51 protein-coding genes (2 of these 51 cut by a window edge) are annotated in these 56953 nt (G+C 70.3%); 31 read left to right on the top strand and 20 right to left on the bottom strand.

Features of this window, described 5'->3' with window-relative positions:
- From MKK53_RS13135 to MKK53_RS13125, 3 genes are all read left to right on the top strand, one after another.
- On the top strand, positions 1-634 hold the 3' portion of the coding sequence (locus MKK53_RS13135) for an outer membrane protein (protein ID WP_243929145.1). 248 nt of this gene lie to the left of the window's left edge; only the last 634 of its 882 coding nucleotides appear in the window; its start codon lies off the left edge, out of view; it ends in the stop codon at positions 632-634.
- A 203-nt stretch (positions 635-837) separates the two neighbouring features.
- Positions 838-1599 carry an outer membrane protein gene (locus MKK53_RS13130; RefSeq protein ID WP_243929144.1) on the top strand — a complete coding sequence of 254 codons (762 nt, stop codon included), beginning with the start codon at positions 838-840 and terminating at the stop codon, positions 1597-1599.
- Positions 1600-1628: 29 nt separating this feature from the next.
- On the top strand, positions 1629-1889 hold the full coding sequence (locus tag MKK53_RS13125; RefSeq protein WP_243929143.1) for a hypothetical protein: 261 nt from the start codon (positions 1629-1631) through the stop codon (positions 1887-1889).
- Here MKK53_RS13125 and MKK53_RS13120 read toward each other — a convergent pair whose 3' ends face one another.
- Entirely contained in the window at positions 1890-2438 is a 549-nt protein-coding gene (locus tag MKK53_RS13120; protein WP_243929142.1) for an HNH endonuclease, read from the bottom strand.
- Positions 2439-3043: 605 nt separating this feature from the next.
- Here MKK53_RS13120 and MKK53_RS13115 point away from each other — a divergent pair.
- The 3 genes from MKK53_RS13115 to MKK53_RS13105 all read left to right on the top strand — a co-directional run bounded on the left by MKK53_RS13115 (position 3044) and on the right by MKK53_RS13105 (position 8492).
- Positions 3044-5719 (top strand): DUF3772 domain-containing protein, encoded by a 2676-nt coding sequence (locus tag MKK53_RS13115; protein ID WP_243929141.1) that lies wholly within the window; start codon positions 3044-3046, stop codon positions 5717-5719.
- Positions 5720-5880: 161 nt separating this feature from the next.
- Positions 5881-6339 carry a CAP domain-containing protein gene (locus tag MKK53_RS13110; protein ID WP_243929165.1) on the top strand — a complete coding sequence of 153 codons (459 nt, stop codon included), beginning with the start codon at positions 5881-5883 and terminating at the stop codon, positions 6337-6339.
- 374 nt (positions 6340-6713) lie between these two features.
- A complete protein-coding gene (locus MKK53_RS13105) occupies positions 6714-8492 on the top strand; it encodes a glucan ABC transporter ATP-binding protein/ permease (RefSeq protein WP_243929140.1) in 1779 nt (592 codons plus the stop codon).
- A 252-nt stretch (positions 8493-8744) separates the two neighbouring features.
- Here the strand turns inward: MKK53_RS13105 and MKK53_RS13100 are convergent, their stop codons facing one another.
- The 3 genes from MKK53_RS13100 to MKK53_RS13090 form a co-directional block, all read right to left on the bottom strand.
- The gene (locus MKK53_RS13100; protein WP_243929139.1) at positions 8745-9137 is read right to left on the bottom strand and encodes a hypothetical protein; all 393 of its coding nucleotides are present in this window, start codon (positions 9135-9137) and stop codon (positions 8745-8747) included.
- Between the two features lie 106 nt (positions 9138-9243).
- Positions 9244-9795, bottom strand: coding sequence for a DUF192 domain-containing protein (locus MKK53_RS13095; RefSeq protein ID WP_243929138.1), 552 nt, complete (start codon positions 9793-9795; stop codon positions 9244-9246).
- A gap of 58 nt (positions 9796-9853) precedes the next feature.
- Positions 9854-10447, bottom strand: coding sequence for a cold-shock protein (locus MKK53_RS13090; RefSeq protein ID WP_243929137.1), 594 nt, complete (start codon positions 10445-10447; stop codon positions 9854-9856).
- Between the two features lie 326 nt (positions 10448-10773).
- Here MKK53_RS13090 and MKK53_RS13085 point away from each other — a divergent pair, with 326 nt between their 5' ends.
- Complete coding sequence (locus MKK53_RS13085) at positions 10774-11757, top strand: heparan-alpha-glucosaminide N-acetyltransferase (RefSeq protein WP_243929136.1); 984 nt, start codon at positions 10774-10776, stop codon at positions 11755-11757.
- 10 nt (positions 11758-11767) lie between these two features.
- On the opposite strand, the gene efp is transcribed toward MKK53_RS13085, so the two are convergent.
- Positions 11768-12334, bottom strand: coding sequence for an elongation factor P (efp, locus tag MKK53_RS13080; RefSeq protein ID WP_243929135.1), 567 nt, complete (start codon positions 12332-12334; stop codon positions 11768-11770).
- A gap of 161 nt (positions 12335-12495) precedes the next feature.
- Between efp and epmA the strand changes: the two genes are divergently transcribed.
- From epmA to MKK53_RS13055, 5 genes are all read left to right on the top strand, one after another.
- Complete coding sequence (epmA, locus tag MKK53_RS13075) at positions 12496-13524, top strand: EF-P lysine aminoacylase EpmA (protein WP_279599016.1); 1029 nt, start codon at positions 12496-12498, stop codon at positions 13522-13524.
- Positions 13521-14594, top strand: coding sequence for a lysine-2,3-aminomutase-like protein (locus MKK53_RS13070; protein ID WP_313901548.1), 1074 nt, complete (start codon positions 13521-13523; stop codon positions 14592-14594). Before epmA ends, MKK53_RS13070 begins: the two co-directional genes overlap by 4 nt.
- Complete coding sequence (locus tag MKK53_RS13065; protein WP_243929133.1) at positions 14570-15181, top strand: glutathione S-transferase family protein; 612 nt, start codon at positions 14570-14572, stop codon at positions 15179-15181. Before MKK53_RS13070 ends, MKK53_RS13065 begins: the two co-directional genes overlap by 25 nt.
- A gap of 197 nt (positions 15182-15378) precedes the next feature.
- On the top strand, positions 15379-16029 hold the full coding sequence (locus MKK53_RS13060) for a dimethylmenaquinone methyltransferase (protein WP_243929132.1): 651 nt from the start codon (positions 15379-15381) through the stop codon (positions 16027-16029).
- A gap of 5 nt (positions 16030-16034) precedes the next feature.
- Positions 16035-16862, top strand: a complete 828-nt coding sequence (locus tag MKK53_RS13055) for a YdcF family protein (RefSeq protein WP_243929131.1) — start codon at positions 16035-16037, stop codon at positions 16860-16862.
- Here the strand turns inward: MKK53_RS13055 and MKK53_RS13050 are convergent.
- The 6 genes from MKK53_RS13050 to MKK53_RS13025 form a co-directional block, all read right to left on the bottom strand.
- Positions 16799-17098 carry a DUF3253 domain-containing protein gene (locus MKK53_RS13050; protein WP_243929130.1) on the bottom strand — a complete coding sequence of 100 codons (300 nt, stop codon included), beginning with the start codon at positions 17096-17098 and terminating at the stop codon, positions 16799-16801. The two genes, MKK53_RS13055 and MKK53_RS13050, sit on opposite strands and share 64 nt — an antisense overlap.
- Positions 17098-17844, bottom strand: a complete 747-nt coding sequence (locus MKK53_RS13045) for a DUF599 domain-containing protein (protein ID WP_243929129.1) — start codon at positions 17842-17844, stop codon at positions 17098-17100. Before MKK53_RS13045 ends, MKK53_RS13050 begins: the two co-directional genes overlap by 1 nt.
- Before the next feature lie 87 nt (positions 17845-17931).
- The gene (locus MKK53_RS13040; protein WP_243929128.1) at positions 17932-18216 is read right to left on the bottom strand and encodes an acylphosphatase; all 285 of its coding nucleotides are present in this window, start codon (positions 18214-18216) and stop codon (positions 17932-17934) included.
- 42 nt (positions 18217-18258) lie between these two features.
- Positions 18259-18690 (bottom strand): gamma-glutamylcyclotransferase family protein, encoded by a 432-nt coding sequence (locus MKK53_RS13035; RefSeq protein WP_243929127.1) that lies wholly within the window; start codon positions 18688-18690, stop codon positions 18259-18261.
- Between the two features lie 404 nt (positions 18691-19094).
- Positions 19095-21098: an acetyl/propionyl/methylcrotonyl-CoA carboxylase subunit alpha gene (locus MKK53_RS13030; RefSeq protein WP_243929126.1), complete on the bottom strand. Its 2004-nt coding sequence runs from the start codon at positions 21096-21098 to the stop codon at positions 19095-19097.
- Positions 21099-21198: 100 nt separating this feature from the next.
- Complete coding sequence (locus MKK53_RS13025) at positions 21199-21639, bottom strand: hypothetical protein (protein WP_243929125.1); 441 nt, start codon at positions 21637-21639, stop codon at positions 21199-21201.
- A 388-nt stretch (positions 21640-22027) separates the two neighbouring features.
- Between MKK53_RS13025 and MKK53_RS13020 the strand changes: the two genes are divergently transcribed.
- From MKK53_RS13020 to MKK53_RS13005, 4 genes are all read left to right on the top strand, one after another.
- On the top strand, positions 22028-22957 hold the full coding sequence (locus MKK53_RS13020) for a histone deacetylase family protein (RefSeq protein ID WP_243929124.1): 930 nt from the start codon (positions 22028-22030) through the stop codon (positions 22955-22957).
- Positions 22958-23175: 218 nt separating this feature from the next.
- Positions 23176-23811 carry a TadE/TadG family type IV pilus assembly protein gene (locus tag MKK53_RS13015; protein ID WP_243929123.1) on the top strand — a complete coding sequence of 212 codons (636 nt, stop codon included), beginning with the start codon at positions 23176-23178 and terminating at the stop codon, positions 23809-23811.
- A 2-nt stretch (positions 23812-23813) separates the two neighbouring features.
- The gene (locus MKK53_RS13010; protein WP_243929122.1) at positions 23814-24518 is read left to right on the top strand and encodes a TadE/TadG family type IV pilus assembly protein; all 705 of its coding nucleotides are present in this window, start codon (positions 23814-23816) and stop codon (positions 24516-24518) included.
- 46 nt (positions 24519-24564) lie between these two features.
- Positions 24565-25965 carry a pilus assembly protein gene (locus MKK53_RS13005; protein ID WP_243929121.1) on the top strand — a complete coding sequence of 467 codons (1401 nt, stop codon included), beginning with the start codon at positions 24565-24567 and terminating at the stop codon, positions 25963-25965.
- A 17-nt stretch (positions 25966-25982) separates the two neighbouring features.
- Here MKK53_RS13005 and ribB read toward each other — a convergent pair whose 3' ends face one another.
- On the bottom strand, positions 25983-27059 hold the full coding sequence (gene ribB, locus MKK53_RS13000) for a 3,4-dihydroxy-2-butanone-4-phosphate synthase (RefSeq protein WP_243929120.1): 1077 nt from the start codon (positions 27057-27059) through the stop codon (positions 25983-25985).
- 56 nt (positions 27060-27115) lie between these two features.
- Complete coding sequence (aroC, locus tag MKK53_RS12995) at positions 27116-28213, bottom strand: chorismate synthase (RefSeq protein WP_243929119.1); 1098 nt, start codon at positions 28211-28213, stop codon at positions 27116-27118.
- A gap of 194 nt (positions 28214-28407) precedes the next feature.
- Between aroC and MKK53_RS12990 the strand changes: the two genes are divergently transcribed.
- Positions 28408-29052: a L,D-transpeptidase gene (locus MKK53_RS12990; RefSeq protein ID WP_243929118.1), complete on the top strand. Its 645-nt coding sequence runs from the start codon at positions 28408-28410 to the stop codon at positions 29050-29052.
- Between the two features lie 65 nt (positions 29053-29117).
- Here MKK53_RS12990 and MKK53_RS12985 read toward each other — a convergent pair whose 3' ends face one another.
- Together MKK53_RS12985 and MKK53_RS12980 are read right to left on the bottom strand one after the other, a co-directional pair.
- Positions 29118-29477 carry a hypothetical protein gene (locus MKK53_RS12985; RefSeq protein ID WP_243929117.1) on the bottom strand — a complete coding sequence of 120 codons (360 nt, stop codon included), beginning with the start codon at positions 29475-29477 and terminating at the stop codon, positions 29118-29120.
- A gap of 147 nt (positions 29478-29624) precedes the next feature.
- Positions 29625-30113 carry a phasin gene (locus tag MKK53_RS12980; RefSeq protein ID WP_243929116.1) on the bottom strand — a complete coding sequence of 163 codons (489 nt, stop codon included), beginning with the start codon at positions 30111-30113 and terminating at the stop codon, positions 29625-29627.
- Positions 30114-30341: 228 nt separating this feature from the next.
- On the opposite strand from MKK53_RS12980, the gene MKK53_RS12975 reads away from it, so the two are divergent.
- The 5 genes from MKK53_RS12975 to MKK53_RS12955 all read left to right on the top strand — a co-directional run bounded on the left by MKK53_RS12975 (position 30342) and on the right by MKK53_RS12955 (position 39129).
- Positions 30342-32762, top strand: a complete 2421-nt coding sequence (locus MKK53_RS12975; protein ID WP_243929115.1) for a PAS domain-containing protein — start codon at positions 30342-30344, stop codon at positions 32760-32762.
- Between the two features lie 303 nt (positions 32763-33065).
- Positions 33066-35012 (top strand): acetate--CoA ligase, encoded by a 1947-nt coding sequence (acs, locus tag MKK53_RS12970; protein ID WP_243929114.1) that lies wholly within the window; start codon positions 33066-33068, stop codon positions 35010-35012.
- A gap of 137 nt (positions 35013-35149) precedes the next feature.
- Positions 35150-35524, top strand: coding sequence for a DUF485 domain-containing protein (locus MKK53_RS12965; RefSeq protein ID WP_243929113.1), 375 nt, complete (start codon positions 35150-35152; stop codon positions 35522-35524).
- Complete coding sequence (locus tag MKK53_RS12960; protein ID WP_243929112.1) at positions 35524-37212, top strand: cation acetate symporter; 1689 nt, start codon at positions 35524-35526, stop codon at positions 37210-37212. Before MKK53_RS12965 ends, MKK53_RS12960 begins: the two co-directional genes overlap by 1 nt.
- 234 nt (positions 37213-37446) lie before the next feature.
- Positions 37447-39129 carry an MFS transporter gene (locus MKK53_RS12955; protein WP_243929111.1) on the top strand — a complete coding sequence of 561 codons (1683 nt, stop codon included), beginning with the start codon at positions 37447-37449 and terminating at the stop codon, positions 39127-39129.
- Positions 39130-39403: 274 nt separating this feature from the next.
- On the opposite strand, the gene purH is transcribed toward MKK53_RS12955, so the two are convergent.
- The 3 genes from purH to MKK53_RS12940 form a co-directional block, all read right to left on the bottom strand.
- Positions 39404-41002 (bottom strand): bifunctional phosphoribosylaminoimidazolecarboxamide formyltransferase/IMP cyclohydrolase, encoded by a 1599-nt coding sequence (gene purH / locus MKK53_RS12950; RefSeq protein ID WP_243929110.1) that lies wholly within the window; start codon positions 41000-41002, stop codon positions 39404-39406.
- A gap of 145 nt (positions 41003-41147) precedes the next feature.
- On the bottom strand, positions 41148-42905 hold the full coding sequence (locus MKK53_RS12945) for a heparinase II/III family protein (RefSeq protein WP_243929109.1): 1758 nt from the start codon (positions 42903-42905) through the stop codon (positions 41148-41150).
- Between the two features lie 136 nt (positions 42906-43041).
- Complete coding sequence (locus tag MKK53_RS12940) at positions 43042-43956, bottom strand: metal ABC transporter solute-binding protein, Zn/Mn family (RefSeq protein ID WP_409564323.1); 915 nt, start codon at positions 43954-43956, stop codon at positions 43042-43044.
- Between the two features lie 130 nt (positions 43957-44086).
- On the opposite strand from MKK53_RS12940, the gene MKK53_RS12935 reads away from it, so the two are divergent.
- The 7 genes from MKK53_RS12935 (at position 44087) to MKK53_RS12905 (ending at position 52403) form a co-directional block, all read left to right on the top strand.
- Complete coding sequence (locus MKK53_RS12935) at positions 44087-44605, top strand: Spy/CpxP family protein refolding chaperone (protein ID WP_243929108.1); 519 nt, start codon at positions 44087-44089, stop codon at positions 44603-44605.
- A gap of 104 nt (positions 44606-44709) precedes the next feature.
- Complete coding sequence (locus tag MKK53_RS12930; RefSeq protein WP_243929107.1) at positions 44710-46503, top strand: ABC transporter ATP-binding protein; 1794 nt, start codon at positions 44710-44712, stop codon at positions 46501-46503.
- A gap of 124 nt (positions 46504-46627) precedes the next feature.
- Positions 46628-47716 carry a branched-chain amino acid aminotransferase gene (locus tag MKK53_RS12925; RefSeq protein ID WP_313901547.1) on the top strand — a complete coding sequence of 363 codons (1089 nt, stop codon included), beginning with the start codon at positions 46628-46630 and terminating at the stop codon, positions 47714-47716.
- Positions 47717-47989: 273 nt separating this feature from the next.
- Positions 47990-48775, top strand: coding sequence for a hypothetical protein (locus tag MKK53_RS12920; RefSeq protein ID WP_243929106.1), 786 nt, complete (start codon positions 47990-47992; stop codon positions 48773-48775).
- A gap of 90 nt (positions 48776-48865) precedes the next feature.
- Positions 48866-49519, top strand: a complete 654-nt coding sequence (locus tag MKK53_RS12915; RefSeq protein ID WP_243929105.1) for an ABC transporter ATP-binding protein — start codon at positions 48866-48868, stop codon at positions 49517-49519.
- A 122-nt stretch (positions 49520-49641) separates the two neighbouring features.
- Positions 49642-50883, top strand: coding sequence for a capsule biosynthesis protein (locus MKK53_RS12910; protein ID WP_243929104.1), 1242 nt, complete (start codon positions 49642-49644; stop codon positions 50881-50883).
- Positions 50884-51167: 284 nt separating this feature from the next.
- Positions 51168-52403 (top strand): hypothetical protein, encoded by a 1236-nt coding sequence (locus MKK53_RS12905; RefSeq protein WP_243929103.1) that lies wholly within the window; start codon positions 51168-51170, stop codon positions 52401-52403.
- A gap of 133 nt (positions 52404-52536) precedes the next feature.
- On the opposite strand, the gene MKK53_RS12900 is transcribed toward MKK53_RS12905, so the two are convergent.
- The gene (locus MKK53_RS12900) at positions 52537-53181 is read right to left on the bottom strand and encodes a hypothetical protein (protein ID WP_243929102.1); all 645 of its coding nucleotides are present in this window, start codon (positions 53179-53181) and stop codon (positions 52537-52539) included.
- A gap of 130 nt (positions 53182-53311) precedes the next feature.
- On the opposite strand from MKK53_RS12900, the gene flhA reads away from it, so the two are divergent.
- Both flhA and MKK53_RS25585 read left to right on the top strand, forming a co-directional pair.
- Positions 53312-55456: a flagellar biosynthesis protein FlhA gene (gene flhA, locus MKK53_RS12895; RefSeq protein ID WP_243929101.1), complete on the top strand. Its 2145-nt coding sequence runs from the start codon at positions 53312-53314 to the stop codon at positions 55454-55456.
- Between the two features lie 224 nt (positions 55457-55680).
- The gene (locus MKK53_RS25585) at positions 55681-56778 is read left to right on the top strand and encodes a GGDEF domain-containing protein (RefSeq protein ID WP_243929100.1); all 1098 of its coding nucleotides are present in this window, start codon (positions 55681-55683) and stop codon (positions 56776-56778) included.
- An 8-nt stretch (positions 56779-56786) separates the two neighbouring features.
- Here MKK53_RS25585 and MKK53_RS12885 read toward each other — a convergent pair whose 3' ends face one another.
- Positions 56787-56953: the final stretch of a lysylphosphatidylglycerol synthase domain-containing protein gene (locus MKK53_RS12885; protein ID WP_243929161.1), read on the bottom strand. Its footprint extends 901 nt past the window's final position; only the last 167 of its 1068 coding nucleotides appear in the window; the start codon falls outside the window, past its right edge — the gene reads right to left on this strand; it ends in the stop codon at positions 56787-56789.

Below are 56953 nucleotides of genomic sequence, written 5' to 3'. Positions count from 1 at the left end.
CTTCGCCGGGGTCGGCGTCGGCTACCAGTTCAACAGCTTCCTGCGCGGCGACGTCACCGGCGAGTATCGCACGGCCAGCCTGCGGCTGGGGAGCTACAACGATTTCGGTTGCGGCTGCAACAACGAGGTCACCGGCCGCAACTTCAACCTGACCAACGGCCACTACGATGCCGCCGTCGTGCTGGCGAACGGCTATTTCGACCTCGGCACGTGGTACGGCATCACGCCCTTCGTCGGCGGCGGCGTCGGCGTGGCCTTCAACTACTTCCAGGGCTTCACCGACAGCGGCGTGACGAACTTCTACTCGCCCTACCGCTTCAACCAGCCGACCTCGCCGGGCTACTTCAAGTCGAAGTCGACCGAGAGCCTCGCCTGGGCGCTCCATGCCGGTCTCGCCTACGATGTGACCCCGAACTTCAAGGTCGAACTGGCCTACCGTTACCTCAACCTCGGCCACGGCCAGACCGGCCCGCTGACCTGTCTCGACGTCTCGTCGGATGCCTGCACCACCGTGCTGAAGGCGAAGAACATCGAGGCGCACGATATCAAGCTCGGCCTGCGTTACCTGATCGGCGCCGCCGCCTTCGCCCCGCTGCCGCCGCTCATGTCCGAGCCGCTCGTGCGGAAGTACTGATCCTTCATCCGAAAGGATCGTCAACGGCGCGGGTTTCCCGCGCCGTTTGCGTTTGCAGGACCCGCACACCATCGTTTGCCGTGAAATTCGCCTACGCAATCGGGCCGTGATTGATCATCGCAACGGTCAATTAAGGTTACTGGCGTACCACAATGGTGTGGCGTGAAGATTCACTTGCTTCGCAGCCCCGGGGACTGTTTGGGATGCGTCAGATTTTGGTATCGCTGCTCGCCCTGAGCGCAGCCGGAACGGCCCAGGCCGCCGATCTCGACTACGATTACCTGCGCGGCGCGGATTACGACCCGCCGCCCGCCGCCACCATCGATTGGAGCGGCGTCTATGTCGGCGGCCACGGCGGTTGGACGTCGGGTGCCCTCGACAAACGCACGAACGTGCAATCGTCGTTGGCCAACTACGCCAACTCGACACCGGGGTTGGGCGGCTACAGCATCACGTCTTCCAAGATTTATGCCTCGCGCGGGTCCAACGACAGCTTTGGCGCCTTCGCCGGCTTCAATGCGCAATTCGACGATGTGGTTCTCGGCATCGAGGCCGACTACACCCACAACAGCAGAAAATCGCTCTGGATCGCCACCGCCGATAGCGTATTCCTGCCCTACTCGGTGGCGGCCACGAAACGCTCGAGCCTTGAGAACTATGGCACGATCCGCGCGCGGGCCGGATACGCGATCGGCAACTTCCTGCCTTACGTGACGGGCGGTCTCGCCATCGGGGAAGCGTCCTTCCGGCAAGGCCTGTATGGAATCCCGCCGTCGTCGTCCCCCATCGCGCAGGTGAGCAGCTCCAAAATCCTCGTCGGCGTCGCGGCTGGCGCGGGCATCGAGTACGCGATCACGCCCAACATTCTCCTGCGCGCCGAATATCAGTATCTCAACTTCCAGGACTTCGACGGTCGCAAGATCCAGTTGAACACCGTCCGTGGCGGCGCGGCGGTCAAGTTCTGATCGCCGACACCCTTGCCGGAGCCTTCGCCATGACCCTCCGCCAATCGGCCGTCCGCCTGCCGTTGCTCGCGATCTTCGTGTGCGCCGGGCTCGCTCCGGCCGCGGCCCGGGACGACGCCTTCGCCGATGCGCCGCCGCACCGGGTGCGGCGGGTCCATCGCCCCGTCGGGTTGCCGCCGGTCTACGGGCCGCCGCCCGCCCTCGTCAGCGACTATCTGCCCCGCAACAACGCGGTGCCGATGTACAACGAGCCGCCGGGCATCCGCGACCGCGGCGCCTACGGACGGTGATCAGCTCTCCAGCTCGCTGTCCCAGTAGAGGTAGTCGAGCCACGTGTGGTGATACTGCCGGTGGTCGAATTCCGGCTGGCGGTGGTGCAGCTCGTAGCGTGTCGGCCGCCGCGGCGCGTTGATCAGGGGCATCTCGGCCTCGTCCGGCGTGCGGTTCGCCTTGCGCAGGTTGCAGGGCGAGCAGGCCGCCACGACGTTGTCCCAGCTCGACAGGCCGCCCCGGGAGCGGGGCACCACGTGGTCGAAGGTCAGCCCCCCCGAGGGCAGGCGCAGGCCGCAATACTGGCAGGCGAAGCCGTCCCGCAGGTAGATGTTGTAGCGGGTGAAGGCCGGGCTGCGCGCCAGGGCGACGTAGTTCTTCAGGGCGACGACACTCGGCACCCGCAGCGACCGCGAGGGCGAGCGCGCCTCCACGTCGTAGCTCGCCACCAGCGTGACGCGGTCGAGGAACAGGGCCGTGAAGGCGTCCTTCCACGACCATAGGGACAACGGATTGTACGAGAGCGGCCGATAATCCGCGTTCAGGACGAGGGTTTGCAGATCCATCATCGGCGCGTCTCGCTCACGGCTATCTCTGGCGCGTCCAGCGCGCGGGAAGTGTCCCGCGCCCCGCCCACCCGCCGCGTTCGCGGCCGGCGACGGGCGGATGGCGACGCCGGGCGCCCGCAGCAGGGCGGGTCCCGGCGCGCACATCGCGCGGTGTCGGATTGAGGATGAAGGCGTGCGACAGGGCCAGGGACCGGCGGGAAACCACGCCGGGGCTGGCACTCGGATACGGTACGCGGCCGGGCCGGGACGTGATCGCCGCCGGCCGCGCCCCTTCGCTTCGTGACGAAAAGGCCCTGTCCATAAGGCGTTCATCTAATCCCACCGTGACACCCTTGTGAAGCTTTCGCTTTCGGCCGCAGGGACGCACCCACAGGGAGATACTTCGCGGAGGGGCACTATTCCCGGTGGCGTCTGATCGCGGGAGGGCGCCCGTCGGCGCCGCCGGACGGTCGTTCCGGCCGGCTTCGGGGTTGGGTCACCCGTGCTTTCGCCCTATTCCTCTGGCGAACCGGCGGGCCCGCGCGGCCCGTTTGCCGCGCTCCGCCGCGAATCGCCGGGCCCCCGCATCCGGGTGGCGACCCGGTCATCCATCGAGAGGTTTGCCCATGCCGTTTCCGCCAGTGCGCGTATCCACGCCGCACGGCCCGCGCCGGTTCCACGCCACGCCGCTCGCGTTTCTGGCCGCCCTTGCGGCGGCCCTGTGCCTGACCTCGCCCCTCCCCGCGGTGGCCCAGCCGGCGGCCCAGCCGAGCGCCCCCGCCGCCCCGCCGCCGGCCAAGTCCGGTGACGCCAAGCCCACGGACGCCAAGCCCACCGACGCCAAGCGTGCGGACGGAAAGCCGGCGGACGGCAAGGCGGAGGAGGCGAAGCCGCCGGCCGTGCAGCCGGAACTGCCGGAGCAGTTCAAGGCCGTCCGGGCGAAGCTGGAGGAGGCGAAGAACGAACTCGACCGGCGCGAGAAGGAACTCGGCCACAACGACCTCGCCGCCGCGGACCTCACCGCCATCCGCGAGGCGGTGTCCGTCGTCACGGACAACGTGCGCGACATCGTCAGCCGCCTCGACGCGCCCCTGGCGGCCGCACGGGAGCGGCTCTCGCAGCTCGGCCCCAAGCCGAAGGAGGGCGAGGAGAGCGCGGACGTCGCCCAGCAGCGCGCCGAGCGCGAGGCCGCGGTCAACCGCATCGACGAGACCCAGCGCCTCGCCCGCTCCCTCGTGGTGCAGGGCGACCAGCTCATCGACCGGGTCTCGAACCGCCGCCGCGCCTCCTTCACCCGCGACCTGTTCCAGCGCACGCAGCCGCTCATCAGCCCCGGCCTCTGGACCAGGGTCATGGCCGATTTCCCCCGCGACATGCGGGCGCTCTCGAGTGCCGTCGCCGACATCGGCCTGCTGTTCACCCGCAACGGAAGCATCGGCAACCTGCTGCTTCTCGGCCTCGCCTTCGGCGTGTCGGTGGCGCTCTACTTCGGACGGCGCAACATCGCCCCGCGGGCGGCGAGGCGCGACGAGACCAGGACCGAGCCGTCCCGCAGGGCCACCCTGCTCGGGGCGTGGCGGGTCATCCTCGTCGGCACGGTGCCGGCGGTGGCCGGCTCCTACGCGGTGTTCTACGCCCTGGACGAGACCGACCTGCTCCCCTCCCGGCTCCTGCCGGTGGCGGGGGCGATCCTGCTCGGCCTCGCCTTCATCGCCGCCGTCGAGGCCCTGTGCGAGGGGCTGCTCAGCCCGGACAAGCCGGCGTGGCGGCCCGCCCCGGTCAGCGATTCGGCGGCCACGCGGCTCAAGCTCCTGGCGGTCGGCGTCGCCACCATCGCGACGGTGGTGAAGTCGGTGGAGGCGCTCAACTCGGGCATCTCCGCCGCTCTGCCCATCTCCATCGCCACCCGGGGCATCGGCGCCGTCGCCACCGCCCTGATCCTCGCCATCGGCCTGCACCGCTTCGCGGATACGGAGCAGGAGGAGGAGGCCTGCTTCGGCCCCTACGTGCCGACCAAGACCACCACCGGCATCGGCGGCCCGGCCCGCCTCATCGGCTGGGTCGCCGTCGGCGTCATCGGCATGGCGGCGCTGGGCGGCTACGTCGCCCTGGCGACCTTCCTGATCGACCAGCTCATCTGGATGGCGGTCGTCCTGGTGATGCTCTACCTGCTGGTCCAGAGCGTCGACACGTTCCTCGGCCGGGCGCTCACCGACGAGAGCCGCCTCGCCACCGCCCTCCAGGCCAACACGGGCCTGCGCAAACGGTCCCTGAACCAGATCTCGGTCCTGGCGACCGGCGCGGCGCGGGTGGTGCTGATCCTCGTCGCCGCCCTCCTGATCCTGGCCCCCTGGGGCCTCGATTCGACGGACCTCGTCTCCTCGATGCGGTCGGCCTTCTTCGGCTTCCAGGTCGGGGGGGTGACGATCTCCCTGTCCTCGATCGCCCTGGGGATCGGGGTGCTGGTGATCGGTGTCGTCGTCACCCGCGCCATCCAGAGATGGCTGGACCAGACCTACCTGCCCGCCACGGACCTCGATGCGGGCCTGCGCAACTCGATCTCGACGGTGGCGGGCTATTGCGGCTTCCTGCTCTCCCTCGCGCTGGCCTTCTCCTATCTCGGCCTGAGCCTGGAGAAGCTCACCATCGTGGCCGGCGCCCTGTCGGTGGGTATCGGTTTCGGCCTCCAATCCATCGTCAACAACTTCGTCTCGGGCCTGCTGCTCCTGTGGGAGCGGCCGATTCGGGTGGGCGATCAGGTGGTGATCGGCGATTCCGAGGGCATCGTGAAGCGGATCTCGGTCCGCTCCACGGAGATCCAGACCTTCGACCGGTCCGCGGTGATCGTCCCCAACTCGAACCTCATCTCCGGCATCGTGAAGAACCGGGTGCGGGGCGACCGGACGGGGCGGCTGTCCCTCACGGTCAACGTCCTGCGCAACCAGGACCCGGTGAGGGCTGCGGAGCTGATCACCGGCTGCGCCGAGGCGCACGCGAACGTGGTGCGCGATCCGCCGCCGCGGGTGGTGTTCCGCAAGATCGGCGACACCTTCCTCGAGTTCGAACTGCTGGCGTGGATCAGCGACGTGTCCCTCGGCCTCAAGGTGCAGACGGACCTGAACTTCGCGGTCTTCCGGACGCTCACCGAGAGCGGCATGATCCCGCCCCTCGGGCCGGGGTCCAGCATCGTCACGGTGCATGGGCTCGACGGCATGCAGGACGCCATGGGCGCCATCGCCAAGACCTTCGTCCGCCCGAGCCAGGATCCGGGGGGCGGGAAGGAGCCCACCGCGCAGGGGTGAGCGCGAGGGAGGGCCAGCGACGCCCGCCGCCGGATGCGAAATGCCGGGGCAGCGCTTATATCCGGCCTCCAGCAGGCACAGCGGCGGATCGCACGGACGTGACAGACAGAACCGGACAGGACAGCGGATCGAGAATCGCCATCCCCCTCGTGGCAGGGGCCGTGGCCGTCCTGCTCGGCGCCTGCGCGGCGAGCCCCCCGGCCGCGACGGTCGTCCCGGCCCTCTACCTGCCGCTGGCGACGAACACGGCGCAGGTCGATGTCGAGACGGCCCGGGACATGATCTCGTCCTACCGGCGCAACAACGGGGCGCCCCCGCTCACCATCGATCCCGAATTGCAGAAACTGGCGGAGACCGAGGCCGCCGCGATGGCCGCGGCCGACCGGCCGAGCAAGGCGCAGACGGTGAAGGCGGCGGTGACGCGGCTCGGCTACGCGGATGTGAACGCCAACCTGTCGGCGGGCTACCACACCCTCGCCGAGGCGTTCTCCGGCTGGCGGGAAAGCCCGCCCCACAACGCCACCATGCTCGACCCGAAGGCCGGCCGGATGGGCATCGCCACCGCCTATGCGCCGGGCTCGAAGTACAAGGTCTACTGGGCGCTGCTCACGGCGAAGTAGCGCCCACGGCCTACCCCCGGCCGCCGGGGCGGGGGTGCCTTCAGCATCACCGCCACCCGCCGGTGGGCCGGCGTGGAGAGGTCGTCCAGACAGTACGGCGGCGGGCTCCGTGAGGCGTGGCCCGGCGCGGTTTCGCGGGCCGCGTGACCGGATTCCAGGCACACCTGCGGCCAGTGTCAGGCCGACGTGCTGAACGAATGGTAAAGTCTCGACGGATCCTGTGACGTCCCGTCATCGTCCGTTCAGCCGGGACACCGCATAAGCCCCTCGTCGCATGGGGGCATTGAACCCCGGAAGCGGGCGAAACCCGCGCGACGTGGCTTGGGGGCGGTCCCATGACCCGGGAGGGTCGGGGCCGGCGGCGGAGCGGTTCGATGGTTCGTCTGTACGGACGGGTTCTTGGTTTCCTGAAGGCCGAGCGGCGGCTGGCGATCTCCCTCGCCGTGGCCAACGTGTTGCTGGCGGTGGCGTCCTTCGCCGAACCGCTGCTCATGGGCCGCATCATCGACGGGCTGACCCATCTGAACCGCGGCGGCAACGCCATGTCGCAGATGCTGCCGCTCATCCTGGCCTGGGTCGGTTTCGGATTCTTTACCATCGGCGCCGGGGTGTTCATCGCCCTCCACGCCGACCGGCTGTCCCACCGCAACCGCCTGTCCAGCATGGCGGCCTATTTCGAGCACGTCCTCGACCTTCCGCTCGCCTTCCACTCGGCCAACCATTCGGGCCGCGTCCTGAAGGCGATGCTAGAAGGCACGAACGGCATGGCGTGGCTGTGGCTCGGCTTCTTCCGCGACCACCTCGTCGCCCTGGTCTCCCTCGGCGTTCTCCTGCCGCTGACCCTGTTCATCAACTGGCAGCTCGGCTCGATCCTCGTGGTGCTGGTGCTCGCCTTCACCGCCCTGACCACCTTCGTGATGCGCCGCACGGAAACGCTGCAGGGGCAGGTGGAGCACTTCAATTCCGGCCTCGCCGCCCACGCCTCGGACGCCCTCGGCAACGTCGCGGTGATCCAGTCCTTCACCCGCGCCAAGGCGGAGAAGGACGCGATGCGCGACATCATCGCCAAGCTGCTCGCCGCGCAGATCCCGGTCCTGTCCTGGTGGGCGCTCGCCAACGTCGCCACCCGCGCGTCGGCGACGATCACCATGACCGCGATCTTCGTGACCGGCATTTCGCTCTATCAGGCCGGCACGACCACCGTCGGCGAGGTGGTGGCCTTCATGAGCCTCGCCACGGCCCTGGTCTCCCGGCTCGACCACGTGGTTGGCTTCGTGAACGGCCTGTTCCAGCAGGCCCCGAAGATCGCCGAGTTCTTCACCATCTACGACACGGTGCCCTCCGTCGCCGACCGGCCCTACGCCAAGCAGGTGGCGCGGTTCGCGGGCGAGGTCACCTTCGAGGACGTCACCTTCACCTATGACGGCCGCCGCCGGGCCCTCGACGGGGTGTCCTTCTCGGCCAAGCCGGGGGAGACCATCGCGCTCGTCGGCACCACCGGCTCGGGCAAGTCGACCACCCTCGGCCTCCTGCACCGGAGCTTCGACCCGGCCTCCGGCGCGATCCGGATCGACGGCCTCGACGTGCGCGACGTCGCCCTCAGCTCGCTGCGCCACAACATCGGCGTGGTGTTCCAGGAGCCGATGCTGTTCGCCCGCTCGATCCGCGAGAACCTGCAGGTCGGCCGCCCCGACGCCACGGATGCCGAGATGCTGGAAGCCCTGGAGCGCGCCCAGGCCGGCGAGTTCATGGCCCGGCAGGCGGACGGTCTCGATACGGTGATCGGCGAGCGCGGCCGCTCCCTCTCCGGCGGCGAGCGCCAGCGGCTCTCCATCGCCCGGGCGCTGTTGAAGAACCCGCCGGTGCTGATCCTCGACGAAGCCACCTCGGCCCTCGACGCGGCCACCGAGCGCAAGCTCCAGGGCGCCCTGGAAGCCGTGATGGAAGGGCGGACCACCTTCGTGATCGCCCACCGCCTCGCCACGATCCGCGACGCCGACCGGATCCTCGTGTTCCACGAGGGCCGGATCGTGGAGGCCGGCACCTTCGATGAACTGGTCGCCCTCGAGGGCCGCTTCACCGAACTCGCCCGCGCCCAGTTCATGGCGGCGCAGGCGGACGAGGACGAGACCGGCCTCGCCCTGGCGGCCTGACCGCCTCACGGCTCGGAACGGAAAGAGACCCCCGGCAATGGCATCACCGGGGGTCTTTGTGTGCGTGCTCTCGGTAGCGGGAGCTTCCGGTCCGTCGCGCCAGCGGCGAGAGCGCCGCGATCTCACGAAGGACGGGGACCGGCTTCGACGGCGGCGGGCGTCATCCCGCCATCGCGGGTGCAGGGAGAGGATCCAGGGAGAGGCCCGCCCGACGACCGGGCCGCGCCCCCTCCTCCGCGGCGACGGAGCGCCTCACACCGCCGCGTAGCGCCGCCCCGTCGAACGGGCCGGCACCGGAACGGGGGTCTCCCGCGGGCGCAGGATGTCGGCGAGCTTCACGAACCCGTCCGCGCCCCGCTCCTCCGCGGCGCGGATGCCGAAGCCCAGGGCGAAGGAACGGGTCAGGTCGCCGTCCCGCTCGATCCCGAAACTTTCGAGGGCGACGAGGAAGGCCTCGCGGAACAGGCTGGGCCGGCACCACGCCTTCTCGGCCATCTGCAGCGGCCAGTCCCACAGTCGCTCGGCCCGGCGGGCGGCGACGGAGGCGCGGGCGATGAAATAGCCGGTGCCGCGATGCTCCAGCCCGTCCTCCTGGACAGACCATTCGGCGTTACGGAAGAGTTCGAAGGAGGCCAGGTCGCTCATCGGGAGGTCCCGGTTGTTAATGGAACGTTCCACGAACACTGGACCGGTTTCACAGGGAGGTCAAGCGTCCGTTCCCGAGATGTTCACGGACGCCCCGGCCTGTCTGTCAGCGCTTGCCGAACATCGAATGCTCGACCTTGTCGCCGGCCTTGATGCCGAGGCGGGCGGCCGTGCCGGCATTCAGTTCCAGCACCGCGAGCACGGGCCCGTTCGAGGGGATGATCGCCGTCGACAGCGGCTCGGTGTCGGCGGCCACCCGCGAGACGGTCCCGTCCGGCCGGATGAACACCATGTCGAGGGGCAGATAGGTGTTCTTCATCCACATCGTCACCGGCTCGTCCCGCTCGAAGTCGAACAGCATGCCGTGGTCGGGGGCCATGTGCCGGCGGAACATCAGGCCGCGGCTGCGGCTGGCGTCGTCGCGCATCACCTCCACGGCGAAGCGGCGTGCGCCGCCCGCGGTGGCGATCGTCAGGGTCTCGGTCGGCGCCTGGGCGGCCTTGGCCACCGCCTGCGCGGCGGCGGGGACGAGCGGGACCGCGACGACCGGCGCGAGGCAGGCACCCGCGAGCGCGAGGCGGGCGAGGAAGCGGGAAACGCGGGTCAAAGGGCAAGCCTCACGCAGATCGGGCCGTGGCGGCCGGAGAACGCCCCTCATAGCGCGTCCCCGCGGCCGGCGCGACGCGGCCCGCGACACCGATCCGTGAGGGCGGGGCTCAGTGGGAGACCGGTAGGCCGCCTTCGAGCAGCCGCACCTCGGCGGCCATCACGCCCTTGGACCCGTCGCCGTAGCGGACCAGCACCGACTCGCCCGGCTTCAGCTCGGCGATCCCGTAGCGGCGCAGCGTCTCCATATGGACGAAGATATCGGGCGTCCCGTCCCCGCGGGTGAGGAAGCCGAAGCCGCGCAGGCGGTTGAACCACTTGACCACCGCCGTCTCCAGGCCGCTCGTCGGCGTGACGGTCACATGGGTCCGCGGCATCGGCAGTTCGGACGGGTGCAGGGCCGCGCCCTGGTCGAGGGAGACCACCCGGAACGCCTGCCAGCCGCGCGGGCGCTGCACCGCCTCCACCACCACCCGCGCGCCCTCGCTCGCCGCCTGGAACCCGTCCCGGCGCAGGCAGGTCACGTGGAGCAGCACGTCGGCGGATCCGTCATCGGGAACGATGAAGCCGAAGCCCTTCGCCACGTCGAACCATTTGATGCGCCCGGCGACTTCCACGAGGTCCAACGGCTCGTCGGCATGCTCGGCCGCATGGCCCTCCGGAAGCTCAGGGATCTCCGGCCCGGATCCGCGTTCGTCAGACATGGCCGAAACTACCTATACTGAATCGCTGCGCGCGCTCGCGGCATAAGATTAACGAAGTCCTGAATCGCTGGAAGCCCATTTGACCGGCAACCGCGCCCGGCGTGGCTGCAATCTTGCGCGGGGCGGCGCGTTCGCAACACTCCGCAGGAGCGGACGACGACGCGCCGGACCGGGGGCCGCGCCGAAACGACGCTGCGGATTGCAGCGTCCCCCTCCGCGAAGACACGGCGCGAGCGTGGCCGCAACTTCGCGCCAGCGTAAATCACGATCGTGCGAGGGGCGAAGCGGGAGTGGTGCGAGGACGCCGCACGTGGTTTGAGCGGGCCATGGTCGCGAACCCACCGCCCGGAATCACGCCCGTCCGGCGCCTGCCCGTCATCGATGTCGCCCGCGCCGTCGCCCTCCTGGCGATGGCGTGCTTCCACGGCGTGTGGGACCTCGGCAACCTGCGCCTGACGCCGGAGAACTACGCCGCGACACCCCTCGGCCGGCACGCGGCCGAGGGGATCGCCGGCTCGTTCCTGCTGCTCGTGGGCATCGGGCTGGTGCTGATGAACGGACGGGGCCTCCGCCTGGGGCCGACCGTCCGGCGCCTCGCGCGGGTCGCGGGCGGGGCGCTGCTGGTCACCCTCGCCACCCGCATCGTCTTTCCGGACGCCTACGTGTTCTTCGGGGTCCTGCACTGCATCGCCGTGGCGAGCGTCATCGGCCTGCCGTTCCTGTTCCTGCCCTGGCCGGCGACCCTGGCGGCGGCGGCGGCGATCCTCGCCGCGCCCCTGCTGGTGAAGGCCGACTGGCTCGATTCCCCGTTCCTGTGGTTCCTCGGCCTCGGGCGGGTCACGCCCCACACCAACGATTACGTGCCGCTGTTCCCGTGGTTCGGAATCGTGCTCGTGGGCATCGTCCTAGGGCGGCTCGGCCTGCCGGCCCTCGCCCGCTCCAGGCTCGGCGCCTGGGAGCCCCGGGGCGCCCTCGGGCGGGCCGCGGCCTTCGCCGGCCGGCACAGCCTCGCGGTCTACCTGATCCACCAGCCGCTGCTGTTCGGCCTCGCCTTCGCGCTCGCGCAGGTGGTGGGGCCGAACCCGAAGGCCGGGCTGAAGGCGTTCCGGGCCGACTACCTCGCCATGTGCACCCGCAGCGGCGGCGAAGCCGCCCCCTGCCGGGTGGCGGCCCGCTGCACCAGCGAGGCGCTCGTGCGCGAGGACCTGTTCCGGGACGACGGCCGCCCCTACACGGTGCCGGAGCGCGCCCGCGCCCAGGCCCTGTCGCAGGGCTGCTACGCCGCCGCCGAGGACGGCGCCCCGCGCTGACCGGGCGGGATCAGTCCTTGGCGCGCTCGACGTAGGCGCCGTCGGCGGTCATCACGACCACCCGGGTGCCCGCGGCGATGTGCGGCGGCACGGTGGTGCGGACGCCGTTCGAGAGGGTGGCGGGCTTGTAGGAGGACGAGGCGGTCTGCCCCTTCAGCACCGGCTCGGTCTCGGCCACCTCCAGCGTCACGCGCTGGGGGAGCTCGATGGTCAGCGCCACGCCGTTGTGGCTCGACAGCATCACCGCCATGCCTTCCTGCAGATAGGGGGCGGCGTCGCCCACCACATCCTCCGGCACGGCCACCTGCTCGTAATTCTCGGGGTTCATGAAGTGGAACCCCTCGCCGTCGCTGTAGAGGAACGTGTGCTCCCGGTCCTCGACGAACGCCCGTTCGACCTGCTCGGTGGTCCGGTAGCGCTCGGAGACCTTCACACCGTCGGTGATCCGGCGCATGTCGAGCTGCGTGACCGGCGTGCCCTTGCCGGGGTGGATGTTCTCCGCGAACAGGATCACGTACAGCTTGCCGTCCTTTTCGACGACGTTGCCCTTGCGGAGCGTCGAGGCGATCACCTTCACGGGAAATGGTCCTGCATTGACGAGGTTCTGGCGGCGCGCGCAGGGCGCAGTTCCGCAAGCGGGTTCCCGCACCTATCCCATTCGCGGCCCGGTTGCCAGCCGCGGCACGGCACTTCCACCGGAGCGCCCCACCCGTGGCTGACGCGCCCTCCCCCTGGTGGATGCCGGCCCGCCACGCCGACCGCCGGCCGCGGCTGCTCCTGCGCAACCGAATCACCGCCGCCTTCCGCGCCTGGTTCGCGGCGCGGGACTTCGTGGAGATCGAGGCGGCCTGCCTCCAGGTCTCCCCGGGCAACGAGGCGCATCTCTCGGCCTTCTCCACCGAGGCGATCGGCGCCAGCGGAGCCCGCACGCCCCTCCACCTCCACACCTCGCCGGAATTCGCTTGCAAGAAGCTCCTGGCGGCGGGGGAGGCGCGCCCCTTCGCCTTCGCCCACGTGTTCCGCAACCGCGAGCGCGGCCCGCTGCACCATCCCGAATTCACGATGCTGGAATGGTACCGAGCCGGCGAGCCCTATGGGACGCTGATGGGGGACGCCGCCGCCCTCCTGGCCCTGGCCGCCGAGGTTGCGGGGGTGAAGCGCCTGACGTGGCGCGGCCGGGAGGCCGACCCCTTCGCCGAACCGGAGCGCCTGACGCTCGCCGAGGCCTTCTCCCGCCACGCCGGCATCGACCTCCTCGCCTGCATCGCCCGGGACGGGACCACCGACCGGGACCGCCTCGCGGCCGGAGTCGCGGCGGCGGGCCTGCGGTCGGCGGGGGACGACACCTTCGCGGACCTGTTCTCCCGGGTGCTGGTGGCGCAGGTCGAGCCGCATCTCGGCCTCGGGAGGCCGACGATCCTCTGCGAGTATCCGGTGAGCGAGGCCGCCCTCGCCCGGCCCGCACCGGAGGATCCGCGGGTCGCCGAGCGGTTCGAGCTCTACGCCTGCGGGGTGGAGCTCGCCAACGCCTTCGGCGAGCTGACCGAGCCGGCCGAGCAGCGCCGCCGCTTCGAGGCCGAGATGGACGAGAAGGAGCGCGTCTACGGCGAGCGCTATCCGATCGACGGGGAGTTCCTCGACGCCCTGGCGTCGATGCCGGACGCGTCGGGGATCGCGCTCGGCTTCGACCGGCTGGTGATGCTGGCCTGCGGCGCCGGGCGGATCGAGGACGTGCTGTGGACGCCGGTGGCGGAGACCGCCCCGTGAGCGGCGTCCTGCGGCACCCGGAGCAGCTCGCCGCCGCGGGCCTCGTGACGGAGGGGGAGATCGAGGGCCTGCGGCCGGTGCTCGCCCGCTACGCCCTGGCGATCACCCCGGACATGGCCGAACTGATCGACACCGCCGACCCCGCCGACCCCATCGCCCGCCAGTTCGTGCCCCGGGCGGAGGAACTGGCGGTGGTGCCGGAGGAGCGCGCCGACCCCATCGGCGACGGCGCCCACGAGAAGATGCCGGGCCTCATCCACCGCTACCCGGACAGGGTGCTGCTCAAGCCGCTCCACGTCTGCCCGGTCTATTGCCGCTTCTGCTTCCGCCGGGAGAGCGTCGGCCCGGACGGGCTCGGCACCCTCACCGAGGCGCAGTTCGAGGCGGCCTTCGCCTATATCGCCGCCGACCCGGCGATCTGGGAGGTGGTGCTGACGGGGGGCGACCCCTTCGCCCTCTCGCCCCGGCGGCTCGGCATGATCGCGTCGCGGCTGGGGGCGATCCCCCACGTGAAGGTGCTGCGCCTGCACACCCGCGTGCCGGTGGTCCAGCCCGGCCTCGTCGGCGGGGCGCTGGTGGAAGCCCTCCGGCTCTTCGGCGGGGCGGTGTTCGTGGCGCTCCACGCCAACCACCCGCGGGAGTTCACCGGAGCGGCCCAGGCCGCCTGTGCCCGGCTGGTGGAGGCCGGCATCCCGATGGTGAGCCAAACGGTCCTGCTCCGGGGGGTCAACGACGACCCCGCCACCCTGGAGGCGCTGATGCGGGCCTTCGTGGAGAACCGCATCAAGCCCTATTACCTGCACCACGGAGACCTCGCGCCGGGCACGGGCCACCTGCGCACGAGTCTGGCCGAGGGTCAGGCGCTGATGCGGGACCTGCGCGGGCGGCTCTCGGGACTCGCCCAGCCGACCTACGTCCTCGACATCCCCGGCGGTCACGGCAAGGTCCCGGTGGGGCCGGCCTATCTTCGCGACACCGCCGCGGGTACCGAAGTGACCGATCCGGCGGGGCGGACGCACCCCTACCCACCGAAGGAGACGGCACGATGCGGAGACTCTGGGGAAGACTGACCTCGGTCAACGTCCAGAAGGCGGTGTGGGCCCTGGACGAGGCGGACCTCCCCTACGAGCGCATCGACGCGGGGGGCTCGCACGGCATCGTGCGCGAGCCCGCCTACCGGGCCATGAACCCGAACGCCCTGGTCCCGACCCTGGAGGAGGACGGTTTCGTCCTCTGGGAGTCGAACGCCATCATGCGCTACGTCGCCTCGGTCAGCCCGGCCCTGGCGATGCCGGAGGATCCGCGCCAGCGCGCCCATGTGGAGCAATGGGTGGACTGGCAGGCCACGAGCTTCACCCCGGCCATGCGGGATGCCTTCTGGCAACTGTTCCGCACGGCCGAGCCGGACAGGGCGCTCGTGGCGGCCTCCCTCGCCGCCTCGCAGGTCTACGCCACCATCCTCGACGCGCACCTCGCCGGGCGCGGCTACGCGGTGGGCGAGGGCTTCACCATCGCGGACATCGCCCTCGGCTGTGCCGCCCACCGCTGGTTGAACCTGCCCGCCGAGCGGCCCGACCTGCCGAACCTGCGCCGCTGGTACGACCGGATCGCCACCCGCCCCGCCGCCGCCCGCGCGCTGGGCGAACCGGTGGGGTGAGAGGGGCTGCCGCAGCGGCTGGCCTGCGAGCGGACACCTCCCTCGCGTCGCTCGTCCGGGCTTCCGGACTGTGCGCCCCTCCCCCGCAGAGGGGGGAGGGCAATGCGGCGCCGGCATCGGCGCTGTCCACACCCTTCCCCTTGCGTTGCCGCCGGGCGCGCGCCATCCCCTCACCGAGACCGAGCCGGAGCGTCCGTATGGCGATCGACCCCACCCTGCGCGATGCGCTCAGCGCCGTCACCACGGCCAGCATCGGGCGGGCGCTCGAACGGGCGGGCCTGCGGGACTTCGCACCCGCCAACCTGACCCGGCGCAGCAGCACCACCATCGTCGGCCCGGCCTACACCCTGCGCATGGTCCCCGCCCGCGGCGAGGGGATCGGCGACCTCGCCACCGCCATCGAATCCGTACCCGAAGGCGCCGTGGTGGTGATCGACGCCGCCGGCACGGGCCGCCCCCTCCCCTTCGGCGCCATCCTCGCCGGCCGCCTGTCGAGCCGCGGCGCAGCGGGCCTCGTCACCGATGCCGGCATCGCCGAAGAGGTCGGCCTGCCGGTCTGGTCCGCCGCCTCGGCCGCCGCCGGGGGCCTGACGCTCGCGGGGAGCTGGCAGCCGGTCTGCTGCGGCGGCGCGGCCTTCCACCCCGGCGACATCGTGGTCTGCGGCCCGGACGGCATCGTGGCGATCCCGCCGGACCTCGCCGAGCAGATCGCCCTGGAGGCGGTGGAGCAGCAGCGCCTCGACCTGTGGCTGCAGCGCGAGGCCGAGAAGGGAAACAGCCTCTACGGCCTACTCCCGCCGGACGCGGCGGCACGGGCCCGCTTCGAAGCCGACACCGGCACGGCCTGACAGCCGTGTTCTTCATCGTCTCCAAGGTGGTCTTCTTCCTGATCACCCCCTCGAACCTGCTGATCTTCCTGAGCGTGGCGGGCGTGCTGCTGCTCGTCGCGACGCGGGCGCGCCGCACCGGCACGGTCCTGGCGGTGACGGGCACGGTGGGCCTGCTCCTCGCCGGGATGTTTCCCGCCTCCGAGCTGGCGCTGCTGCCCCTGGAACAGCGGTTTCCGCCCTACCCGGCCGATGGGCCGGCGCCGACCGGGATCATCATGCTCGGCGGCGGCATCGAGGCCGGGCTGTCGGAGGCGCGGGATCAGGTCGTCGTCAACGATGCGGGCGAGCGGCCGATGTACTTCGCCGACCTCGCCCGGCGTTATCCGCAGGCGCGGCTGCTGTTCTCCGGCGGCAGCGGCTTCATCGGCGGCGGCGTCTCCGAAGCCGACATCGTGAGCCGCCACGCGGACGTGATCGGCCTCCCCCGCAGCCGGGTGATCCTGGAGAACCGCTCGCGCAACACCCGAGAGAACGCCGCGTTCTCCGCCGCCCTCGTCCAGCCCAAGCCCGGCGAGCGCTGGCTGCTGCTCACCTCGGCCTGGCACATGCCCCGGGCCGTCGGCTGCTTCCGGCAGGCCGGCTTCACCGTGGACGCCTACCCGGTCGATTACCGGACCAAGGGTTGGGGCGACGTGCTCCACGTCCACGGCTTCAGCTCGGACGGGCTGCTCCAGTTCGACCTCGCCGTGAAGGAATGGATCGGCCTCGTGGCCTACCGCCTCGCGGGCTACATCCCAGATTGGCTGCCGGCTCCGGATTCGCCGTCCGCCTCGGGCAACGCCAACCGGTAGATCCCACGGAAATCGTCCGGATCGACCGGGCGGCCCTTCCGCAGGATCGCGATGCGGCCCTCGTGGGCGAGGCGCACGGCGACCCGCCGCACCGGCTGCATCAACGGCCCCCATCCCTCCGAATGCGGCCCCCCGAGGGCCCGCGCCACCTCCGACGGGCAGATGGTCTTGCCCGCGCCGCGCTCCGTCGCGAGGCGAAGCATCGTCTCCTCGATGGCCTGGGGATCGGTCTGCATCAGAAACTCCCGCCCAACGGGCCTTCGTGCTCACATTCACCCAACGCGAGCATCTCCCGCCGGATGCACGAGCCGAACTGCCGGTGCCACATCACCGTCACGACGAAGGTGGTGGAGACGAACAGGATGATCGGGCTCACGAACCAGCCGAGATAGGCGAGGGCGAAGAAGAACGCCCGCTGGCCCCGGGCGAAGTGGCTGCCTGCGCTCACGTTCATCTTGGCGATCCGGGCCACGGTCCGCACCATCTCGGCCTCGGGGACGCTCGATCCCTTCGGCGGGACGGCGCCGAGCAGGATCGCGCTGTAATTGAACAGCCGGTAGGCCCAGGCGAACTTGAAGAACGCGTAGGTGAAGACGCAGGCGAGCCCGGCGACCTTCACCTCCCAGGTCAACCGGTTGGCGATGGTGCCGAACGGCAGGGTGGCGAACAGGTTGATCACGTCGTCGCCCGAGCGCGACAGGGTCAGCACCGAGCCGAGGGCGATCAGCGAGGTCGAGGCGAAGAAGGCGGTGCCGTTCTGGAGCGAGGCGTTGATCTGGGTGTCCACCACCCGGTTGTCGCGCACGATCACTTGGCGCGCCCAGTTCTCCCGGTGGCGGTCCATGATGCGGCTCAGCGAGATCCTGCGGCCGCGCAGGCGCCCGACGGACAGGCCGTAGGCGGTCCAGGCCATGAGGAAGTAGACCAGGGCCGCGAGGTCGAGGGTGGAGAAGCCGGGGCCGGCGACGGACAGGTCGGTCATGGCGTCAGGGCGGGGGGAACGTGCGCGCGCATTAGGCCATGGCCTTATCAGCCCGGTGGCGGGGGCAGAACCCGCGTCCGTGCGGCATCAGCCCAACCGGACCACGAACCCCTGCGTGGCCGGCCCCCCGGTCTCGTCGGTTGCGGCGACATCGTCCACACGGGCGCCGGGCGGCCCCTTCCGGCACAGGTCGAGCATGCGCCCGACCGCGTCGGCGGGGCCGCTGAACAGCGCCTCGACGCCGCCGTCGGACCGGTTGCGCACGTGTCCCGACAGGCCGAGCCCGGTCGCGGTGTCCTTCGTCCAGGCCCTGTACGACACCCCCTGCACCCGCCCGCGGATGATCGCGGAGACCGTGCGCACCTCGTCCATGCCCCTCTCCCCCCTTCGGCGCGTGTCACGCCGGCCGTCGCCTCATACGGGCGGCCCGCGGCGCCAGCCGCCGACCTCGCGGATGTAGGGCGCGGGCAGCGGCGCCGCCGCCGCCGCGGCGAGGACGGCTTCGAGATAACCCGGCCGCGGTCGCCCCGGCGCCGTGGACCGGCCGAGATAGATGAGCGCCCGGCGCACGCCCTCGCCCGTGTGCACGGGCAGGGTCGCCTTGGCGTAGAGGCCGCCGGCCACGCCCTCGTAGCGGTCGAGGGCGGGGATGTCGTCGAGGGCGAGTTCCCACAGGACGCCGTGGACGGTGCGGCTCGGGTCGCGCACCACGGAGGCGTAGCCCTCGCGCATGACGATGAAGCGATGGTGCGGCAAGTGGCCCAGGCCGATCAGGCGCGAGACCGGGCAGCGCCGGGCCATGGCGGCGGCGTCCATGTTGGCGCCGTAGGCGAAGTAGAGGGGCACTGGCGCCGATGGGATCCGGATGAGGGTGTGCGGCCCGGACTCACTCACCCGGGAGAGGAGGATCGAGGCGGCCAGTCGCCCACTCGTCGGCCCGCATGGCGATGTGAGCCACTCCGAGCGTCACCGCCGGGATCACGACGGTGACGGAGACCTGGCCGGAACTCAACGTTTGAGGTTCCGAAGAAGGTTTCTCGCGATTCCACGGACACTGATCGCCGTGCAAAGCCACACCCCCGCGCAGACCCCGGTGCCGGCCTGCAGCGGCGGCGCTCGCGACCCCGAAGCTCACCGCCGTGATCGGCGTGAGGAAGCCCACCACGACTCAGGCTACGGCGATGTCGTGCAACGCCGTCGCCGGGAGCTTCGTCTGCTCGTGGTGGACCGCACTCAGGTCCGCGCAGGCCTCACGCGAATTCGAGGATCACCGCGTCGACGGCGAGGCTGTCGCCCTCCTTCGCGTGGATCTTGCCGACCGTGGCATCACGCTCGGCGCGGAGCACGTTCTCCATCTTCATGGCCTCGACCACGGCGATGGGCTCGCCGTTCTTCACCTCCTGGCCCTCGGCCACGAGGATCTGCTTCACGAGGCCCGGCATCGGGCAGAGCACCTGCTTGCCGGAACCCGCATGCTCCTTCACCGGCATCAGGGCGGCCAGCTCGGCCTCGCGGCGGGTGAACACCCGCGCTTCGGCGGCCGCACCGGCGTGCTGCAGGAAGGCGCCGTTCAGCAGGCTGCGGACCTGGATGGCCACGCGCTCCCCGTCCACGGTGCCGATCCAGACCGGCTGGCCGGGCCGCCACCCGCTCGCCACATGCAGCGCGGCCCCATCCTCGCGGGTCACGATGACCCCATCGCCGTCCGTTTCCACCGTCACCGGATAGGTGTGCCCGGCGAGCGTCACCACCCGCTCGTTCTCGAAGGCGAACAGGCCGGGCGCCCGCATCTGGCCGCTGATCCCGCGCTTGCGCTGGTTGAGCTTGTGGTCGATCGCCGCCGCGGCGGCCATCATCCGGGTCGCCACCGCGCCCTCGGGCTGCGGCGCGACGAAGCCCTCGGGGAACTCCTCGGCGATGAAGCCGGTGGAGAGGCGCCCCTCCTGCCAACGGGGATGGGCCATCAGCGCCGACAGGAACGGGATGTTGTGGCGGATCCCGTCGATGGCGAAGGCGTCCAGCGCCTCCGCCTGGGCCGTGATCGCCTGAAGGCGCGTCGGCGCCCAGGTGACGAGCTTGGCGATCATCGGATCGTAGTGGATCGCGATCTCGCCGCCCTCTTCGACGCCCGTGTCGTTGCGGACGACGGCCTCCCCCTGGCGGCCCTCTTCCGGCGGCTGATAGGTGGTGAGCCGGCCGATCGAGGGCAGGAAGTTGCGGGTCGGGTCCTCGGCGTAGACGCGGCTCTCCACCGCCCAGCCGTCGAGCTTCACCTGCTCCTGCGTCAGCGGCAGCGCCTCGCCGGCTGCAACGCGGATCATCAGCTCCACGAGGTCGAGGCCGGTGATCATCTCGGTGACCGGATGCTCCACCTGGAGCCGCGTGTTCATCTCAAGGAAGTAGAACGACTTGTCCTGCCCCGCGACGAACTCCACCGTCCCGGCCGAATCGTAGTCCACAGCCTTGGCGAGGGCGACGGCCTGCTCGCCCATCTTCTTGCGGGTTTCGGGGTCGAGGAGGGGCGACGGCGCTTCCTCGATCACCTTCTGGTTGCGTCGCTGGATCGAGCACTCGCGCTCGCCGAGGTAGATCACGTTCCCGTGCTTGTCGCCGATCACCTGGATCTCGATGTGGCGCGGGTCGGTGATGAACTTCTCCACGAAGACCCGGTCGTCGCCGAAGGAGGACGAGGCCTCGGACTTGGCGCGGGCGTAGCCCTCGGCGACCTCACCGGCGGAATGGGCGATGCGCATGCCCTTGCCGCCGCCGCCGGCGGAGGCTTTGATCATCACCGGGTAGCCGATCTCGTCGGCGATCTTCACCGCGTGCTCGGGGCTCTCGATCACCCCGAGGAAGCCCGGCACCGTCGAGACGTGGGCTGCGGCGGCGGCCTTCTTCGATTCGATCTTGTCGCCCATGGCGGCGATGGCGCCGGGGTTCGGGCCGATGAACACGATGCCCGCGGCCTCGAGCGCCTTCGGGAAGGCCTCGCGCTCGGAGAGGAAGCCGTAGCCCGGATGCACCGCCTGGGCGCCGGTCTGCTTGCAGGCCTCCACGATCTTCTCGATCACCAGATACGACTGGGACGCCGCGGCCGGGCCGATATGCACCGCCTCGTCGGCCATCGCGACGTGCACGGAATCCCTGTCGGCATCCGAGTAGACCGCCACGGTCTTGATGCCCATTCGCCGCGCGGTCTTGATCACCCTGCAAGCGATCTCGCCGCGGTTGGCGATCAGAATCTTGTCGAACATCTCTCGGGCCGCCCTGGATGGGGATCGCCGGATTACAGACCGGCTTGTTCGCTCCGATAGAACAGATGAGCGGCGGACGGAAGCTGTGCCGAGGTCCGTGTCAGGCGGCGAGGGCGAAGTGCATCCGCGAGCGGGAGGCGGGTTCGCGCACCCAGCGATTCGCTTCCAGGGCGAACGCGGTCAGCGCCTCGGCCGAGCCCTGGGCCTCGCGGACGATCTCCTGGGCGATGCGGGCTCCGACCGGGCTGGGCCCCGAGCGACCGCTGATCGAGGCGGCGAGCCAGCCGGCGGTCTCGCGGTCGACGTAGCCGGTGGAGCGCTCGACCCACACCACGTAGTCCACGACCAACGCCACGAGGTAGTCGGCGAAGTCGGTCGAGGAGGGCACCGCCCGCTCCAGGGCGATCAGCAGGTCGGCCTCCTCGCGGCAGGTGATGCCGTCCGGCGTCACCTCGCGCTTGAGGGCGAGGAGGTCCTCCGGGGAGATCGCACCCGCCGACACGGCATGGTTGCAGAACTGTTCAACCGAGATCTGGGTCATGTTCGCCTGTCTCCGCGACCTTCGTTCAGGTCGGCCCCGTCGTTCCGTGTATCCGACAGTACGGTGCGGCTGATCTTTCAGAGGTTAACGGCCAAATCTGAACGGCTCTTCAGGTAAACACCTGCCAACGAGAGAGCCTTATTCGAAGGTTGCGGGGCGTCGTTAGCGGAAGATGACCATCGCGACGCCGGGCACACGGTTAAAGACTTGCCAAGCGCCCGCGGCACGGGCGGATGGCGGCCGAGGGGGCGCTTCCAGTCGGGCTCGGAAAACCCCCGTTCCGGCCCGTCGCGCCGGCACCGACCCATGGCCCGCGCGTTCGGCCCATGCCACATTGCCGGCTCCTGCCGCGGTCTCGCGATAGGACGGATTTCGGGAGGATGCCCGCGTGACGACCCTGTACGTGAGCCATCCCGCGAGCTTCGACCACGAGGTGCCCGAGGGGCATCCGGAGCGGCCCGCGCGGATGCGGGCGATCGAGCGCGCGCTGGAGGACGAACGGTTCGCGGCCCTCGTCCGGGTGCCGGCGCCGCGGGCGGAGCCCTCGGTGGCGACCCTGGCCCATTCTGCCGCGTATGTGGAGGCGCTGGTCGCCGCCGTGCCGGAGGAGGGCATGGTCGCCATCGATTCCGATACGATCCTCTCGCCCGGCAGCATGGAGGCGGCCCTGCGGGCCATCGGCGGGGCGGTCCACGCCGTCGATGCGGTGATGCGTGGCGAATGCAGCAACGCCTTCGTGGCGATGCGCCCGCCGGGGCACCATGCCGAGCGGACCCAGGCGATGGGCTTTTGCCTGTTCAACCACGCGGCCATCGCCGCCCGCCACGCCCGGGCCGCCCACGGCGCCGGGCGGGTGGCCCTGGTCGACTGGGACGTGCACCACGGCAACGGCAGCCAGGATATCTTCTGGGACGACGCGGACATCCTCTACTGCTCGACCCACCAGATGCCGCTCTTCCCCGGAAGCGGCGCCGCCTCCGAGCGGGGGGAGAAGGACACGATCGTCAACGTCCCCCTGCGGGCCAACGACGACGGCGAGGTCTTCCGCGAGGCCTTCACGGTGGGGATCCTCCCGCGGCTCGAAGCCTTCCGGCCGGATCTGATCGTCGTCTCGGCGGGCTTCGACGCGCACCGCCTCGACCCCCTCGCCAACCTGCGCCTCGAAGCGGAGGATTTCGCTTGGGCGACGCGCCGGATCATGGACGTGGCCGAGCGGAGCGCGGGCGGGCGGGTCGTGTCGGTGCTGGAAGGCGGCTACAGCCTGGAGGGCCTCGCCAAGTCGGCCGCGGCCCATGTGAACGCCCTGATGGGGCGGTGATCCCGCGCGGGACCACGCGCCCCGGAAGCACGGCACGACCAGCATACCGGCCACATCGCCCGAACAAGCGACCGGGGCGCCGCGAGAGCAAGGATGTATCGGGGAGCGGAATTCCCGCGATGACTGGATAAATCATTAGACCTTTGCCAGCATAGTGGCTCCCTCATCGAGGGATCAGCCGCCGTTCCATGGCCGCATCGTCACGAGACCGCACGGCCTTGGTTCGCACCGGGGCAGACCGGACGGCATCGCCCGCGGAGCGGATCTCCGCGCCGGGCCGGCCTGCGGCCGTGCTGCGCCGGCTCGGCCGCGATGCCCGCGGGACGACCGCCGTCGAGTTCGGCCTGCTCATCGTGCCGTTCATGCTCACGCTGCTCGGCGTGTTCGAGGTCGGCTACACCTTCTTCATGCTGTCGGCCCTCGATTCCGCCGCGCGGGGCAGCGCCCGCGCCGTGATGACCGGGGCCGTCTCCACCGCGGGGATGAACGCGGCCACCTTCCGGACTTCGGTGGTCTGCCCGAAGCTTCCGGCGAACTTCGATTGCAACAGCGTCTTCACGAACGTCACCGTCGTCCCCGGCGGGACAAGCCCGACGGGCTACTATTCCTACGTCGATGCCGCGCAGAGCGCCCTGCTGGTGCCCCAGCTCAACGCCTCGGCGAACACCTTCTGTCCCGGTTCCGGCGGGCAGTACGTGGTGGTGCAGATCCTCTACCCCGCGAACTTCTTCACCGGGCTATTCGCCGGGCGGTCGACGACGACCTACCAGGGCAAGAAGGTCAACGTTCTGATGTCGACGGCGACCTTCAAGGCCGAGCCCTATAGCGGCGCCGCCGCCTATTCGGGGTGCTGAGGATGCGCCCTCCCGCATCGCTCACCCGTTTCGGACGGGACCGACGGGGCATCGCCGTCGTCGAGTTCTCGCTGATCTTCCCGATCCTCCTGGCGCTGTCGGCGGGGATCTTCGAGTATTCGAGCTTCGTCCGGCAATCGCGCCAACTCACCGACACCGCGAACTCGATCGCGGAAATCCTCGCGGCCGGTTCCGACAACACCGTCAACTATACCGACCTGCACTACGCCTACGATTCGGCGATGCTGACGTTTCCGAAGGTGCTGAGCGACTCGACGCGGCGGGGCATCGCGTGGTCGAGGGACATCACGATCTCCCTCGCCGGGGTCAGCTTCACGGCGTCGGTGAACGGCTGCACGGCGAACTGCACCTATGTCGCCAACATCAACTGGACCGGGGCGGCGGCGGAGCGGGCCTGCTCGACCCATCCGAACTCCGCCAGCAATACCAGCGCCCCGAGCGCGGGGACGCTGCCGGCGAGCCTGTTCACGCCCGTCGCGAGCCCGCAGGGCGGCAACGGGCCGCCGCTCTACGTCGTGGTCGCCGACGTCACCTACACCTGGACGCCCTCGGTCTTCACCGGCCTGCTCGGCGTGGTGGTGATGAAGCGCTCGTCGTACATCAACCCGCGATACGTCAGCGCGCTCAAATACCAGGCCGTGAGCGGCGACGACGCGTTCGGCAAGGCATGCCCGGGCTACTCGTGACAGGCCGCCGCCACCGTATTTCCACCATGGGCGAAACAGGGACGACATGATCACGGCATCCGATGTCTTCGCCGTCGTCGGCCGCCGGATCCGGCGGCTGCCGGACCTGCTGCGCCGGTCGTGGGCCGACCGCTCCGGCAGCCTCACGACGATCTTCGCCTTCTCGGCGATCCCCCTCGTGGGCTTCGTCGGCCTCGCGGTCGATTACGGGATGGAGCTGGCGGCGAAATCGAAGCTCGACCACGCCGCCGACGCGGCGGTCGTCGCCGCCATCACCAGCGCCCAGACCTACATCGTGAACTACGCCGGGTCGGGGGATCCCACCGCCTCGGCGATCGCCGTGGGCAAGGCGCAGGCCCTCGCGCAGTTCAACGCCAACACCGGCTCGCTTCCCGCCGTGGTGCCCGCGCCGACCGTGACGATGACCGCCGCGGGCCGCACCCTGAGCGCCACCGCCACCTACTCCTTCTCCATGCCGACCATCTTCATGCGGGCGCTCGGCACGACGACGGCGAACTTCTCCGGCACGGCGAGTTCGACCCTGACGATCCCGGCCTTCACGAACATCCACATCGTGATCGACGTGTCGTCCTCCATGGGGATCGGCGCGACGCTGAAGGACCAGCAGATCGTCTACAACGCGACGGGGGGCTGCGCGGTGGCGTGCCACTACAGCGGGACGACCACCTCCGCCCGGAATGCCGGGGCCACCCTCAGGATCGACGTGGCGAAGAACGCCGTCGTCTCCGCCCTCAACCAGATCATCAGTTCCGGCAATGCGAGCCGCTTCAAGGTCGCCGTCTACACGATGAGCTCGCAGTTCACGAACATCTACTCCCTGTCGTCCGACCTGTCCGGCGCCGTGAGCACCGTCCAGGGGCTCGACATCAGCAACACCGCCAAGGATGGCGGGACCAACACGACCTACGGCCTGAAGACGCTGGGCAACAACCTGAACACCGACGGCAACGGACTGACCTCGTCCACGGCCCAGGGCTTCGTGATGCTGATCACCGACGGGGTGCAGGATTCCGACATCAAGGTGATGTCGGGGGGAAGCTGGGTCGATGGATACGATTCGAACTACGTCGCGTACACGCCGTGCACGACGCCGAACTGCAAGAACTTCTCCGGCTTCGCCGTGCCCCTCGTGGTCGAATCGTTCGACCCCTCGTCGTGCGCGACGATCAAGACCAAGGGCTACACGCTGATGACGCTGAACACGACCTACATCGTGCCGCCGGCGAACCTGCAGAGCAGCAGCGCCACGCTCAACAGCGTGTTCACCTTCATCCAGAACTATCTGCTGAGTTCGATCGCGTCGAACCTGTCGTCCTGCGCGTCGTCATCGACCTACGCCTATTCCGCCAACTCGCCGACGGAGATCAATGCCGCCGTGCAGCAGATGTTCGCGGCGGCGGGGGCCCAGGCCCGGATCACGAACTGACCCGCGCCTGGGGACCGTCAGACCTCCAGCGGCTCGTCGCCGAGCAGCTCGATCCCGAAGCCCGACAGGCCGACATAGGAGCGGGACGAGGTCGCGAGGTTGCGGATCGAGACCACGCCGAGGTCGCGCAGGATCTGCGCGCCGAGGCCGATCTCCCGCCACTGCCGGGCGCGCAGGGCCTCGGCGCCCTCCTCGGTGACGCTCTTCAGCGGCACGCCGGCCGTCCCGTCGCGGAGATAGACGAGGACGCCCCGTCCCCTCTCGGCGAACCGGCGCAGCACGGCATCGATCTGCAAGCCCCCCCCGATCACGTCGGCGGCGACGTTCGAGCGGTGCAGGCGCACGAGCACATCGCGCCCGTCGCCGATCTCGCCCATCACGAAGGCGAATTGCTGGATCGCCTCGAAGGGCGTCGAGTAGGCGTGGGCCGTCATCGCCCCGTGGGCCGACTGCACCGGGAAGTGGCCCACCCGCTCCACCAGCCGGTCCCGGGCCTGCCGGTAGGCGATGAGGTCGGCCACCGAGATGCGCTTGAGGCCGTGGGTCTCGGCGAAGGCCACGATCTGCGGCCCCTTCATCACCGTGCCGTCGTCGTTGGCGAGCTCGCAGATCACGCCCACCGGCGGCAATTCGGCGAGGCGGCACAGGTCCACCGCGGCCTCCGTGTGCCCGGAGCGCATCAGAACGCCGCCGTCGCGGGCGATGAGCGGGAAGACGTGGCCGGGCCGCACGAAGTCGGCGGCGCCCATGTTGCCGTTGGCGAGCGCCCGGACGGTGTTGCAGCGCTGCTCGGCGGAGATGCCGGTGGTCAGCCCGTGCTTGACGTCCACCGTGACGGTGAAGGCGGTGCCGAGCGGTGCGTCGTTCGAGGCGACCATCGGGTCCAGGCGCAGGCGCTTCGCCTCGGCCTGGGACAGCGGCACACAGACGATGCCGCAGGTGTTGCGGATGATGAACGCCATCTTCTCCGGCGTGCAGAGCGAGGCGGCGACGACGAGGTCGCCCTCGTTCTCGCGGTCGTCGTCATCGGTGACGACGACGATCTCGCCCCGGGCGAAGGCGGCGATCACTTCGGTGACGGTGCAGTGTGACACGGCTTGTTTCCCAATACTCGCAGCGCCCTCCCCAGCGGGAGCGGCGGCCTGTTGTGTCAGGGCTGCCCCACCTGACCGCGATGGCGGAGATAGTGATCGGCCAGGACGCAGGCCATCATCGCCTCCGCCACCGGCACGGCGCGGATGCCGACGCAGGGGTCGTGGCGGCCCTTGGTGACCAGATCGATCTCGGCGCCGTCCCGGCTCACCGACCGGCGGGCGGTGAGGATCGAGGAGGTCGGCTTCACGGCGAACCGCACCACCACCGGCTCGCCGTTGGAAATGCCGCCGAGGATGCCGCCGGCATGGTTGGCCAGGAAGCGCGGGCGGGCGCCGTTGCCCGCGCGCATCTCGTCGGCGTTGTCCTCGCCGCGCAGGGAGGCGGCGGCGAAGCCGTCGCCGATCTCGACGCCCTTCACCGCGTTGATCGACATCATCGCCGCGGCGAGGTCGGCGTCGAGCTTGCCGTAGACCGGCGCGCCGAGGCCCGGCGGCACGCCCTCGGCCACCACCTCGACCACCGCGCCCACCGACGAGCCGTCCTTGCGGATGCCGTCGAGGTAGTTCTCGTAGAAGGCCGCCGTCTCGGCATCGGGGCAGAAGAACGGGTTGCGGGCGACCTCGTCCCAGTCCCACCGGCTCCGGTCGATGGCGTGCGGGCCCATCTGGACCAGGGCGGCGCGGATCGCCACGCCGGGGATCACCTTGCGCGCCACGGCGCCCGCCGCCACCCGGGCCGCGGTCTCCCGCGCCGAGGACCGGCCGCCGCCGCGGTAGTCGCGGATCCCGTACTTGGCATCGTAGGTATAGTCCGCGTGGCCGGGCCTGTAGCTGTCGCGGATCTCGGAATAGTCCTTCGAGCGCTGGTCGGTGTTCTCGATCGCCAGCGCGATCGGCGTGCCGGTGGTGAACTGGCGGCCCCCGGTGCGGTCGTCGGCGAAGACGCCGGACAGGATCTTGACCTGGTCGGGCTCGCGGCGCTGCGTGGTGAAGCGCGACTGGCCGGGCTTGCGCCGGTCCAGCTCCGCCTGGATCTCCTCGGCCTCCAGGGGAAGGCCGGGGGGACAGCCATCGACCACGCAGCCGAGCGCCACCCCGTGGCTCTCGCCGAAGGTGGTGACGCGGAACAGGTGGCCGAAGGTGTTGTGAGACATGGCGGCCCGCTCTAGCGCGGGTGGCGCCGGGGCACAAACCGTAACGGAGGCGCACCCGGGCGCCACGGCCAGAAACACCCGCAAAGCTAAAAACTTACGTATTCGCGCCCGGATTAAAAATCCCGATGCCGCGGCGGAACTCGGATGCCATGGTCTCGCTTGTAACAGCAAAGGTTATTGCACAGGTAGGCACCATGAAGACCTCGGCCACTGCGCTCGCCGCGCTCCTCGGCGTCTGCGTTCTTTCCGCCCCCGCCCTCGCCGCCTCGTCCTACGATCCCTTCGGCGGGAGCGATGCGAACGAGTACTACTCGGACCAGGGTCCCTACGGTTACCAGGGCACCTACAACCCGGCCTATGGCCAGGGCGTGCAGGCGGCGCCGCAGGCGCAGGTCCAGCCGATCCCGCGGGAAGTGGTCGCCTTCGACGGCAATTACGTGCCCGGCACCGTCGTGGTCTCGACCTCCGAGCGGCGGCTCTACTACGTGCTCGGCAACGGCGAGGCCCTGCGCTACGGCGTCGGCGTCGGCCGTCCGGGCTTCAGCTGGAGCGGCGTGAAGACCGTCACCGCCAAGAAGGAGTGGCCGTCGTGGGTGCCGCCGAAGGCGATGCTCGCCCGCCGCCCCGACCTGCCGCGCTACATGGCCGGCGGCATCGAGAACCCGCTCGGCGCCCGCGCCATGTATATCGGCGGCACCGAGTACCGCATCCACGGTTCGAACGAGCCCGACACGATCGGTCAGGCAGTGTCGTCCGGCTGCATCCGGATGACCAACGACGACGTCAGCGACCTCTACGAGCGCGTGAAGGTCGGCGCCAAGGTCGTCGTCCTGAACTGATCGACGCCTTCGGGATCGATGTGAGGCGCCCTGCCCGGCGAGAACCGCCGGGCAGGGCGTCCGCGTCAGGGGATGACGTGGCCGACGGCGGTCTGGGCCGGGCTGAAGGACGCGATCGGCAGATCGCAGAAGCAGCGGGCCCCGAGGGGCCGCGGACCCGGCAGCGGGCACGAATACGGGCGCGGCCCGGTCAACCCACGCTGCACCGCATCGCAATTGTAGCCCACCTCGCGCACCACCCGGCGACGCGGCGGCGGCGGCGGGTAATCCTGCTCCTCGTAGGCGGGCGCGCGGCGGTAGCCGCCCGGCGGCCCCTCGTAATACTGCGCCCCCGCCGCGGTGGCGGAGCCGGCGAAGGCCAGGGCGACTGCCGCCAGACGCAGCAGGCGGACGGGCCGGCGCGCTCCGTCATGGTCACCGATCATCGTCGAACTCCCGTTCCATCCGGGACGCTTCGGCCCCGCTTGCCCGCTGTCGTGGCGAATGGGGGCGAAAACGAGACGGCCCGCCCCAGGCGGGACGGGCCGTGGGACCGGACGGACCGGCCCCCGCTCGCGACGGGCCTTCCGGCCTCAGTTGCTGGCGCGGTCGGTGGCGTGCTGGGCGTTGTCCACCGCCTGGTTGGCGGCGTCGCGGCCCTGCTCCATGGCCTTCCGGGTCTCGTCGGCACCCTGCTGCATCGCGGACTTGGCGCGCTCGGCGCTCTGCTGCATCGCGGTCTGGGCGATGCCGCTGAACTCCTTGGCCTGCGACTGCATCGCGGCGAACTGGCTCCGGACGAAATCGGCCTGGAGCTGCATCGCCTCCTGCACGTCGCGGGCGCGGACGAGGCGCTTGGCGAACTCGAACGCCGCATTGACGTTCTGCTCGGCGTACTCGAAACCACGCGACGACGCGTTCTGGGCGTTGTCACGGGCCAGTTCGGCCGAACCCTGGACGGTGTCGGCCGTGCGGCGGGCGGCGCCCATGAAGCTGTCGAACGCCTTGCGGGCCTGATCGACGCTCTTCTCGGCGAAATCGCGCATCTCGGTGGGGATCTCGTAGTTCGGGGTGTTGCTCATGTGGCTGTCCTCTCGTTAGCGGCTGTTGATGGCGCGTTGTGCACTGCACAATAATCGATTCGCAGCCATATGCCACCCGCGCCGCCGGCATTAAGGTTGACATAACGTAAACGTGTGACGGTGGGCGCTAGAGTCCAGCCATCGGCTGCGCTTCGCGATACAAACAGGGTCATTCACTTGCCTGCCGGGCACGGCGGGCGCATCGAGCCGGGAGCGGAGTCGCAGGACTTGCACACCGACAGCACATCGCAGGACGGCGGGCGCGCCGGCCTCGCCCCGGCCTTCGCGCTCTGGCAGCGCGAGCCGGCGCTGGCCGCGGCCCTCCGGGACACGGCCGTCAGCCACCTCGTCCTCGACGGTGGGGACGGGACGGTGCGTCATGCCTCGCCCGCGGCGGCCCGGCTCGGTGAGGTGCTCGCGCATCTCGACGGCCTCGCCTTCGCGCGCCAGCTCGCCGCCGCCTGCCCGGCCGAGGGGGGCCACCGCCTCGTCCGCCTGCGGCTCGATCCGCGCCGGATCGCGCCGCCCTCGCTCTTCACCGTATCGCGCGCGGCGGATGCGGACGGCAGGCCGGTCTACCTCGCCATCGCCGCCGGCACCCTGGCGTTACCGCGGGTGAGTGCCGCCCCGGCGCAGGCGGAGGCGCGCGCGCCCTCGCCCGTCGCCCCCCCGCCCGCTCGGGAACCGTCGCCGCCGGCGGCGGAGCCGCCCCGCGAGGGTGACCGGTTCCTGTGGCGCAGCGACGGGCATTCGGTGCTGACCCGACTCAGCGGGTCCCTCGCAGGGCTGACGGGCCAGGACTGGCCGGGCCTCGCCGGCAGCCACGATCCGTCACAATCCCACCCCGTCATCGCCGCCCTGGCGAGCCGCCGGACGTTCCGCAAGCTGCCGATCAGCTTCCGCCTGGGCCACCTGACGATCCATGCGGAGGTGTCGGGGGCCCCCACCGCGCGCGAGGGCGCGGAGTTCCGCGGCTTCGAGGGATTCGGGGTGATCCGCGGCATCGCGCGGGCGGATGCGGGCCCCGCCACCCTGGCGGCGGACCTCCTGGCCTTCACGTCGGACGAGGATGCCGGCACCGGGACGGAGGCGCCGCCCGACGGGGCACTGTCGACCGACGAGCACGCGGCTTTCCGGGAGATCGCCCGGGCGCTGGGCGCCCGCTACGCCGGGGACGACGAATCGAACGCCCCCCCGCCCCTCGCCGCGCGGATGGCGGGTTCGGTGATGCCCTTCCCGAGCCCGCGGGCGGACCTCGCCCCCTCCCCTCCGTTCCCGGCCGACGAGACGGGCGGGCTGCTCGACAGCCTGCCGATGCCGGCCCTCGTCCACCGGGGCGAGACGATCCTGGCCGTGAACCAGCCGTTCCTCGACCTGACCCGGTTCGGGGACCTCGAGGACCTGCGCGGCGCGGGGATCCACGCGGTGTTTCCGAGCGGCCCCCCGCAGTTCCGCAGCGGCCTGTCGCACGAGACCGCCATCGGCACCGCGGGCGGCGCGGCCCGGCCGGTGGAGGTCACCCGCGGGATCTGCGCCTGGGAGGGCGGCCCGGCCGCGATCCTCCTGCTGCGCGGCCTCGACGAGGACGATCCGCGCCGGGAACTCGCCGCCGAGCGGCTGGCCCGCGAGGTCCAGGCCGGCCGCGCCCTCGGGGCGGAGGCGGCCCTCGATGCGCTCCAGGCCGGCGTGGTGACCATCGACCGCGACGGGCGGGTCGTCACCCTGAACCGGGCGGCGGCGTCCTGCCTCGGTGGAGCCCCCACGGAACTGGTCGGCTCCGACTTCGCCCACCTGTTCGATGCCGGAAGCGCGGGCCCCCTCGCCGCGGCCCTGGCCGGTGGCGGCGAAGCGCCCTCCGCGGTCCTCGCCCAGGGGCGCGCCATGACCCTCGCCCTCGCCCCGCTGCGGGCGGACGGGGAGAGGGTCGCCGTGCTGCACCGGCTGCCGGACTCCACCCTCGGCGGCGCCTCGCAGGGGGCGCGCGCCGAGCCGGCGGCCCCCGGCACGGCCAACATGCGCCGCCTCGACAGGGAGCTGCGCGAGCCGGTCGATGCCATCCTCACCCTGACCCATGCGATGCTCGAAGAGCGCTTCGGCGCCCTCGGCGACACGCGCTACCGGGCCTGCCTGTCCGACATCCGGGACGCGGGCGAGCGCATCGTGGAGCGGATGGCCGAGCTGAGCGACCTCGCCGCCATCGAGGCGGGGCAGATCGCCCTCGATCCGCGCCCCCTCGCCCTCAACGAGGTGGTGGCCAACTGCGTCGCGGTGCTCCAGACGGAGGCCGCCCGCGGCCGGATCGTCCTGCGCACCAGCTTCTCCACGGACCTCGCCGAGCTGGAGGTCGATGAGGCGAGCGTGCGCCGGGCGGCCTCCCTGGTCATCGAGCACGCGATCCGCCGCTCGGTCGCCGGAGGGCAGGTGATCGTCTCCACCGGGACCGGCGAGGCCGCGGAGGTCGCCCTGCGCGTGCGCGACGGCAGTCCGGCGCAGAACGCCGTGGCGGTGGCGCCGGAGGAGGATCTCCGCCTCGCCCTGCCCCGCGCCCTCGTCCAGGCCAACGGCGGACGCCTGCGGATGACGGGCCGGGGCGAGGAGGGAATGCTGGTCGAGATCCTGCTGCCGGCCAAGCACGGCGCCCGCGGCTGACCGACGCTTTACCGTCCGCCGCGGCGAGACATGTCGGAATCTTTTTCAGTGCGAAGCCCGTGCTCCGCAAATTGTTAGTGTTGCAGCGTGGTTTCGTAGAAATATGCCGCTTGACAGGTCGGCAATCCGGCGTTCATCACGTTTCCATTGCGCTCAACTTAATTCGAGCCCGTCGGGTTCTTGTGCGCAGTGTGCGGCCCGGGGTTACCCGAGCCGTCGCCATGGCGCTACACGACTTTGGAAGTCCTGGCTGCGCGGTGTGAACCGCGATACGATCAGGCACCAAGACAGGGATGAAACACGATGGAAGGCAGGATCGTCGAAGTCCAGGACGCGTGGCGCGACGGCGCCCTCGTTGACGATGCCAAGTATCGTCAAATGTACGAGGCGTCGATCAGCGACCCTGACGCCTTCTGGAACGAGCACGGCAAGCGCATCGACTGGATGACGCCGTACACCCGGGTCAAGGACACGAGCTTCGCGCCCGGAAACGTCTCGATCAAGTGGTTCGAGGACGGGACGACGAACGTCGCGTACAATTGCGTCGACCGTCATCTCGAGACCCGCGGCGAGCAGACGGCGATCATCTGGGAAGGCGACAACCCGGACGAGTCGAAACACATCACCTACCGCGAATTGCACGCGCAGGTGTGCCGCTGGGCCAACGTCCTGCGCAACCGCGGCGTGAGCAAGGGCGACCGCGTCACCCTCTACCTGCCGATGATCCCCGAGGCGGCCTACGCCATGCTCGCCTGCGCGCGGCTGGGGGCGATCCACGCCATCGTGTTCGGCGGCTTCTCCCCCGACTCCCTGGCCCAGCGGATCCAGGGCTGCGGCTCGAAGCTCGTCATCACCGCCGACGAGGGCCTGCGCGGTGGCCGCAAGGTGCCGCTGAAGGCCAACGTGGACGAGGCGATCAAGCGCCTCGGCAGCGCCCTAGTGGACCACGTCGTCGTCGTGCGCCGCACGGGCGGCGCCGTCGCCATGGAGCCCGGCCGGGACGTCTATTACGACGAGGCCGCCGAGCAGGTGACCGACGAGTGCCCCGCCGAGCCGGTGGAGGCGGAGCACCCGCTCTTCATCCTCTACACCTCGGGCTCCACGGGCCAGCCGAAGGGCGTGGTGCACACGACCGGCGGCTACCTCGTCTACGCCTCGATGACCCACGAATACGTCTTCGATTACCGCGAGGGCGACGTCTACTGGTGCACGGCCGACGTGGGCTGGGTCACGGGCCACAGCTACATCGTCTACGGGCCGCTCGCGAACGGCGCGACCACGCTGATGTTCGAAGGCATCCCGACCTACCCGTCGAACTCCCGGTTCTGGGACGTGGTGGACAAACACAAGGTCAACATCTTCTACACCGCGCCCACCGCGATCCGCTCGCTGATGGGCGGCGGCGAGGGCCCGGTGAAGAAGACCTCCCGGCAGAGCCTGCGGGTGCTCGGTTCGGTGGGCGAGCCCATCAACCCGGAAGCCTGGGAATGGTACTACAAGGTGGTGGGCGACAGCCGCTGCGCCATCGTGGACACGTGGTGGCAGACCGAGACCGGCGGCATCCTCATCACCCCGCTGCCGGGCGCCACGGCCCTGAAGCCGGGCTCGGCCACGCGGCCGTTCTTCGGCGTGCAGCCGGAGATGGTGGATGCCGAGGGCAAGGTGTTGCAGGGCGCCTGCGAGGGCAACCTCTGCATCGCCGATTCCTGGCCGGGCCAGATGCGCACGGTCTACGGCGACCACGAGCGATTCGAGCAGACCTACTTCTCGACCTATCCGGGCAAGTACTTCACCGGTGACGGCGCGCGGCGGGATGCCGACGGCTATTACTGGATCACCGGCCGGGTCGATGACGTCATCAACGTCTCGGGCCACCGGATGGGCACGGCGGAGGTGGAATCCTCCCTCGTCGCGCACTCGAAGGTGTCCGAGGCGGCGGTGGTCGGCTACCCGCACACCGTGAAGGGCCAGGGCATCTACGCCTACGTCACCCTGAACGAGGGCGAGGACGGGAACGACGCGCTTCGCAAGGAGCTCGTCGCCTGGGTGCGCAAGGATATCGGGCCGATCGCCTCGCCCGACCTGATCCAGTTCGCCCCCGGCCTGCCCAAGACCCGCTCGGGCAAGATCATGCGCCGGATCCTGCGCAAGATCGCCGAGGACGATTTCGGCTCCCTCGGCGACACCTCGACGCTCGCCGACCCGGCCGTGGTCGACGACCTGATCGACAACCGGCAGAACCGGGGCTGATCGCATCCCGCCCCGCGGCGGGACGACGACACGGGGCGGCTGCCGAAGGGCGGCCGCCCCCAATAACAAGACGGACCCAAGACGAAGCTGGGCAATGGGGCGGAAGGCCGGAGACGCCTTCCCGGGAGGATGATGCGATGAGTGGGTCTACGGTGGGTGGCCTGGGGGGGCGCGTCACGCCCATAGGGGTGGCGGGTGCGGACACGGTGGATCCGCATCTCGAACGCATCGCCCGGACGCCGGAGTTCCAGCAGCTCGTCCACGAGCGCACCCGGTTCGGCTGGATCCTCACCGGGCTGATGCTGGTGGTCTATTTCGGCTTCATCGGCCTCATCGCCTTCGACAAGTCGGTGATGGCGATCAAGGTCGGCGGCGGCACGGCATCGCTCGGCCTGTTCCTTGGCGTCTTCGTGATCCTGTTCGCGTTCCTGCTCACCGGCATCTACGTCGCCCGCGCCAACACGCGCTTCGACGCCCTGAGCGACGCCCTGCATCGGAAGGTGAGACAGTGATGCGCGGCACCCCCCTCCTCCTGGGCCTGACGCTGGCCGCCATCGCGGCGACGGCGGCCTACGCGGCCGGACCGGATCTCGGCGCCGTGCAGCAGGCGGCCACGAACTGGCCGGCCATCGGCATGTTCCTGTTCTTCGTGCTGATGACTCTCGGCATCACCTACAAGGCCGCCAAGGGCACCAAGTCGGCCGCCGACTTCTACGCCGCGGGCGGCGGCATCTCGGCGGGCACCAACGCGCTCGCCATCGCGGGTGACTACATGTCGGCCGCCTCGTTCCTCGGCATCTCCGGCCTCGTCTACACCTCCGGCTTCGACGGGCTCATCTATTCGACGGGCTTCCTCGTCGGCTGGCCGATCGTGCTGTTCCTCATCGCGGAGCGGCTGCGCAACCTCGGCAAGTTCACCTTCGCCGACGTGGCGAGCTTCCGCCTGGACCAGACCTCGATCCGCATCATCTCGGCGACGGGCACCCTCGTGGTGGTGGCCTTCTACCTGATCGCCCAGATGGTCGGCGCGGGGAAGCTGATCCAGCTCCTGTTCGGCCTGCCCTACCTCTACGCGGTGGTGATCGTCGGCGTGCTGATGATCGTCTACGTGGCCTTCGGCGGCATGAAGGCCACCACCTGGGTGCAGGTGATCAAGGCCTGCCTGCTGCTCGGCGGCGCCACCTTCATGGCGGGCGCGGTGCTGTACTCTTACGGCTTCAACCCCGAGATCCTGTTCAAGAAGGCCGTGGACGTCCACCCGAAGGGCGACGCGATCATGGCGCCGGGCGGCCTCGTGTCGAACCCGGTCGAGGCGATTTCGCTGGGCGTCGGCCTGATGTTCGGCACCGCCGGCCTGCCGCACATCCTGATGCGGTTCTTCACCGTGTCGGACGCCCAGGCGGCCCGCAAGTCGGTGTTCTACGCCACCGGCCTGATCGGCTACTTCTACATCCTCACCTTCATCATCGGCTTCGGCGGCATCGCGCTGCTGATGTCGGACCCGAGCTACTTCAAGCTCGGCGCGGCGGGGACCTTCGACAAGCTGAAGGACATGATCGGCGGCACCAACATGGTCGCCGTGAACCTCGCCAACGCGGTGGGCGGCCCGTACTTCCTGGGCTTCATCTCGGCGGTGGCCTTCGCGACCATCCTCGCGGTGGTGGCGGGCCTGACGCTCGCCGGCGCCTCCGCCGTCAGCCACGACCTCTACGCCCAGGTGATCGCCCGCGGGCGCACCACCGAGACCGCCGAGGTGCGGCTGTCGAAGATCGCCGCCGTCTTCATCGGCATCGTGGCGATCGTCCTCGGCTACATCTTCGAGAACCAGAACGTCGCCTTCATGGTCGGGCTGGCCTTCTCGGTGGCGGCGAGCTGCAACTTCCCGGTCCTGGCGATGTCGATCCTGTGGCGGGGCACCACGACCTGGGGCGCGCTCACCGGGGGCCTCGTCGGGCTCGTGGCGGCGGTGACGATGGTGGTGCTGTCGAAGGCCGTCTGGGTGACGACCTTGGGGCACGCCGCGGCCCTGTTCCCCTACGACAACCCGGCGCTGTTCTCGATGCCGCTGGCCTTCGCGACGATCTGGCTCGTGTCGCTGATGGACCGGTCGCGCCGAGCCCAGCGGGAGCGGGCCGCCTTCGAGGCGCAGTTCGTCCGCTCGGAGACCGGCATCGGCGCATCGGGCGCCCACGCGCACTGATCGCGCCTTCGGCCTGACATCATGGGGGGCGCGGTGCGAGCCGCGCCCCTTTTTTCATGCGCCGGCCCGACCCTGTTGCGCCGGGGACGCACCGCGCCGCCTGTGTTGATCGGTCGCGTTCACGAACGCTTTACCCATTGGGCCCGCCGCCATCCTGTTGTAACGCATGGGTGATCTGCAAAAAATGCAGACTGACGCCGGAACGGCGCGCGCGGCACGGGGAGGGCACAGACCATGGCAGTGGCAACGGCGTTACCGCAGGCGGGAGCGGCGGCGCGTCCGATGACGTCGGCCGAGAAGCGGGTGATCTTCGCCTCGTCCCTCGGCACGGTGTTCGAGTGGTACGATTTCTTCCTCTACGGATCGCTGGCGGCGATCATCGGGGCGCAATTCTTCTCCGCCTATCCGCCGGCCACCCGGGACATCTTCGCCCTGCTGGCCTTCGCCGCGGGCTTCATCGTGCGCCCGTTCGGCGCCCTGGTCTTCGGCCGAATCGGCGACCTCGTGGGCCGGAAGTACACCTTCCTCGTCACCATCCTGATCATGGGCCTGTCGACCTTCATCGTCGGCATCCTGCCCAACGCCGCCAGCATCGGCATCGCCGCGCCGATCATCCTGATCGTGCTGCGCCTCGCCCAGGGGCTGGCGCTGGGCGGCGAGTATGGCGGCGCGGCGACCTACGTGGCCGAGCACGCCCCCCAGGGCCGGCGCGGCTTCTACACGAGCTGGATCCAGACCACGGCGACGATCGGCCTGTTCCTGTCCCTCATCGTCATCCTCGTGACCCGCACGGTGACCGGTGAGGAGGCGTTCAAGGAATGGGGCTGGCGGGTGCCGTTCCTCGTCTCTGTGCTGCTGCTCGGCGTCTCGGTGTGGATCCGGATGCAGCTCTCCGAATCGCCCGCGTTCCAGAAGATGAAGGACGAGGGCAAGACCTCGAAGGCGCCGCTCTCCGAGGCGTTCGGCCAGTGGGGCAACGCCAAGGTGGCGCTCATCGCCCTGTTCGGCCTCGTCGCGGGCCAGGGCGTGGTCTGGTACACGGGCCAGTTCTACGCGCTGTTCTTCCTGCAATCGATCCTGAAGGTCGATGGCTACACCGCGAACCTGCTCATCGCGTGGTCGCTGCTGTTCGGCACCGGGTTCTTCGTGGTGTTCGGCTGGCTGTCCGACAAGATCGGCCGCAAGGTCATCATCCTGGCGGGCTGCGCCATCGCGGCGGCGACCCTGTTCCCGATCTTCCAGGGCATCACCAGCGCGGCGAACCCGAAGCTGGAGGCGGCGGTCGAGACCGTGAAGGTCACCGTCACCGCCGATCCGGCGCAATGCGGGAACCTGTTCAACCCGGTGGGCACCCGCGTCTTCACGGCGCCGTGCGATCTGGCCCGCGACTTCCTCTCGAAGTCCTCGGTCCGCTACGACACCGCTTCCGGCGCGACGGGCCAGCCGACGACGATCACCGTCAACGGCACCGCCATCCCCTACCCGCAGGGCGGCGCGGCGGAGGCGAACAAGGCGGCCCTCGCCGCCCTCCAGGCGGCCGGCTACCCCAAGGCGGGCGACGTCGAGATCGTGAAGATGGCCCACCCGTTCGACGTGTTCCGGGCGCAGCCGGCCAAGGTGATCGGCCTGCTGCTGCTGCTCGTGGTCCTCGTGACGATGGTCTACGGCCCGATCGCCGCGATGCTGGTGGAGCTGTTCCCGACCCGGATCCGCTACACCTCGATGTCCCTGCCCTACCATATCGGCAACGGCTGGTTCGGCGGCCTGCTCCCCGCCACCGCCTTCGCGATGGTGGCCCAGACCGGGGACATCTACTACGGCCTCTGGTACCCGATCATCATCGCCATCATGACCGTGATCATCGGCCTGATCTTCGTGCCGGAGACGAAGGACAGGGACATCTTCGCCGAGACCTGAGCGAGCCGCTGACTGGTCCCCCTCCCCCTCGTGCGAGCGAGGCTCGGGAGGGGGAGCCCAGTGTGCAGAAAGGACGACGGCGTGGCGATCCGCTTCTCGAAGGGCTGATCGGAAGAGTCGAGAAGACTGGGACCACCCGTCCGGATCCAAACCCGTCTTTGCTCGTAAAGACGGGCGGGGAAGCGAAGGTCCCGGTCGGACAGCGAGGCGCGCCGGAGCGGGGGCCTCGGGATCTGGAAATGGGAGCGGATCGCCCCCTGGAACGCGCGGCGACTCAGTGCCGGAAGTGGCGGTGGCCGGTGAACACCATCGCCAGCCCGGCCTCGTCGGCGGCGGCGATCACCTCGGGGTCACGCATGGATCCGCCCGGCTGGATCACCGCCGTGGCCCCGGCTTCGGCGGCGGCGAGCAGCCCGTCGGCGAAGGGGAAGAACGCGTCCGAGGCCACCACCGCGCCCTTGGCGAGGCTGTCGGCGAGGCCGAGCCGGTCGGCACCCTCGCGGGCTTTCCAGGCGGCGATGCGCGAGGAATCCACCCGCGACATCTGCCCGGCGCCGATCCCCACCGTCGCGCCGTCCTTGGCGTAGACGATGGCGTTCGACTTCACGTGCTTGGCGACCCGGTAGGCGAAGCGCATGTCGGCGGCCTCGGCCTCGCTCGGGGCGCGCTTGGTGACCACCCGGAACGGCATGTCGTCCACCACCATGGCGTCCCGGCCCTGCACCAGCAGGCCACCGGCCAGGGTGCGGACCGTCTCGCCCGGCGCGCGGGGATCGGGCAGGCCGCCGGCCAGGAGCAGGCGCAGGTTCTTCTTGGCGGCGAGGATGGCGATGGCCTCCTCCGTCGCCTCGGGGGCGATGATGACCTCGGTGAAGATCTCCACGATCCTGCGGGCGGCCTCGCCGTCCAGCGCTCGGTTCAGGGCCACGATCCCGCCGAAGGCCGAGACGGGATCGCAGGCCAGCGCCCGCTCGTAGGCGTCGAGCAGGCTGGCGCCCTCGGCCACGCCGCAGGGGTTGGCGTGCTTGACGATCACCACCGCCGCGCCGCGGGACGGGTCGAACTCGGCCACGCACTCGTAGGCGGCGTCCGTGTCGTTGAAGTTGTTGAAGGACAGCTCCTTCCCCTGGAGCTGCCGCGCCGTGGCGACGCCCACCCGCGGGACGCCCGGCGCCCGATAGAAGGCTGCGGCCTGGTGCGGATTCTCGCCGTAGCGCAACCCCTGGGCGAGGCTTCCGCCGAAGGCCCGGTAGGGCTGCGGGCCCTCCACCGCGAACTGCGCGGCCATCCAGTTGGAGATCGCCGCGTCGTAGGCCGCCGTGCGGGTATAGGCCTTCTGCGCCAGCGCGCGGCGCACGGCGAGGGTGAGCGTGCCGTCGCCGGCGGTCAGCGCATCGAGGACCGTCGCGTAGTCGGCGACATCCGTCACCACGGCCACATCCGCATGGTTCTTGGCCGCGGCGCGAATCATCGCCGGGCCGCCGATATCGATGTTCTCGATGCAGTCCGCCTCGGGCTTGCCGGCGGCGATCGTCGCCTCGAACGGGTAGAGGTTCACCACCAGGAGGTCGATGGCGTCGATCCCGTGGGCGGCCAAGGCCGCCTGATGCTCGGGGTTATCGCGGATGGCGAGCAGCCCCCCGTGGACCGCCGGGTGCAGGGTCTTCACCCGCCCGTCCATCATTTCGGGGAAGCCGGTCAGCTCGGCGACCTCGACCACCGGAATGCCGGCGTCCTTGAGCGTCCTGTAGGTGCCGCCGGTGGAGACCAGGGCGATGCCGCGGGCGTCGAGCGCCCGGGCGAAATCGACGAGACCGGTCTTGTCGGAGACGGACAGGAGCGCGCGGGACACCCGCACGTGATCGTGAGTCATAGGAGCGTGCCGAAATCTTCTTGGAATTCGGTTCGCCGGTAACACGGAACCGCCGCGGGCGGCCAGCCTGGAGGCCGTGGAGGGACACGGCGGAGACCGCCCCATCCCCTCCGAAGTCGAGGGGACGGACGCGCACGGCCCTGGCTCAGCGGCCCGCCGCCGCCGCGAGCCGGGCGAAGGTCCAACGCACCTCGGCGGCGTCGGTCACGGCGAGGTAGAGCACGATCTGGTCCGTCCGGCGCGGTCCGCTGAGGCCGGAGAAATACACGCTTTCCTCGATGCGCACCTCCGCGCCCTCGGCGTCGAACAGCCAGACCTCCCCGAGTGCCGAGGCGAGCTCGATGCCGCCCGGCACGGTGCGCACGGCGATGGCCGGGTGGATGTGGAACCGCACCGCCACGGACTGCCCCCGGGGCCGCCCCGGCAGCCTCTTGACCACGCCATTGCCCGCGCGGACGAAGGCGTCGCGCCCTTCGAGCCGTCCTTCGGCCGGGAACAGGTGCCACCGCCGCTCGTGGACGAGGCCGAATTCCAGCACGTAGCCGTCGTGCCGGGCGGCGAGGACGATCCCATCCTCCTCCTCCACCCGCTCGGCGGCCACGGCGACCGGCCCCCGTAGGACCACCGGCCCCAGGCGGCGGCTTAGCCACGCGCTCATCCGGCGCTCCCACCACCAGCCGGCCTTCACAACGAAGCGGCAGGACGAGGCGTCGGCGACGGTGGCGGTGGAGTGGGCGGCCGTGGAGCGGGCGAGCTGGCGCATCTCCGGGCCGCTGGGCGGCAAGCCGCAATTGACGACGATGCGCTGCGGTCCGCTCGACATTTCGAAGGAGAGGCACCCGGCCCCGGCGCTCACCGAATAGGGCAGCGGCGCGCTGGCGCCGACATCGGCGGTGAGGACGACCCGGCCGCCTTCCAGGCGCTCGTAGCCCGAATTCGGCGCGTGCATCATCGGCCGCCCGAACGTGTCGTCGTAGACGAGGAGCGTGGCGAGGTGGTCCGCATCCGTGGCGCCCATGCCGTTGAAATGGCTGAGGGACGCATCCGGATGGCGCAGCAGCCGCAGCAGCGGCAGCATCCTGTCGATGGCGCGCAGGAGCGCGGCCGGCGGCTCGACGGAACGGCTGAGGAAGGCCTGCCGGAGCGGCAGCAGATCGAGCAGGAGTTCCATCCCGAAGCGTGGGTTGCGGGAGCGGTGCCCGCCATCGGACAGGATCTGGCGTTCCAGTTCCCGGGAGAGCACCCGCGTCGCCCTCCGCAGGATGGACTGGATCCCCTCGCAGCACAGCCCCGCATAGCAGAGCGCCACCGCCGCGTTCAGGCGCGCGGGGGGCATCACCCCCCGGCGCAGGTCGCGCTCGAGCTGCTGCGCGTTCCGGCCGATGGCCCGCAGGAAACTGTCGTAGAAGCCGTGATCGGCCCCCTCCAATACCAGGGGCGACTGGCACAGGAACGAGATCAGCCGCCGGGCGGCCACCGGGGTCTGGCGCGCCAGGGCGGGATCCCCGCGCCCGGCGATGAAATCGGACACGAAGCTGCGGGCGTTGGCGCGGGCGAGCGCCGTGTCCGCCGCCCGCAGGTGGCGCAGCCAGCCGAATCCGTAGAGCTCGTCCGCCCATTCCGGCGAAGGCGCCGCATAGTCGAAGGGCGAACCGCCGCCCGCCGCGAGGGAGCGCCCGGCGAAGACGAACAGGCCGGCGTAGATGTCGTCGGCGAAGGTCGCGTCCGAGGTCCGCAGATCCTGCGGCGCGATCACGAGGGCGCCCACACGGACGCGCGCCAGGATCGCGGGCGGCGCGCTCAGGCGCGCGGCGGCGCTGCGCGCGGTCCGTGCCACCTCGCGCCCCACCAACCGGTAGAGGCGCCAGCGGTCAGGCCCCCAGCCATCAGGCCCCCAAGCCACGCAGTCTCCAATGCCCACAGGCCCGGGAGACCTCTCGGCCGAGGTTCGGCCGGCCCCCTCCCGCTTCAAACTAGGGCGGGCCTCTTAACCATTGGTTTACGCTCTGTCAGCCCGGACGGATCCGTCCACCGCGGATTCACCGGCTGGACAGGGCCGCCTCGAACGCCTTCACGTTCGAGCGGATCATCGCGAGATAGGTGGGGGCCGGACCCTCGGGGGGAGACAGGGCGTCGGAGTAGATCTCGCCGCCGATCCGCGCGCCGCTCTCGTGGGCGATGCGCTCCATCTGCCGCGGGTCGGTCACCGTCTCGAGGAAGACCGCCGGGACCTTCTCCCGACGGATCTGGGTGATGATCGCCGCCACGTCCCGGGGGCTGGCCGCGCTTTCCGTGGAAAGGCCCTGCGGCGCCAGGATCGTCAGCCCGTAGGCGGCGGCGAAATAGCCGAAGGCGTCGTGCGTGGTGATGAGCCGCCGGTTCTGCGGCGGGATCCGCGCCATGGCGGCCTGCACCTCCCGGTCGAGGGCATCGAGCTGGTCCGTATAGGCCGCCGCCGCCGCCGCGTAGTCGGCCGCGTGGTCGGGGCAGACCTTCGACAACCCGTCCCGGATGTTGGCCACGTAGACCTTCACGTTCGCCACGTTCTGCCAGGCATGGGGGTCGGCATGCCCGTGGTCGTGGCCGCCATGGTCGTGCGGGTCGGCATCCTCCATGGTTGCCACGCCCCCGCTCGCCGTGACGACCGGCGCCTTCGTGCCGGAGGCGCGGATCAGGCGATCGATCCAACCCTCGAGGCCGAGGCCGTTCACGACGACGATGTCCGCCCGCGCCAGAATCCTGGCATCGCCGGGGGCGGGGCTGAAGCTGTGGACGTCCGAGCCGGGCCCCACCAGGGTCGCCACCTCCACATGGCCGCCGCCGACCTGCCGGACGAGGTCGCCGAGGATCGAGAACGTCGCCACCGCGCGGACCGGGCCGCATCCGGCCGCCGACGCCACCCCCGTCCAGACGACCATGGCGAGGGCCATCGCCGCGCGCACCGATCCGCTCACCGCACACCTCCATCCGACCCCGGCCTGATAATGTAACACTGTTACATAAACAAGGCGGATACATCGCCGGTGCGTGATGGGGAACGGGACCGGCGCCCTGCGCCCTCCCCCTGCCTTCGAGGAGACCGGGATGACCCGCCGTACCACCGCCCTGCTCGCCACCGGCCTTCTCGGCCTCGGGCTCGCGGGCGCCGCTTGGGCCCATGACGGGCACCACGGCAGTCCCCATGGCCGCTGGAGCGCCCTGACGCCCGAGGACCGGGCCGCCTTCGCCGACGCGCGAATCGCCGCGATCCATGCCGGGCTCAAACTCTCCCCCGACCAGGAGAAGCTCTGGCCGCCGGTGGAGGCCGCGATGCGCGACATGGCCAAGATGCGCCAGCAGCGCCGGGCGACCATGGAGAGCCGGCCGAGCTTCGACGAGGACGCCCCCGGCGCCCTGCGCGCGATGGCCGACGCGGCGAGCACCCGGGCCGATGCCTTGCCCAAGCTCGCCGACGCCACCCAGCCCCTCTACGCCAGCCTCGATCAGGACCAGAAGCGCCGGGCGGTGATCCTGGCCCGGCCGATGGGACCGATGGGCGGACCCGGCGGCCGGCGCGGGCACGGGCGGGGCGGCGACCACGGGCCGGAGGGCGACGACCGCTGAGCCGGCATTCCGTCCGGACGGCTTGATCCGCGGCGGCGGGGGCGTCACACCGCAGCCGCCGCCCCGCTCCATGGGCCGGCGCTTGGGTTCGAACCGGACTTTCCATGGCACGCCTGCCCGGCGACACGGCCCCCCTGCTCGCCCGGCTGTGGCGGGAGTGGCTTTCCCCCCACCGGAGCGCCCTGGCCGTCGTCCTGGGCCTGATCGCCGTGGTGGGGGCTTCCACAGGCCTCTACCCGGCGCTGATCAAGGCGGCCTTCGACGCCTTCGACCGGAAGGATGCCGCGGCCATCGCCTACGGCCCGGTCATCGTCATCCTCGTCACCTCCCTGCGCGGCTTCGCCCTGTACGGACAGACGGTGCTGACCAACAGGGTCGTCACCCGCGTCGAGGCGGACATGCAGGTCGCCCTCTACGGGCACCTGATCGAATCCGATCTCGCCCAGCTCGGGCGGGAGAGCCCAGCCGCCCTCACCCAGCGCTTCACCACCGATTTCGCCTTCATCAAGGAGGCGCTCACCCGCATCTCGACGGTGCTGCTGCGCGACATCGCCATGCTCGTGGGGCTGGTCGCCGCCCTCCTGTGGATGGACCCGCTCCTCACCCTGGTGGCCGGCGTTACGGTGCCCTTCATCGCCGGCCCCATCGGCCGGATCGGCAAGAAGCTGCGACGGGTCTCCACCTCGACGCAGGAGCAGATGGGCGCCACGGCGAGCCTCATCTCCGAAAGTCTCCAGGGTGTCCGGGTCGCCAAGACCTTCGCCCTGGAAGGCTACCTGAAGGGCCGCGCCGCCGCCTCCCTGGACGAGGTCCGGCGCCTCAAGATGAAGGCCGCCAACGCCCGTGGGCGCCTCGACCCGCTGCTCGAGATCGGCGGCGGCCTCGCGGTGGCGGTGGTGCTGGTCCTGGTGGGACAGCGGGTCCTCAACGGCGACCGCACGGTCGGCGACTTCACCGGTTACGTCGCGGCCCTCTTGCTGGCCGCCCAGCCGGCCCGGGCGCTCGGCAACCTCAACGCGATCCTGCAGGAGGCGGCGGCGGCGCTGCGCCGCTACTTCGACCTGATGGATGAGGCCCCCACCATCCGCGAGGCGCCGGGCGCCAAGCCGCTCAAGGTCGGGGCCGGCGAAGTCCGGTTCGAGGCGGTGCGCTTCCGCTACCGGGCCGACGCGCAGGCCCTGGAAGGGATCGACCTCACCGCCCCCGCCGGCGCGGTGACGGCATTGGTCGGGCGTTCGGGCTCGGGCAAGTCGAGCCTGCTCAACCTCGTGCCCCGCCTCTACGACGTCGATGAAGGCCGGGTGCTGATCGACGAGCAGGACGTGCGCGGCGTGACGCTGGCCTCCCTCCGGGCCGCCGTCGCCGTCGTGTCGCAGGAGGTGATGCTGTTCGATGACACCGTGGCCGCCAACATCGGCTTCGGCAAACCTGGCGCCGGCCGGGCCGAGATCGAGGCGGCGGCCCGGGCCGCGGCGGCGCACGGCTTCGTCTCCGCCCTGCCGGGGGGCTACGAGTTCAGGGTCGGGCCCGGCGGGGGCCGTCTCTCCGGCGGCGAGCGGCAACGGATCGCCCTCGCCCGCGCCTTCCTCAAGGACGCGCCGATCCTCCTCCTCGACGAGGCCACCTCGGCGCTGGACTCCGAATCGGAACGTCTCGTGCAGGAGGCCCTCGGGCGGCTCATGCGCGGGCGCACCGTCCTCGTCATCGCCCACCGCCTGTCCACGGTGCGCGATGCGGGGCTGATCGCCGTGCTGGAGGGCGGGCGCGTCATCGAGACGGGCCGGCACGACGACCTCGTCTCGCAGGGCGGCACCTATGCCCGCCTGCGCCGTCTGCAATTCACCGACGACCCGGTGCGGCCCGAGGACAGTGGCGTCCGGCCGCGGAGCACGCCATAAGGCGTCGGATGCGCTCCCCGCCGCGGCGGAGGCCCGTCCCGCAGGGAGCGCGCCGGACCATGGGTCCGGAGCCGCGCCGTCCCGCGATGCGAGTCGGCACGGGTCCGCCCGAGAGGACCTGACCGTGAGCGACCTGACGTTCGAGATCGAGACCAATGCGGCCCCCCGCTCCGCCGGGGACCGCGCCGCCCTGATGGCCAATCCGGGCTTCGGCAAGGTGTTCACCGACCATATGGCGATCGTGCGCTACAGCGCGGGACGCGGCTGGCACGACGCGAAGATCACCGCGCGGGCGCCGATCCCCCTCGATCCCGCCGCGGCGGTGCTGCACTACGCGCAGGAGATCTTCGAGGGGCTGAAGGCCTACCGCACCGCCGATGGCGGCGCCGCCCTGTTCCGGCCGGAGGCGAACGCCCTGCGCTTCCGCCGCTCGGCCGAGCGCATGGCGATGGTGCCCTTCCCCGAGGAGGCGTTCATCGCCGCCCAGCGCAAGCTCGTCGAGATCGACCGGGACTGGATCCCCGACACGCCGGACGGCAGCCTGTACCTGCGCCCGTTCATGATCGCCAACGAGGTGTTCCTCGGCGTGAAGCCCGCGAGCGAGTACCTGTTCATCACCATCGCCTCGGCGGTGGGCTCCTACTTCAAGGACCCGAACGGCACGGTCACGGTGTGGCTGTCCGAGCATTACACCCGCGCCGCCCCCGGCGGGACCGGCGCCGCCAAGTGCGGCGGCAACTACGCGGCGAGCCTCGCGGCCCAGGCCGAGGCGGCGAACCAGGGCTGCGAGCAGGTGGTGTTCCTGGACGCGGCCGAGCGCCGCTACGTCGAGGAGCTCGGCGGGATGAACGTGTTCTTCGTCTTCGAGGACGGCACCCTGCTGACCCCGCCCCTGTCCGACAGCATCCTGCCGGGCATCACCCGGGATTCGATCATCACCCTGGCCCGCGAGGCCGGCATGACCGTGCGCGAAGAGCTCTACGGCATCGACCAGTGGCGTGACGACGTGCGCTCCGGCCGCCAGACCGAGGCGTTCGCCTGCGGCACCGCCGCGGTGATCACCCCGATCGGCCGGGTGCGTGGACGCGAGGACGACTTCACCATCGGCAACGCCGTGGCGGGCCCGGTCGCCCGCCGCCTCCGCACCCTGCTGGTGGACATCCAGCGCGGCAACACCTCCGATGCGCATGGGTGGTTCCAGAAGGTCTTCTGAGGGGCGCCCTCCGGGGCCTGTCGCACCGCGAGGCGCGGCGGATGACGTGAAGCGATCCGGGGAGGTGGACCGCCCCCGGAGGTGGCATCGCCCCGGATCGCTTCCCCGCACCCGCGATGACGGGATGCACAATTCCAGATTGTAGATCAATCAATTGAAGTATTTGCAATTGAAAATACTGCAATCAACCCGAAATCAGTTTTTATAAACTTCGTCAGCCGATACAGAGCGGCGACCGGGCCGGTGGCCGGCCGGCCCTGACGGAGATCTTCGATGCTGCTGCCGGATTCGGCGCTTCGCTCGATGCGGGTGATGTTCGCGACGCCTTGCTACATCTCTTCCGTGTCGATGAACTACGTGACCAGCCTGTATTCCCTCGCCTATTCCTGCGCCCAACTCGGCATGGCGACGATGCTGCACATGCGCAGCGAGAGCCTGATCACCCGCGCCCGCAACCGGACCGTGAAGGACTTCCTGGCGGACGAGTCATTCACGCACCTGTTCTGGATCGACTCGGACATCGCCTTCACCCCGGAGGCCGTGTACCGCATCCTGCTCGCCGACCGGGACGTCGCCTCCGGCGTCTATCCGCTGAAGACGAACAACTGGCCCGCGAAGGGCCTGCCGGCCGGCATGACCTATGCCGAGTACGAGCGGCGCTACACGAACTACGCCTTCAACCCCATCGGGCAGGGCGAGGAGCCGCTCCGGCCGTATATCGACGAGGACGGCTTCATCGAGGTGGCGGAGGCGACCACCGGCTTCATGGCGATCAAACGCGACGTCTTCCTGCGGATGATGAAGCACTATCCCGAATTGCAATACACGCCGGATGGCCGCGAGCACGATCCGCTGGCCCATCTCTACTGGCTGTTCTTCGACTGCATGCTCGACCCGGATTCCCGCCGCTACCTGTCAGAGGATTACGCCTTCTGCCGCCGCTGGCGGGACATGGGCGGCAAGGTCTACGCCGACCTGCATTCGAGGCTGAACCATCTCGGCCAGCACACCTTCGCCGGCGATTTCCACACGAGCCTGCAACTCCAAGGGTTGATCTGAGGCGCAAGCCCATCCTCAGATTCGCCTCTTTCCTGCGACAGGGCTGGCCACAGCCGGAGGCCCCTCCGCGCCGGCACGGAGGCTATCTCGTTGATCCGCTTCGAGAACGTCACGAAGGTCTACAAGACGGACGGTCACCGCCGCACCATCCTGGAGCAGGCGTCCTTCACCCTGAAGCCCGGCATCTCCTACGGCATCCTGGGCATCAACGGCGCCGGCAAATCGACCACGATGCGGCTCATCGCCGGCACCGAGGAGCCGACCCGCGGCCACGTCAAGCGCGGCCTGCGCGTCTCGTGGCCCCTCGGCTTCGGCGGGGGCTTCCACCCGCAGATGACGGGCCGTGACAACGTCAAGTTCATCGCCCGCATCTACGGCGAGGACCCGAAGCGGGTGCTCGACTTCGTGGAGGACTTCTCCGAACTCGGCAGCTACCTCGACGTGCCGATCCGGACCTACTCCTCCGGCATGGGCGCGCGCCTCGCCTTCGGGATGAGCATGGCGATCCCGTTCGACTGCTACCTGATCGACGAGGTCACCTCGGTCGGCGACGGCCGGTTCGCCCGCCGTTGCGAGGAGGTGTTCTCCCAGCGGCGCAAGCACGCGGACGTGATCATGATCTCCCACTCCATGGAGGTGATCCGGGGCTGGTGCACGCAGGGCATCGTGCTGCTCAACGGCCGCGCCATCGTCTACGAGGACGTGAACGACGCCATCGAGGTCTACCACCGCTTGAATGCCTGATCGCCCGTGCGGGACGCCGACATGGTTTTGCCGTCAGGCGCTGGCATGGCAGGGGCGGCGCAAGGGACGGACGCCGGCGCGAGGGCCGGCACCGGACGCTCGGACAGATCGGGAATCGCTCGATGAACATGGAGATCGGCAAGCCCGCGGGCCGGCCGCTCACGCCGGCCGACCGGCAGCAGCAGATCGCGGAATCGCTCCGGCAATTCGCGCGGATGTCGCGCTTCGCCGACCGGCGGAAGGGGATCCGGTCCTACCAGAGCCACGTCAAGAGCGACCCCTGGGTTCCGGTCCTGTTCGTGCTCTTCTTCGTGCTGCCGACCCTGGCGGGGGCCGTCTATTACGGGCTGATCGCCTCCGACCGCTACGTCACCGAGGCGCGCTTCGCGATCCGGCCGGCCATCGGCAGCGCCGAGAAGGCGACGCCGGATTCCGTCGGCACCAATGCGGGCGTGCCGACACAGATGGTCGCCCAGGATACGCTGATCACCTACAGCTACATCCAGAGCCGCCCGATGCTGGAGGTGATCGAGAAGCAGTTGCCGATCCGCGAATGGTTCGGCCGCGACAGCATCGACTACCTGTCGCGGTTCGACCCCGGGAAGCCGATCGAGAAGTTCCTTAAATACTGGAGGCAGCGCGTCGAGATCGACGTGGAATCGTCCTCGGGCATCATGAGCCTGTGGGTCGACGCGTTCGACCCCGACGAATCCCTGGCCATCACCAAGGCCGTCCTCAAGGAGGCGGAGCGGATGGTCAACGAGCTGAGCATGAACGCCCGCAACGACGCCCTGGCCGAGAGCGACCGGGAGCTGAAGCTCGCGGACGAGCGGCTGAGGAAAGTCAGCATCGCGGTGCGCGACCTGCGAAACCGCGAAGGCGTGCTCGACGCGCAGAAGAGCAACGAAGCCAACCTCAAGGTCACGTCGGAGCTGAAGGCGAACCGCATCAACCTCGCGGTCCAGCTCGCCATCGGCCAGCGCGACCTCGGGCCGGAATCCCGCCGGATCATGGATCTGAAGCAGCAGATCCGCGACATCGATGACAACATCGCCCGGATCGAGAAGGCCACCGCGACGCAGGATCCCGAGCAGAAGCGCGTCCTCTCCGAGGCGCTGACCCGGTTCGAGGCCCTGGAGAACGAGCGCAAGAACGCGACGAAGTACTACGAGCAGGTGCTCTCCGCCCACGAGCGCGCGCGCATCGTGGCGGCACGCCAGATCGAGTTCTTCAGCCCCATCGTCCAGCCGGTGAGGGCTGAGTCCTCGACCCAACCCCGGCGCATCCTGATGATCGCCCTCGTCACCGCAGGGTCGGCCGTGCTGTTCGCCGCCGCGCTGTTCGTGCGCAAGGCGATGGAGTAGGGCGCGCCCTTCCACGACCCACCGCGGCGGCGGGATGGGTCGTGGCAGCCGGACATCGAGGGACATGCCGCGGGCGGAGGCATTCCGGCCGCGGACGTGCGCGGTGTTGGGATCGGGCACGGCTTGAACCGCGACGGGCGGCAGCCTAGACTTGCCCACGCGAGAGGGCACAACTTTCAATACTTGTGTTCGCTCAAATCTAACTTCGAGATGTGCCCATCTCCGCACGGCGACGGCGTGCCGTGGGAGACGGCTGGGCCATCGGCGGACGACGGTGAACCGAGATGGATGCCGCCCAACACGCCGTCTGCGTCGCCCTGAACGACGACGACCGCGCGTGGTACGAGATGCTGATCCCGTTCATCCTCTCGCTGCGCCAGAGCGACTACCGGGGCCACGTCGTGGTGATCGGCTTCGGCCTGTCGCAGCGCAAGATCGACATCCTGCGCGGACATTCCGTCAACGTGGTCGAGGCGACGGAGAAGTCCCTCCCGGTGGCGCGCTTCGTGGAGGTCGCGAAGCTGTGCGACCTCAATCCCGGCCTGACCAAGATCGCACTCTACGATGCCGACATCTGGTTCTGCAGCGAGACTTTCGACCTGTTCTCGCATGTGGAGGGCGACGACATCTTCGTCTGCAAGGACGCCTATCTGTGCGATTTCGTCAGCGATCCGCTGATCGGCTCCCACAGGGAGGCCAACGTGCGGCGGGTGGCCGAGGATGTCCTCGAACGGTATGGCGGCGCCCTCCAGGCGGGGCTGGTGGCCGGGACGGCGGCGGCGTGGAAGGGGTTCGCGGCCCATATCCGCCGTTGCCTCGACGGCGTCGGCACGGATTTCCGGCTGATCTACGGCATCGACACCTGTTTCCTCCACCTGTGGGGGGCCGAGGGACGGGTGCGGCTGCTGCCGGAGACGCAGAACTTCGTCACCAAGAACGGGCTCGTCGAGTGGCGGACGCAGGCGAACCGCCCGATCCTGAGATCGGCCGCGGGCCCCGTCCGGGGCCTGCACATGACGGGCGATATCCGCTTCCTCAATTGCTGGCGTTACTTCAGCATCCATGCCGACCGGGCGCTGGACGCGGGCCGGCCCTTCGCGCTGTCGGATTCCGCCGTCTCACCCGTCACGGCGGTGCCGCCGGGCCTCGCGGGGACGGTCGAGGAGGCGGGCCTGGAAATCGTGTCCCTCGCGGGCGAAGACGGAGCCGGTTTGCACGCCTTCCGTGACGGGGACGGGCTGACCATCGTCGGCACCGGCAACCACGACATCACGCTGCGGACGACCCGGGCCTTCGACCCCCTCGCCTGCACCGTCATGTACCTGTCGGGCCACCCGGCCCCCCTGAAGATGCGGATCGCCATGGCGGGGCAGGAGATCGGCATCGGCAGGGATCTCAGCCAGTGGGCCTCGATGACGATGCCCCCTGGCGTGCAGATCGACCTGCATGCCGAGAGCCTGCCGGGGCAGATGTGCAAGGTGGTCTGGATCCTCTCCGACCGGCGCAGCCTCGCGCAGTGACCTCGGCCTCGCCACGGCCTTCGTCCCCCGGCCGTATCGCGAGGCAGTTCCCCAGGATCTGACCGGAGCATCGCGTCCGGACGCGATCATCACCGGCCGAAGTCGTTCCGCCCCAAGGGGGGCCGGGGACCGCCTAGTGCCGGGAGCCGCCGAAGACCTGCGTCGGCGCGGGGGAGGTGCCGGTCTGCCGACCGTCCGCATCCGTGGGTCCGGCGGCGGTGCCGCCGGTCCAGCCCTCCGAGCGCCAGCCCTGGGCCCGCTCGTCGAGATCGATGGACCCGGCCTCCTTCAGGGCGGCGATCACCTGCTCGGTGCGGCCTTCCTCGCTGCGCACCGTCACGAGGGTGCCGCCCCGGCGCACACCCTCCGCATAGGCCGCCGCCTCGGTCTCGCTCATGCCGGCGCCCGTCAACCCGCCGACGAGGCCGCCCGCCGCGGCGCCGATTCCCGCCCCGGTCAGCGCCGAGACGAGCCAGCCCGCGGCGACGATCGGCCCGAGACCCGGCACGGCCAGCATGCCGAGGCCGGCCAGGAGCCCCGCGCCGCCGCCGATCAGACCGCCGACCGTCGCCCCCGTCCCCGTCCCGCCGGCGGCATCGGCCTCCGCCTCGCCCGCCACCGGCGCGGTCCCGGGGGCGGACATGTCGGGCGCGTCGGGCGAGCGGCTGGCGAGGATCGCGATGTCCGCATGGGGGATGCCGAGGGCCTCCAGGCGCTCGATGGCACCCTCCGCATCGGCATAGCGTTCGAACAGGGCCGTCACAGCGCGTTCGGGCATTTTGGCGTCTCTCCGGTCTCGCCCGGTCAAGCGCCGGGCCGGCTCCCGGTTCCGATGGTTAACGGGCCGCTAACCATCCACCCGGCAGAACTTGCCGGGTGGGGCGGGCTGAGCCCGGCGGGGGATCGGAATGAGCGAGGCTGCCACGCCGGCGACCGGAGGAGGGGGCGGCGTTGCGGCGCTGTTCGGCCAGATCGGCCTGCCGACCCGCGGCGACCTCCACGCCCTCTCGAAGCGGTCAGACCTGCTCTTCGCCACGGGCGTGCTCGGCATCCTGGCGGTGCTGATCTTCCCGCTGCCGTCCGTGCTGCTCGACCTGCTGCTGGCGGTGTCGATCATCATGTCGGTGCTGATCATGATGGTCGGCCTGTCCATCGACAACCCGCTCGAATTCACGGTCTTCCCGACCCTGCTCCTCATCGCGACGATGCTGAGGCTCGCCCTCAACCTCGCCTCCACCCGCCTGATCCTGGGCCACGGCCACGAGGGCACGGCCGCCGCCGGCCACGTCATCGAGGCGTTCGGCCAGTTCGTGATGGGCGGCAACTTCGTCATCGGGATCATCGTCTTCGCGATCCTGATCATCGTGAACTTCGTGGTCATCACGAAGGGTTCGGGGCGCATCGCCGAGGTGGCGGCCCGCTTTACCCTCGACGCGATGCCCGGCAAGCAGATGGCGATCGACGCCGACCTCTCCGCGGGCCTCATCGACGAGAAGAGCGCCAAGGCCCGCCGCGCCGCCCTGGAGGAGGAATCCGCCTTCTTCGGCGCCATGGACGGCGCCTCCAAGTTCGTCCGCGGCGACGCCGTGGCCGCCCTGCTCATCACCTTCATCAACGTGATCGGCGGCATCATCATCGGCGTCGCCCAGCAGGGGCTGAGCTTCGGCGACGCGGCCAAGAGCTACACCCTGCTCACCATCGGCGACGGCCTCGCGAGCCAAGTCCCGGCGCTGATCGTCTCGACCGCGGCCGGCATCCTCGTCTCGAAGGCGGGCGTGCGGGGGGCCGCCGACAAGGCGCTCGGCAAGCAGCTCGCCCACTACCCGAAGGCGCTGGGCATGTCCGCGGCGGTGATGCTGCTGATCGGCCTGCTGCCGGGCATGCCGATCTTCCCGTTCCTTCTGCTGGGCGGTGGGGCCGGCTACGCGGCGTGGCGCCTCAACAGGACGGCCATGAGCGCGCCGCCCGTCGATGCCGAGGGCAAGCCGGTGGAGGCCGCCCCCGGCGCCGCGGCCAAGGAGGAAACCGTCACCGACCTCCTGAAGCTCGACGACCTGAAGCTGGAGATGGGCTACGCTCTGCTGCCTCTCGTGAACGGCGAGGGCCAGGACCGGCTCACCGATCAGATCAAAGCCCTGCGGCGGCAGCTGGCGGCGGAGCTCGGCTTCGTGATGCCCTCCGTGCGCATCCTCGACAACGTCCAGCTCGATGCCAACGCCTACGTGGTGCGGGTGAAGGAGATCGAGGCCGGCACCGGCAAGATCTTCCCCGGCCAGTTCATGGCCATGGACCCGATGGGCGGGCAGGTGCAGCTCCCCGGGCAGCACATGCTGGAGCCGACCTTCGGCCTTCCGGCCACCTGGATCGATGCCTCCCTGCGGGACGACGCGCAGCTAAGGGGCTACACCGTGGTCGATGCGGCGACCGTGGTCTCGACGCACCTCACCGAGGTGATCAAGGCGCATGTCTCGGAGCTCCTGAACCACGTCGAGGTCCAGAAGCTCATGCGCGAGCTTCCCAAGGAGCACGGCGAACTCCTGAAGGAGGTCTGCCCGTCGCAGATTTCCACCACCGGCATCCAGCGCGTCCTCCAGTTCCTGCTCTCCGAGCGGGTGTCCATCCGCGACCTCGGCACCATCGTCGAGGGCATCGCCGAGGTGGCGGGGGCCGTGAAGAATCCGCGGGACGTGGTGGAGCACGTCCGGGCGCGCCTCGGCCGTCAGATCTGCGCCCAGTACCAGGGGCCGGACGGCGCCCTGCCCATCGTCACCCTGTCCCCAGCCTGGGAGCAGGCCTTCGCGGACGCCATCATCGGGGAGCGCGAGGAGCGCTACCTCGCGATGCAGCCCTCGAAGCTCTCGGAATTCGTGAACGCGGTGCGCGACCGCTTCGAGACCGCCGCCCGGATGGGGGAGATGCCCGTCCTCGTCACCTCCGCCCACGCGCGGCCCTTCGTCCGCTCGATCATCGAGCGGTTCCGCCGGGAGACCCCGGTGATGAGCCAAGCCGAGATCCACCCGCGGGCGCGGCTCAGGACGGTCGGCTCGATCTGAGCCCTGCGGGCATGCCCGGTTCGGCCACCGTCTGCGCCGCCTGTCCCGTGCGAAAGCACGACCGGCGGATCGAATGGTATCGCCGTCCTGCAATTGTAGGTTTTGCGAAATCGATCCTTAATTCATTCGGCGCCTTCTTCGAGCCCCAACCGAGGGCTTGAGCTGAAGGGCCATCCGTGGAGACCATCCGACCGCAAGTCCTTCGCGAGACGCCGGAGGTGCGGGTGGCTCTCGTGGCGGACCTCGCCCATTCGCCGGTCCCGACCAGCATCATGGGGCTGACCCTCGTCGGCGTGAACCTGTTCACCTACGCCGCGACCGGCTCGGTCATCCTGCTCGCCGCCGCGATCTGGGGTGGGCTGTCCTGCGTGGCCAAGCTCGGGCTCATGGCCTGGCAGGCGCACCACACCCGCACGCGCCCGGCCCACGCCCGGATGACGACCCGCTTCGAGGCGGCCCATGCCCTCGTGACCCTGGGAATGGCCTCCGCGGTCGGCGCCGGCGCTTGCAGCGTCTTCCGGCAGCCCGACGTGCAGTTGCAGCTGCTCGCGACGGGGATGATGTTCGGCTACGGCTCCGGCATCGTCGGGCGGGTCGCGATCCGGCCGCTCATCGCGGTCGCGGCCCTGATCGTCGCGGGCACCCCGGCGATCATCGCCGCGGCGTCGTGGGAGAACACCACCCACCGCCTGACCGCCCTGATCTTCGGCGTCTTCCTGGTCGGCTCGTTCGAGAGTGTGCGCCACGTGCACCGCACCGCCGTCTGGCACGTCGCCACGCGGATCAAGATGGCGCGGCTGGCCCGCAACGATCCGCTGACGGGCGTGGCCAACCGGCTGGGCCTGCGGGAGGCGTTCGGGAGCTTCGCCCCGCAGGCCGGGACCTCCGTGGCGGTCCACAGCATGGACCTCGACGGCTTCAAGATCATCAACGACCGGTTCGGACATGCGGCGGGCGATACCGTCCTCGCCGAGATCGCCCGCCGGCTCGTCGCCGCCGTTCCCGAGGACGCCACCGTCGCCCGCATCGGCGGAGACGAATTCGTGGTGCTCCAGCGCCATATCCACCGGCCCGGGGAGGTGGAGGATCTGGCCAAGGCGGTGAACCGGGCGCTGCGGGAGCCCATCGCCGTCGCCGGACGGAACCTCAGCGTCGGCGTCAGCCTCGGCTATGCCTGGGCCGGGGCGGACGGGTGCCGGCTCGAGGAACTGCTCCGCCACGCCGACGAGGCGTCCTATCGCATCAAGCGCATGGGCGGCGGCATCGCCGCGTGCGGCGGCGGGGCGACGGCGGAGGCGGCGACGCTCCGGAACGTCGCCTGAAGGCCGTTTCAGACCGCCTTGCGCTTCAGGTCCCGCTCCATCTCGTGGGCGTCGAGGCCGGGCACGGTGACGGGCGCCTCCGGCACGGGCCGCTGCGGCTTCGGATGGGCGGCGGTGCCGATCGCCGCCGCCAGCCTCGAACGCTCGAAGGCGACCACCACGACGATCGAGATCA

It is taken from the genome of Methylobacterium sp. J-076 (assembly GCF_022829405.1).
Taxonomy (GTDB): Bacteria; Pseudomonadota; Alphaproteobacteria; order Rhizobiales; family Beijerinckiaceae; genus Methylobacterium.
Note: the sequence above shows the minus strand (reverse complement) of the source record. Positions and strands in the feature narration are given on the sequence as shown.

Excerpts from the sequence above, each read along its gene's own strand:
- MKK53_RS12920 (WP_243929106.1), top strand. The coding sequence starts at position 47,990 with ATGCTGCTGCCGGATTCGGCGCTTCGCTCGATGCGGGTGATGTTCGCG.
- MKK53_RS13115 (WP_243929141.1), top strand. The coding sequence starts at position 3,044 with ATGCCGTTTCCGCCAGTGCGCGTATCCACGCCGCACGGCCCGCGCCGG.
- MKK53_RS12985 (WP_243929117.1), bottom strand. The coding sequence starts at position 29,477 with ATGATCGGTGACCATGACGGAGCGCGCCGGCCCGTCCGCCTGCTGCGT.
- MKK53_RS13125 (WP_243929143.1), top strand. The coding sequence starts at position 1,629 with ATGACCCTCCGCCAATCGGCCGTCCGCCTGCCGTTGCTCGCGATCTTC.
- MKK53_RS13005 (WP_243929121.1), top strand. The coding sequence starts at position 24,565 with ATGATCACGGCATCCGATGTCTTCGCCGTCGTCGGCCGCCGGATCCGG.
- acs (WP_243929114.1), top strand. The coding sequence starts at position 33,066 with ATGGAAGGCAGGATCGTCGAAGTCCAGGACGCGTGGCGCGACGGCGCC.
- MKK53_RS13085 (WP_243929136.1), top strand. The coding sequence starts at position 10,774 with ATGGTCGCGAACCCACCGCCCGGAATCACGCCCGTCCGGCGCCTGCCC.
- MKK53_RS13100 (WP_243929139.1), bottom strand. The coding sequence starts at position 9,137 with ATGAGCGACCTGGCCTCCTTCGAACTCTTCCGTAACGCCGAATGGTCT.
- MKK53_RS12960 (WP_243929112.1), top strand. The coding sequence starts at position 35,524 with ATGCGCGGCACCCCCCTCCTCCTGGGCCTGACGCTGGCCGCCATCGCG.
- MKK53_RS13050 (WP_243929130.1), bottom strand. The coding sequence starts at position 17,098 with ATGCAGACCGATCCCCAGGCCATCGAGGAGACGATGCTTCGCCTCGCG.
- MKK53_RS12965 (WP_243929113.1), top strand. The coding sequence starts at position 35,150 with ATGAGTGGGTCTACGGTGGGTGGCCTGGGGGGGCGCGTCACGCCCATA.
- MKK53_RS12930 (WP_243929107.1), top strand. The coding sequence starts at position 44,710 with ATGGCACGCCTGCCCGGCGACACGGCCCCCCTGCTCGCCCGGCTGTGG.
- MKK53_RS13030 (WP_243929126.1), bottom strand. The coding sequence starts at position 21,098 with ATGTTCGACAAGATTCTGATCGCCAACCGCGGCGAGATCGCTTGCAGG.
- MKK53_RS12905 (WP_243929103.1), top strand. The coding sequence starts at position 51,168 with ATGGATGCCGCCCAACACGCCGTCTGCGTCGCCCTGAACGACGACGAC.
- MKK53_RS13025 (WP_243929125.1), bottom strand. The coding sequence starts at position 21,639 with ATGACCCAGATCTCGGTTGAACAGTTCTGCAACCATGCCGTGTCGGCG.
- MKK53_RS13120 (WP_243929142.1), bottom strand. The coding sequence starts at position 2,438 with ATGATGGATCTGCAAACCCTCGTCCTGAACGCGGATTATCGGCCGCTC.
- MKK53_RS13040 (WP_243929128.1), bottom strand. The coding sequence starts at position 18,216 with ATGGACGAGGTGCGCACGGTCTCCGCGATCATCCGCGGGCGGGTGCAG.
- flhA (WP_243929101.1), top strand. The coding sequence starts at position 53,312 with ATGAGCGAGGCTGCCACGCCGGCGACCGGAGGAGGGGGCGGCGTTGCG.
- MKK53_RS12990 (WP_243929118.1), top strand. The coding sequence starts at position 28,408 with ATGAAGACCTCGGCCACTGCGCTCGCCGCGCTCCTCGGCGTCTGCGTT.
- purH (WP_243929110.1), bottom strand. The coding sequence starts at position 41,002 with ATGACTCACGATCACGTGCGGGTGTCCCGCGCGCTCCTGTCCGTCTCC.
- MKK53_RS12900 (WP_243929102.1), bottom strand. The coding sequence starts at position 53,181 with ATGCCCGAACGCGCTGTGACGGCCCTGTTCGAACGCTATGCCGATGCG.
- MKK53_RS13010 (WP_243929122.1), top strand. The coding sequence starts at position 23,814 with ATGCGCCCTCCCGCATCGCTCACCCGTTTCGGACGGGACCGACGGGGC.
- MKK53_RS12980 (WP_243929116.1), bottom strand. The coding sequence starts at position 30,113 with ATGAGCAACACCCCGAACTACGAGATCCCCACCGAGATGCGCGATTTC.
- MKK53_RS13130 (WP_243929144.1), top strand. The coding sequence starts at position 838 with ATGCGTCAGATTTTGGTATCGCTGCTCGCCCTGAGCGCAGCCGGAACG.
- aroC (WP_243929119.1), bottom strand. The coding sequence starts at position 28,213 with ATGTCTCACAACACCTTCGGCCACCTGTTCCGCGTCACCACCTTCGGC.
- MKK53_RS12910 (WP_243929104.1), top strand. The coding sequence starts at position 49,642 with ATGAACATGGAGATCGGCAAGCCCGCGGGCCGGCCGCTCACGCCGGCC.
- MKK53_RS13105 (WP_243929140.1), top strand. The coding sequence starts at position 6,714 with ATGGTTCGTCTGTACGGACGGGTTCTTGGTTTCCTGAAGGCCGAGCGG.
- MKK53_RS13060 (WP_243929132.1), top strand. The coding sequence starts at position 15,379 with ATGGCGATCGACCCCACCCTGCGCGATGCGCTCAGCGCCGTCACCACG.
- MKK53_RS13065 (WP_243929133.1), top strand. The coding sequence starts at position 14,570 with ATGCGGAGACTCTGGGGAAGACTGACCTCGGTCAACGTCCAGAAGGCG.
- MKK53_RS12955 (WP_243929111.1), top strand. The coding sequence starts at position 37,447 with ATGGCAGTGGCAACGGCGTTACCGCAGGCGGGAGCGGCGGCGCGTCCG.
- MKK53_RS13045 (WP_243929129.1), bottom strand. The coding sequence starts at position 17,844 with ATGACCGACCTGTCCGTCGCCGGCCCCGGCTTCTCCACCCTCGACCTC.
- MKK53_RS13090 (WP_243929137.1), bottom strand. The coding sequence starts at position 10,447 with ATGTCTGACGAACGCGGATCCGGGCCGGAGATCCCTGAGCTTCCGGAG.
- MKK53_RS13095 (WP_243929138.1), bottom strand. The coding sequence starts at position 9,795 with ATGAGGGGCGTTCTCCGGCCGCCACGGCCCGATCTGCGTGAGGCTTGC.
- MKK53_RS12935 (WP_243929108.1), top strand. The coding sequence starts at position 44,087 with ATGACCCGCCGTACCACCGCCCTGCTCGCCACCGGCCTTCTCGGCCTC.
- epmA (WP_279599016.1), top strand. The coding sequence starts at position 12,496 with ATGCCGGCCCGCCACGCCGACCGCCGGCCGCGGCTGCTCCTGCGCAAC.